We start from the raw sequence: 54,601 nt of genomic DNA, 5'->3' as shown, positions 1-54,601 counted from the left end.
CGGTCAACTGCTGATAATTCATGGTAGTACTGCTTGTTTCTTTGGCGAGAAGAGCGTACCACTTTCAGCAGTTGGCTTCTTCTTCTACACCTTTCCATGAATGTCGCACTTATTATCTGAAATCGGGTTTATAGAATGGGGATGATATGTTATTTAAAGCATTTAAGAATGCCAGACAACAAGTAATGTTAGACAAGTTAGAAGCAAGATGTGTCGAACTTGGTGTTATCAGATTTTCTTTGATTTTGGGTTGCCCTTGGTTTGAGGAGTCTTATCTTCCAAGTCGTTTCAATTTAATTAGAGACGATTTAGGATATGTAGTAGGAATCAATCCTAAGCCTATTAATGATAGAGATTATACTGATATTACTCATAGTGTTGTTACCTTTAACAATGAGCATGAAATATCACATCAAACGCACAAAGGTTGGGTGATTAGTAAGATATAATTACAACGTTCTTATTTATAAAAGTATATCAACAGGATAGAACTAAGTAGTTTATGAAACTACTTAGAGATAATTAAGATCCTGTAAATGATTCTACTTATTGTTTTCAGGGTGGGTTTTAATGGCTTTTATCATTACATACAAAGCAGCGCCGATAGCATATATAGGCCAAAATATACTAACTCCGAGAGCCTTTAAGACTCCATAACGTAATTGCGATAAAAGTATAATAACTGCCACGACCATATAAATATATATCACTATAAGCTTCCAGTGTAATTAATTAAAAAAGACCAAATAATTTCTTTTTCTTGGACTTTATATGCTTAACAAGCTTACTCGCTTCACTATCTCCTTTCTTCATTGCTTTTTCTGCATAATAAAGCGCTAGGTCATGGTTTTTTTCTGTACCAAAACCATTAAAATACATTAGTGCAGTTGTGTACAATGCATCAGGATAATTATTATCTGCTGCTAATTTTGAATAATGCAATGCCATTGCTTCATTTTTAGGAGTTCCCTTACCATCAAGTAAAAGTGCAGAATACCTAAATTGTGACTTCGCATCCCCTGACTTAGCAGCTCCTTCTAAGAAATGAGCTGATTTATTGAAGTCTTGTTTCACATTGAAAGGTGAAGTTACAAATCCTCCATATAAATGCCCTAGAAACGACTGTGCTAGTATATTTCCAGAATTTGCACTTTTTGTTAACCATTTTAAGGCATTGGTGGCATCCCCTCTATTTCCGTATTCGTATCCAGTCTCATACATACCAGCATCAATCCCATTTTTTGCAGATTGTTCATGCCAATAAAAAGCAGCATCTAAATCTTGTTTAGTACCAACACCCTTATAGAACATCTGGCCTAAATTGTATTGAGACTTACTGTGTCCTTGAGTAGCTGCCTGTTCGAAAAAAATAAAAGCATCATTAAATGCAGGAGGCTGCTTTTGGAAAGCCTCTACACCTTGTAAGTATATTTTTTCTAAATCCATGAAATACATCCATAAAACAATAATATTAGACGTGTCAACTAGCTTAGCCAGTATTTCCTTCATTTTGTCACTTGTCATCTTATGAGGTAAGAATATCACCTCTAACTAGGTGGCCAAATTCACCGTACCACTACAATACTGACACCAAATCAATAGACACTTTGTAGCATAAGAAAAAATAGGTCAAATAACCCAATATCGAAATGAGACACAGAGCAGATCTAGCTTAGAATGGGGCATTTTTGAGTTACCCGATTGCAGTATGTCGTCAGCGAAGGCAGCACATCATTTTTGTTTGCTTGCCTTTGTTATCAGCTGAAACTCCATACCAGTGCGTTTAGTGTTACGGGTTCTATAGCGCGTTGGATATTTATCAAAAAAGTCAGATAACTTCTTCAACCCGTAGTTTCGAGGGTCAAAATCTGGCTTCAGTCTCTTTAAGTACTTGCCTATTTCACCTAGTTTTGCCCAGCCCGATTCATCTCGATAGTTCTGCCAAGCTTGATGCATTAATCGCCATAATTCGCGTTCTGAGTCTTGATTAGAGCTTGGTTGTGCCTCCCCAAGATCAACATCAGCGTTTAAGTTCTCTATCGCTACAAAGTCATCACAAGCGTTTTTAAACGAAGTCGGAGTCATCGCTTTTCCTACACCGATGACGTGTATCTCCGACTCTCTTAATCTCGTAGCAAGACTTGTAAAGTCACTATCACTGGATATCAAAGCAAAAGCATCAAACCTTTGGCTGTACAAGAGATCCATTGCATCAATAATCATTAAAGAGTCTGTCGAGTTTTTTCCAGATGTATAGGCAAATTGCTGCTTAGCTTGAATCGCTAACTCATTCAAAGGCTGCTTCCAGTTTTTTAGTTGTTCAGCAGAAAAATCGCCATATGCACGTTTAACGATGATCTGCCCAAAACTAGAAAGCTCTTCAATAATCAGGTTTAGCTTTGAGTGTGGAGTGTTTTCTGAATCAATTAATACAGCGATTTTTCTGTTACCCATAATCCGTGCGTGACCATCCTTTATGTAGTTAGTTGCACTATCCAATTTTATTCCTTCCAAGGTTATTGTTCGCGCTCAAAAACAGTTACTAAGGTGCGACGCCCATTATCGTTAACAATAAGGTATGTGAATTTGGAAGTTGGATGCCCCCAAGCTTCTACATTGTCGGCAGTACCGTATTTTTTCGCTTTATGGGCCAAAACATTTGCAGGCAAATTTCGAATTCTCAACTCAGGATGTTTAAGTCGATTGACTAAACTCGCCCAGGGCTTTTTGGGATCTCCAGTGCTCAATCGCTCTTTATACTGTTCAACAGCGTGAGCGGTAACATAAACGGTCCCCATTGCTGGTGTTTCAACGGCATCATGCGTATTTGCATATTCCTGGCGATTTGCATCTAAGAGCACTGTTACACATGATTTTGGGTCGGCCATGAACTCACGACTTTGTGATACCTCTATTTGCACTCCAGCCATTCGGTTTTGAAGAAATGCTGCAAACTTTTGTGCATGTTTTTTCGTAGATTTACCACGGGCAAGCTTTTTGATTGCTCCCTTTGACACAACGAGTTTGTAGCCAGAACCAGAACCCGGCTCTCGACCCATTACTTTTTCTTCAAAGAGTAGGTATTGAATGGCTGATAATTCTGAAATCAAATCAGAATCTTCATGGGAAAAGTCGATTTTTACATCAAGAATTCCACTGCGTTTAGTGCCCACACGCCAGAATACTCGGCTCGTTTGGTCATCTAGTTTTTCAGAAAGAGTGGTTAGAATCATCATAGTCTTATCTCCGGTATTTAAGATCCCTTCCGGCATCGCCGTAAGGACCTCATTTAGTTAATATTCATACTTACTTTATCATGCTTTTTGAAAACGCAACCCCTCCCCTCCACTTTCACATGTGAAAGTCTAAGAAACGGTATTTTGCTCAGACTCCACGCGCTCTTTTTGCACAAACACCAAATACGATTCTGAACATTCACATTTTAACCAGTACTCTAACTTTTTCTTTGTTACCTTAGCTCTCTTGCTTCCACAATGAGCACAAGGAGTTCGCATTGAAGTGTTAGTGTCACAACAAAGACACTTTACGAAGTAACCAAACTTCCCATGACATGCTGTAAGCTGCTCAGCCTCACCACACTTTTTACAGCGGATTTTTTTTGAATCAACCTCATTACGAACAAGCATTTCGTTTTCCTGTTCTTTATGTAATGAGCCAGAGTTATCGACTGACCTGTTAGAACAAAGTTCATCCAATAAATATTCAGTTATGCTATGCAACTCTTCTTTAGTAAAAAAAGGTTCTGTTGCTAAAAACGCTTTAAGCTTTCCTTTTTCACCTATTCTCCTAACGGCATCAGCTACAGCTTCGCTTTTAATGATTCTTTCGTTAATGTCAGCAGGTATATTATCTCTGTGCAAAATACACGAGTTAGAAACAACGCATAACGAGTCCCACCGTCGGCCACCAACATTTTGCTGGACACCTAACATTTTCCCCAGGAACTTAGGAGCGTTATCAACAAGAGCTTTCTTCAATAATTGCTGTTGCAACTCAGCTTGTTTGATCGGAGAAGGAATACCTGACCAATAACCTTTATAACTTCTGGACCACTCACCACTCTCGTTAACTTTGACTTCCCCATAGATACTTTTTGATTCAAGTATTAGGAAACCGTATTTATGCAATACTAAGTGATCTATCTGTGCTTTTTCACCATTATACGTGAAGGTAAAATCGTTAAATACGTGAATTTCTTCGCTATCTTTAAACGCTCGACGTAAATAAAAAGCCACATCTCGCTCTTGTTTTTCACCTGCAATGATACGACTATCCTCTGAGTTACTTTCTGCTTTAATAGCCTTTGTTGTAATAATTGGCATATCAACACCTTTTAAATGCGAGTTCTTTATGCAGACTTTCACATGTGAAAGTCCAGCTAGTACGCCCAACTGTCAAAATCTGTATGGGTGAGAATTTCACCGTCTTTGGCCGGACGAACATAAACACTTCCATAACCCCCTTCTGTTCCAATCGCGTAACACGCAATAGAAAATGCAATTTGAGGGTTAGGTACAGTGGCAACTATTTCTTCATTGATTGTTACGACAGAACAATGACCCGTGTACGAATCTGGCAACTCAGAAATTGCGGTTGCTGCATCGAGCGTTTCACTTCCATCCGATATCAGAATGCTCATATTTAGCTACCAAACTGTACTAAAATCCAAAGAAACTACCACCAGCAAGTCCTGACGAATCGCCAACAACAGCAGCATAAATGGCAGCAGCTATTGCCGCAACGATGACAAACTTAACGATGGCAAAGCCAAAAGAGAACAGCCTCCATATTAAAAAGAACCCAATCACAGCAGCAATCCAGCGCCAATCAAAGGGTATATCACCTAAAGAACTATCAAGGGCTCTCTGAACTTCATATAGCCAGCCGTTTATCATATCCATAAGATCAATCTCCAGAGCATCATGCTCTTAGTGTACCGACATGACATTTTTTTAAGAGATGAGAACTTGCCCTTTTTTGGGCAAATTGAGGGACATGACAAAGAGCTACTTAGTAAAAGAGTGATCTGCTTTAGGATGGCAATCCTATTTGTGGTTGGTTGTGTTAAATAATCTACCACAATTCTATTTTGTGGTATCATTGATAACACAATTTACCAAAGGAGCACGACAATGGATATCTGGCATTATCCTCGTACACAGCTTGCTACGTTTATCCTTAACGGGATGGACAAAGGTCTTCTTCAACGAGTTTCAATCTTCGCTCCACGCAAGCGAGGAAAAACTCAATTCATTCAAAAAGATATCATTCCTATGGCTCGTGAACTTGGTGTCTTACCTATCTATGTAGATTTTTGGATGCAAAAAGACGACCCAGAAGGCATCTTCATTAAATCCGTCATTGATGCTTGTGAAAGGAATGAAGGATTTCTACATAAGCTTGGCAAAGCTCTCAACTTCAAAAAGTTAGGTTTTAGTGCAGCTGGTGGCAAAGTTGAAGTAGAGCGTTCTCAGGGAGAACTGAGAGCTGACTTGTTCGCTGTATTTCAACGCTTAAACGAGCTGGATATGCCTGTTTTACTGTTGCTTGACGAAGTTCAACATTTGGCTACTCGCAAAGAATTTGACTCGTTTACGGCAGCTCTACGCAGTTTTGTAGTGAACAGAGAGGATAACAACGTCAAATGCATCTTCACAGGTTCAAGTAGAGAGGGGTTAAGTCGCTTATTCAAAGACAACAAGGCTCCATTCTACAACTCCAGCCAAACCCAGATATTTGAAGAGCTGGATATGGATTTCGTTGAATTCGAGTTGGCCGCATTCAAAAATGTCACTGGTGGTGTCGAACTCGACAAACACAAAGCCCTAGAAATCTTAATCAAACAAAATCGCGCTCCCGCTCGGTTTGTTGAAATGTTAAAGAATATGGCCCTGAACATGGTTCATGACCTAGATATTGGTGTCCATCGTTATGACGTTGATCGTATCGAGTCAGAGGACCACTTTTCAAAAACATACGAACAACTGAAACCTATCGAAGTGGCGATCCTAAAGCTTGTTGCTGCCAATGAGTCAAAAGGTCTTTATACCAAAACAGGACTAGACAAAGTGAAAGCTTTCACTGGCGACCCAGAAACAGACGTTACAAAATGGTCGGTGAAAAATGCAGTCACACGATTGAAGTCGCTTGAGCTAATTTACAGCCCAGAGCGTGGGAAGTTGGAAATTGAGAACCACGACTTTCGTGATTATATTCTTGAAAAATAAGTGCCTTTCGGCATGTTAAGACTATCAGCCCATGCTTCATGCGTGGGTTTTGTTTATGAGTTGTACTTCTATATTCTCAAACCCCATGTCTCTAACCTGATTTACCAGGATATCAAGCCTCCACACTCTCAAGTCACTGGTTCTTCCATGTCTAATTGCATACGCGATTCCTTTACCACTATCAATCCCAACCAAATGAAACTTATTAGGATGCAGTTTAGATTCCTGCGCAATTAGTTTGGTCATTGTTCGAGTCTCCGCGAGACGGCGGAACTCACCTTCTTTTACTTGATGGAAAACGACTCCAGACATACATATCACCATTATATTGACTACATATGCTCATTATGTCGATTTAAAGGGGGAAATCAAAGAGGTTTTATTGCTGGGGCACGATAAGTAATAAGCTGAGGTTCGAAGCAGAAACGCCATCAGCCAGGTCAGTGATGTAATTTTGCACAAACTTTAACTAATTGTCCAAAGTCTCAAACACATCCCCCAGCAATATAGCACAATTAGTTCAACTGACTTTCAGTAACAACTTGATCCCAAGTGTGCAGTACCTTCGACAAATGCTGATGCTTCTTGTTGAACTCAACATCACTCAATACCGCTTTATACGGGGCACTTAGGTCGGAACAATTAATATTAGCCCCTACCAGTTGAAGCGTGTCAGTGAGGGAACCACCACTAGCATCAAGCCCTAAGCGGTCAACGGTTTCACTACTAACAAGCGCTTGTACAACATTGGCAAAGTCGCGTGAGCTTAATTGTTCAATACTAAGCTTTGTCTTACAGCTACTTTCCACTGCGGCCTTGTATTGAATGGTGTATTTCGCGTTAACTGGGGCCATAGAGTGCATCGCCATTAGATACGCATCAACTTCTGTTTTAGGGAAAACATCCGCTTGAGCTGAAAATGCAGTTAACGTCGCTAGCAGTAGTCCAATTTTCTTCATCATTCTTGTTCCTGTTACATTGTTCAAAGTGGCATTATTTACTCGACTGATTTTCAAGCTAAATATTACATTCAGTCAAGCACTTATCACTTTTCGAACATGGGTAGTAATTCCTGAACACTTTTTTCACAAGCGGCTTGTCTACGGCCACTTTCGTAAAAGTAAGCCCATAGACTTTGTGGCATCCCCTCAAGAAACTCGATAGGAAAAGGATTAGGTGTTTTAGCCCAACAGTTTTGCTTCTGGTCAGAATAACCTTGTCGTTGCGCATCTTGCTGAAATAACGTGTATAACGCTTTTAGTTCATCATCATTATAGAAACAATGATAATTACCACCAACTAGTTGGTTGGTCCCTAGTTCTATCCATAGAGGATACCGAGAAGAACTACCGAAACAAATTAACTGATAGTGTGGCTTCGATTGTCTTACCTCATCTTCACAAAGCTCTACTTTGCTGGAGGTAAATGTATCTTTCCCTATTAAAAATGGATTGTATTGATACTGACTAGCCATTTTATCTCCTTGATATTCATATTTGCGCTGGTTTTCCCAGTTCCGGCATCCACCTCGGCAAGTAACTCGCCATCGAGGCCATAAACATAGAGCACACCCACGCCACCAGCTGGCTTAATCCGCTGGTGGTAGTGAAAAAGGTTCATAGAGGTCAGTCAATCCCAGTGAGTTCAATCACTTCAACGCATGTTTAGATGAGCAACTTCAACCTCTATGCAAATCCTCTTCTAACTTTTGCTCCTCATCATCTGTGACTACACCTTTAAAGACATAAGTTGTTTCACGGGGCAATTCTTTTTCTTTGAATAAGAGAGCTTTTATATCGCCTACCTTTGCTACTTTACTTTGGAATTTACTAGGCATCTTCTCAAACTGAATCTCACCTATACCTCCCCTACCAAGGAAAATATTAAATATCGCATATTCCTTGCCATTTCTTTTAAGAGCAAATTTATATCCAGTTACAGGTTCGTCAGGGCATATTTTTATTTCTTTAAGCCATTTTTTTCTAACTGTATCCAGCCCATCAAATATCTGTAGCAACTTCCCACTCTTGGAACGCTCCATCATATCCAGACGTTTAAATTGCTGAATTAGTTTACCTTTATCCTCTTCCGTAATGTGTAGGTAGAAGGCAGTTAATGCCTCTACCTCATAACACCTCAACCACTCACAATCTGAGTAAACGGCTTTTTTTAACGACCTTATGACGTTTGATATTACTGACATCCACAACCTCTCCCTTATTGCCCACGCCACCAGCAGGCTTAACCCGCTGGCGGCGTGTTACAAGCATGAATGTTTGCTATGTGTCACCGTGAACACCGGGATGTCTAATGAATGCAATTAGCGACTGTACCGCTCCTACTGTCCCAGCAAACACCCCCATACCTAAAAATAACCAAAAAACCATCTCGTGCTGAATTTGTCTTTCAAATAAACCAAACCAATTTGTGATGTAATATCCTACTCCCCCAAATGCAGCACCAATAATGGCCCCACCAACTAAAAAGGGGAGAAATACTGTTATCATGAATGCACTAAATCCTTTCATCTTCATCTTCAATTCTCACTTATGGGATATTAGCAATGATGTTGCTTCCGATATTACCAGTGGTGACAAAAAATACCGTTAGCGTTGGAGGTGCATCTTAACGGTGAAACGCATTCGACGAACTCTTTAACCGTTTTTCTAATGACGCTTTATCCCACCATCGGTTAGCCTGCATCTTTGGAATTATTTTTCCTAGCCCAGCAAATGAGTTACCAACCCCTGCTCCTAATCCACCTAATATCATACTGCGCCCTGAGTTAAGCCAAATATCATCACAGCTGCCTGTAACTTTGTTCTTAGCAGCTGTCACACCACCTCCAATTACCCCACTACCCAATGAATTGGCAACGATATTTTTCCCCCAAGACAACCCCTTAGTTAAATTACCAAGACCACCTCCCGCAGCCCCTGTAACGACAGCAGCCCCAAAAGATGCAAAGTCAAACGTCTGTCCTGAATGGTATTGAGCAATCGCATTAAGCGAACCGCCAACGAAAGCCCCAAAAGCAACCCATCCAAACTCGCCTGTAGGATCAATAAACTTCAACGGATTTCCATGCACATACCCATAGGTATCCACTCCATCGAACAGGCCAAGGCGGTCTGATTGTAAGTAACGGCCAAGTGCTGGGTCATAGTAGCGATGCCAGTTGTAGTGAAGCCCAGTCTCTGCGTCAAAATACTGCCCAGGGAAACGTAAGTTGAACTTGATTTGTTCTGTCGTGACAGTCGCTTTGCCGAACGGAGAGTAACTGGCTTTCCATACCGTGGCTCCGGTCTCATCGGTCAATGCTTGCGGCGTACCTAAATGATCGTTATGGACGTGGTAAACGGTGCCATCCACCAGGTAACTATTTAACTTTGGAATTCGTGAAAGATTAGCTGAGACCATCACTTTTCTTGGCTATTTCCTTTCGTCTCTCTCATGTGTCGTTCAATTCCTTTTTTTTGCTTTAAGCAACGAATCGTGCTGCAAACTCCTAAAGCTAGGCATACCCCTCCCCAAACAGCAATCATCATAAAAAGAACAAATATTGATTCAGGATACCCGATCAATCTATACGCACCGTAGGATATGAGTCCCGTCATAACTCCCACTAAAGGGATCAGAATCAGATATATAGAAATCTCTGTTTTGTATGCCATATTTACTCTCCGTTACCTATTGGCATATTCACACCTCCAACCAAACCCCACGCAAACTCACCTGTAGGATCGATCCTTATTAGTGGATTTCCATGCACATACCCATAGGTATCCACTCCATCGAACAAGCCAAGGCGATCAGCCACAGCCAGCACCAGCGTAATCTGCCTTATGTTCCAGCGAAGAACCTCATCACTTCCGGAAGGTAATGTAAGAGGTGGCCACCTTTATCGAAGAACAGAAACCAAATAGAAGCTCCAATACAGAAAATACCTAAAAGAACTAGCTCTATAGATGTGTTTGCATACACTGACACATTGCTATCTTTTTTGAATTTCACAATCTTGTATTTAAATAGTGCAACAAGACCTACATAAAGGCATCTTATCCCTAATGGAATTGCTATAAGCAACCCACCTAAAGTCATGAATGTGTACAAAACAAAGTCAAGCCAATTATTGATTTCCAATTGTTGTTCCCCCAGCAGAACCTATAGCCGAACCATACGATTCGTAGTTAAAACTAACCCTTTTTTTCAAATCCACCCCGATTATGTCTCGTGGTCTCAAAATATTTTTGCCTAATATTCCCCCGCCAAAACCAACTGCTCCACCAAACGAGCCAAGAATTGCACTTCTTCCTACCTGATATAAATCAAGGCTCTTTTGATACCTTTGATCACAACCAGAAGACTTTTCAGTTAACTGAATATACATATTGCCAATAGCGCCTGATGATGCACCAAAAAATACAGCTCTCCTTAGAGTGCTTCCAAACCCTCCAAGTGCCCCCGTAGCACCAGCCACAAGAAGTCGCCCCGCATCAAACGAACCAGTTTGATATTGTCTGTATCCTTCAAAGCCTATGTTAACCATTGCCCCAATAATTTGCGGAACCCATAAACCAGTAGGATCGGTGTAAATAGCAGGATTATTCAATGCATAGGCATAGGTGTTAATCCCACCAGCCAGCCCTATTGGGTCACTGGTGATATATATCCCTGTATTCGGGTCATAGTTGCGATGCCAGTTATAGTGAAGCCCAGTCTCTGCATCAAAATACTGGCCGGGGAAACGCAAGTTGAACTTGATTTGTTCTGTCGTGACAGTCGCTTTGCCGAACGGAGAGTAACTGGCTTTCCATACCGTGGCCCCCGTTTCATCGGTCAATGCTTGCGGCGTACCCAAATGATCGTTATGGACGTGGTAAACGGTGCCATCAACCAGATAAGCCATCAGCTGGCCGTCAAGCCAGACATATTCTCGCTGGGTTTGCCCGGTTCCGGCATCCACCTCGGCCAGTAACTCGCCATCGAGGCCGTAAACATAAAGCACATCCACGCCACCAGCAGGCTTAACCCCGCTGGCGGAGTTGCTTAGACTAAGTAAATATCAGTTTTCAGGTCGAAAGATCCTGATTACTTCTTCAATGCCATTTGCAGCCGCAAGATCGTTCAACATTGCTTCACGCCCAACCCCTGATTCCCAACTTTCCTTTTGCTCATTGATCACTTTTGCTACTACGCTTTTAAACTCTTTCAGTTCCAACTGAGATACCAATGTTGTTTTCAGCTCAGCTTTCAATAGCCTAGAGTTAAACATTAACACCTCTAAAGGCCATCGCCATACAGCGTTTAAAGGCTTGACCCCAACTACCTCGTCTACTTTGTAATGCCTTCCGTTAGAGTCGTATATTTCCATTTGGTTAAAGTACCCACCTTTTAGAGCGGCATTAGTACATTTCCCCAAATGGCTTCCGGTTAGTTCTACGTGAACTGATTTTTTCTTTTTACTGACCAGTAGCACTGGATATGTAAGTTCCACAACCACCCCCTCTTACTGTCCACGCCACCAGCAGGCTTAACCCGCTGGCGGCTTTCTTTAGAAATTATCAAACTAACTTTTTAGAAAATTCATTATCATCCTCAAGCCTGAACACAGCGAATAAATCTTCCAGCGTCTTACATCCCATCACCGCTTTTTTCAACTCGGCTTTGCTGTCATAGAATTGACCCCACACAGAGTACGAACCGCTTTCAGTAGCCAGATTAGCGATCATCTCTACCCAGTCCACAAAATCATTTTCTACTAGGTGAAGAGAACATTTGATGTCTCTAGGCTTCCCCAATAACTGCAAACAAACTCGTTGTATAAAACGAGGGCTAACCTCTTGTACTGAGTCAATTCTCCAGACGCTACCATCTCCTTTGATAAGTAACGATCCAACATAGCGATTTCCTATCTTTTTAGCCGAGGCGGACGCCTTCTCTAGGGCTTCCTCATAGATAGGCAGCATAAAGTTTTCTTTTTTACTCAGTAATATACCTTTATTTTTCACTGCACCCACAACCATTCCCTCCTGCTGCTGTTAACCCTAAGCCTGCTACGGTTTCTCTTGCCCATATTGGAACACCATTAAACCAACCTTTAATTCCGTTATTGTGAATTTTTGTATTGTGATAGATGTTTGTGAATGGTTTTGGATTAAGGTTCCAAGGCTGATTAAATATACGCTCTAATTTTTGATTACCTTCAAAGTGTCTTCTTTCAACAAGCCAATGATGAATATGTTGTCGTGGCGGGATGTCCTTGTTTATGTTTTTCGCGTACCACCTTCTCGTTGCTCCCCATGAATGGGGGTTGCCTTTAGTAGTGACAGCACTTTTGAAGCGATGAACTTTTGCTACCTTCACGGCATTGAACATTCCACCCCCAAGAGCTGCCAATCCAACATCACCCCAGTTAACGCAATCAATTTTCCCACCGTTATCATAAAGCTGATATGCCAAATCTATCCCGGCGAACACCACTCCCCATGCGAACTCACCTGTAGGGTCTATGCTCGACAGCGGATTTCCACGCACATACCCATAGGTATCCATTCCATCGAACAAGCCAAGGCGGTCTGATTGCAGGTAACGCCCCAGAGACGGGTCATAGTACCGATGCCAGTTGTAGTGCAGCCCAGTCTCGGTATCAAAATACTGGCCGGGGAAGCGAAGATTAAAGGTGACTAGCTCTGTCGTGACACTGGCTCGGCCAAATGGCGTGTACTGCGCTTTCCATACTACTTCACCCAGTTCGTCTGTCAGGGCCTGCGGTGTGCCCAGGTGATCATTGTGAACGTGGTAAACGGTGCCATTCACCAGGTAAGCCATCAGCTGGCCGTCAAGCCAGACATATTCTCGCTGGGTTTGCCCGGTTCCGGCATCCACCTCGGCCAGTAACTCGCCATCGAGGCCGTAAACATAAAGCACATCTACGCCACCAGCTGACTTCCTCACTCGTTGATGAGCACTGTTATAGTGATAGATTGATGTTTCGCCATTGACCGTAGCCTCAGTCAATCTATTGAAAGCATCATAGACAAAGACATCCGTTCCTCGGCCAATCGTGTTTCCGTTTGCATCATAGCTGTAGGTGATCGAGCCAATACTTGTTTTGGTTAGACGATTGCTATTGAACACAATGCTGTACGAATCTTTCACGCCGTCGCGGTAGATAGCCGTCCGGTTGCCGTTGTAGTTGTAGGTGTACTCTCGGGTCCCGTAACCACCAGTAGCATCAATCAAGCGGCTCAGCTTGTCGTAATTGAAAGTTTGGCTATAGCCACTATCCATTAAGTCTGTAATTGAATCGACATTGCTATTGGCCGTATAGAGATAACTGCGGTGCATTGCACCAGCAACCTGTACAGACTCCAATTGATAGTTCATGTCGTACTGGCGCTCTTCCCAAAGCCCATTTCCATGAGTCAGATCAGTTACAGGCCCAAAAGGTTTCCGTACCAAGTCAGAGACTAATGTTCTGCTGTTAACACCATTATTCAATGTAATGCCAATGACCTCTCCAGCTACATTGCGCTGATAAACCGCTTTGCGGCCACTCGGGTACTCGATACTCGCCAACTGCCCTGCACCATCATAGGTGTAATTGGTTAACAAGGTGCGGCCATCCACAATTAGTTCTTGGCTGGCTATCTCACCACTGGCTGTGTAACTGTATTTTGATACGCCAGAAGCGTCTGTAATGGAAGTAAGCTGCCCTACCCCATACAGCGCTTCTGGCTCATCGTAGCGGAATGTCACACTAGCATTAGGTTGACCATCCACAGTGATTGAAGAAAGGCGATTAAGCGCGTCGTAGTGATAAGTGAAAACCTGACCGTTGGCATCTGTTTTACCGATCAGGTTTCCAGCCTTGTCATAAGTGTAATGAGCCGTGCCTGTGTCTGGGCTTTGTACTGAGAGAACATCGCCATATCCGTTGTATGAATAGTAAGTTCTCCGCCCTCTTGGATCAGTGACTCTCGTTACTAAGGCATTATCGTTATACTGCATTGCAGTGGCGCGGTTAACAGGGTCAATTGATTGGAGCAGGTTGCTAAAACCATCATAGCGGTAGGCATAAGCATTTCCAGAAGGGTCAACTTTGCCCGTTAGGTTGGCTGTCTTGTCATAGGAATAGGTATAAACATTTCCCGTTCCATTTGTTGTTGATGAAAGCCAACCATTCAAAGTGTAACTATGCAGTTGCTTCCAGTGAGCAATGCCACTGTTATCTTTCAGCTCAACTTGCTCAATATTTCCTAGTGAATCTCGATTGATACTTTGTCGATTTCCATTTGCATCAATCACGGCCATCAGCTGCTGAGCAGCATCGTACTCATAAGTGAAAGTGCTATTGGTTGGTAAGGTGATAGATACCAAGAGTCCTGATTCATCGTAAGAGTACAATGTAGTTCCATCTGGACCAGTAGAAGAAATCATTTGACCTAACGTGTTGTAGTTAAGCGAGTAGCTTACTCCATTGGCATCTGTGACGCTCTGAGCCCTTCCATGAGCATCGTAATTGTCAAATGACACTACGTGCCCAAGAGAGTTGATAACTCGGCTTAGGTTGGCTTGAGCGTCGTATTCAAAGCGCGTTACATCATCAACATCCACCCGTGGACCATCCACTGATTTCAGTTGTCCAGGAACACCAAGAGAGTCTGGATAATATTCAAATGCCCACTGCCTGACATCTGAGTTGGTTCGGTCAATCAATTTAAGCGTTAACAGCCGCTGGCGGTCGTCATAGGTAAATTCTTGGACCAAGTATGACGATGTAATTTTGGTTGGTTTTGGGAACTCTGAATGCCATTGTGTTGTGATCGTATCACCAGTCGAGCTTGTCCTCGAAATTTCAAGTCCTCTTTGGTCATATTGGTAAGAGAATGATTGGCCTTCTTCATTGATAATTGACTTCAACTCACCGTTGGTATCGTAGCCAAACGACTTCGTACCACCAGCAAAGCCAGTACATGCAGCACCCTGTATACTGTCAGGCTTTAGTTTTCCGTTATAACGACTAAACAGATAATGTTGTTCGTGACCTAGAGCATTCGTTACCGTAACTGAACCATCAGGGTTGTATGTAACACTTGTCCTATCAACACCACTGCTATGTTCGCTCAGAACAGCGCGACCCGAAGGATCATGAGACCACGTAGCAAATCTGCTTCCCTTTTCATCCGTAAGGCCAGTCAAAAGGCTTGGGTTTAAACTGTCTTCATAGTGGTAACGTCGCTGATTGGCATCCGGTTTATGCACTGCAACTAACAATTCATTCGAATAATCGTAAGAGAAGGTTTGTCCAGCAGGGTCGATCATCTTTATGATCTTCCCTTGATCGTAACTAAACCTTAAAGTCCGGCCAAAACTGTCAGAAACAGAGTCTAACTTACCGTTGGTATAATTCAGATCCAGCTCATTTCCCGATGGATGAACAATACGTATCAACTGACCATTACTATCATATAGTTCGACAACACCATCAGCCCTCTGATATCTCCAACCAGAATCTTTGTATAACCGATCATCACTTTTCCATGTTGGCATCCAAACCGCATTTGTCCGGTAGAATGCTAACTCTTTCCCATCTGGCCGATGCAAGACAACCATATTCTCTCCGTGACTTTCTTTGTCAAAAATCACTTTGTTTGAATAGTTGTGGCTCCATCCAATACCAACATCGCTTTGTTTACCACTCAAAGCTAACTGGCTGTTGTAATGTCGTGTGAATACAAGAGGCTCCATACCAGCGCTTACATAATCGGTTTCTTGCTGATATTTATTACCAGTAGCTAGGTTGATAGGGTTTCCAACGCACAGTTCTGTCTCTGGTTTACCAAGATCTCTATTGAGAAGTGGAGAATCAGTCATCTCCCCAGGAATTATGAATTTTGTCAGTGTAGTTCCAGAGAGAGCTCCAAAGTAACAAGTGTCAGGGTCATAACTACCTGGAGCATCACTACGATGCATACATAGCCATGAGATTAGTCTTCCATCACTATACGTTTCACTCGGGTATAGCTTTTCACTCACATAGCTGTGTGTGCTTGCGAGCTCGTTAATTCTATAGTCCCTTAAAAATTCATGCGCTTGCTCTGGGAGATCAAATCTCATTGCATCAATTTCTGAACTACCACTGGCATTGATACGCCACTGAGCAGAAACAGCACTAGGAACTATAAGTGCTAACAAACAAGCTCTTGCGATTAAGTTAGTATGAAAATGATCCACTGGTTTCTAAAGTCCATTAATTACTTTCTACACGGACTCTATTATCAACTTAATCAAAGAGATTAACTTCATGCTTAACTGCCCTATACGGGCGCATACAGACATGAAACAATGGCTAATATGGAAGCGGGTTTTAATTGAATCGCTCGACTTTGTTTTACTGCTCATAGCAGTGAAACGAAGTTGAGTGATCAGCGAAGCCGCATCAGCGGTGAACGCTACTGATCATATATAGATCCATAGGATCATAAGATCATGCAGCGTGTTAGGTAGCTTAATATCAGGAAATTTCCTAACTTTAAGCTTTGTTTCTGTAAGCTAAAGCTTAATATTAGGAAATTGAAGCTTAATATTAGGAAGTTCATCTCTATCACATAGCTTAATATTAGGAAACACACCTATATCTAAGCTTAAAATGAGGAAACGCCTTAATCCGTATATATAGCTTAATTTTAGGAAAAAGGCGTTAAGCAATAGCTTAATTTAAGGAATTGGATTACTTGGAGGACTTACCAGTACGAAGTTCGGAGAGCTCTGATGCCATGCCACCACCAAATGGGCCATGACTGGTTTGTTGGGCCAAGCGCTTCGATTCCTCAGATAGAAGGGAGTCATCTCTGTGTATCAATCCTGGCTCTTCTGAAAGACGCGATAACCGTCTTTTAACTGGTTTATCTGCTCCTGGCTTTTTCTCATTATCACTATCACCGTCTAATTGATCATTTCTAAGTTGGATAACGACTTCTTGATCAACGTGCAATAGTGAATTGTTACTCCAGTGCAGCCTTATCGGTTTTCTCCACTGCTGGTCAAAAGGCACATAGTTAGCTTTGATATGACGCAAACGAGTCTCTTGTACCGTTCCATCTTTCTTGTCTATCAACTGATCTAAATACAGATGAAGTTTTGACTTTGAGAGAGTGGAAGATAAACCAGAGCCAGAGACGCTGTTGATTATCTCCTTTCCTCTGCTCACATCTTTTGTCGGATGGTGAACAACAAGAACCGCGACATTCGCTTCATTGGCAAGCCTCTCCAAAGCAATTCTGATGTAATAGTCATCATCTACTACGTCAGCTGAGCCAATTGCATCACGCAATGTATCTATAACTACCAAGTCGTACCCTTTGGCCGTGGCAATAAGTTTTTCCAGTGCACTGGATGCTTCTTCCCACTCTTTAGTATGTTTAGATGAGCCTGAACTACAAATTGGATCAGAATGCTTGTATATCCCAATGCTCGATTTTAATCGGTCTTTGATGCTGGTGGAGAACTCAGTCAAATGTGCTTTGATACGCGGAAGTGTTCCGGGCAAGGAATCTTCGATCGGCCATATCAAAGTTCTAAGCACTTTGTTTTCCTCATCCCGTACACCAATTAATGGGTACTCTGGCAAAGCCATCTCATAAGCTATTGATAAAGACAAATAGCTCTTACCAGAATCAGGTGGAGCGATCAGAAATCCGACACTGCCTCGAAACAAACCTTTCAAAATCTGTTCTTTGTTGGAATTGGCTAAACTTTCATTAATGTCTTCTTCGCTTAGAGCGATAACATCCTCATTGTGGAGTGTTGTTGTCATGTCGTTACCTCTTCTTTCTCTTCATCGCCCAGGTACAACAGCATAATATCTTGCTTACCATCGTCACGTACTTTCTCTTGGAGTAGCAATCGGAAATCTCGCAATAACACATCCTTTTTCAAAATGACTTCGGCCATAGTGTTATTGATATGGCGACTCAGATGCTGTTTAGACACTCTAACCTTGTTGGCATAGTAATCTTTAATAAGGTGACTCAGATACTTACCATGTACATATTCACGCTTATGAGCATCAATATATTTACAGAAGTCAGTAACAGCATGTTTGCCCGTTAGCTGCGGGTAGACTTTTAAAAAACGTTTCCGGCTAATAGCTCCCTCTTGTCGCAAAGACGCAGTGAAAGTCTTATGCACTCCAACTATGAAGTGAGTGATCGTATCTGCCCTGATAGATCCTTTATTTTTAATCCCATCCAGAACCAGCAATGGAATGTAGTTGCTGTCCACCAGCTTCATTCGCGTGTGGTAGTGAGGTAGCGTTTCACCATCCTTCTCGTAATCCAAGACCAGTAACATTTGTGATAGCCTTTGAAGTCTTGTCATTACTGTGTTCTTGTTGGCCTTTTGATTTTTCAGGTTCAAGAACTCAAACAGTGTTGTGAAGTCACAAAGGAAGTAGTCGTATACCCCACTAAACATTTTTGTATCGAGAAGGTTGTGGTATTGGTGTGACAACTTATCCAGTTCGACATTAATCTGCGCGAGCTCAATAGCCTGGCGAAGCGTTAAGCCAGATAGGTCTACGTACATCCCCCCTACACTAACGATCCCTTCCAGTAGATGTCTGTCATCGGCCAAGCAGACAGCACTGTATACGTCGATTCTAACGGCATCGAATTCACGTTTATTAGTCCCCTTCTTCCAGTATGGCTTTGACAAGCTGGTGGATAGAAGAGGCTTTTGTGCCAGTAGCTGTTGCTCAAGTTCAGCCTTGTTACCACTGATCCTTGTAATTAAGTCTCGCGGAATTCTACCTGGCAAAAAGATGCAATCCATTAACGTAGTAGTCGATGGCCTGCTGCCAAATGCCTCGTTGACTATCTCAGCAGGGAAATACCCTTCTAAATTGTCTGTGTTACTACTCATTTTTTAATACCGTAATGTTTTTTTGAAGCATACCACATACCTTAAAAAGAGGAAAACAAGCCAAATAGATGTGATTTATACCTTAAAAAAGGACAATAGAACGCTTTACATTTCACGTTATAGCTTAATTTTAGGAAATGTTCGACCATACCTTAATTTTAGGAAAAGCCAGATCACGCTCTTAGGCATTGCTACATAAGACTTTCACATGTGAAAGTGGGCTAAGCGTGTTTCTGGGTCACGGTTGCATTTTTTAATTCCATGATATTATGGAAGTGTAAGTTGAATTGAATGAGGGCTTGACGGTGATGCCGAGATAGCTTTCCAGAGTCAATTAAGGAGACGAAAAATGAGACACATACTTAACCTAGTTGCTTTAGCAGTGATTCTTCTTGGCGTTGCTATGATTGAAACTAACGATAATCAATGGGGTTTGGCTGTAATCAGCGTAGCGGTTGTTTTCTGGTTGATGCCTCTGCTTAGGCTTGTTCATAAAAATGCAGTAGTAATGGTCGTCTTTTGGTCTGGCGTAGCTTACTTTTCATGGCAGGTTGCCGTAGTTGCTCTTTTGGCGTTTGTTGTTTTTTCGGCCACAGCTTCAATCAAGCGCGTTCCAAATACTCCTGCTATTAAAAAGCAACGGTTTATAGTTAATCCTTCTTCTGGTCTGGTGATGAAGAACAAACACTTTGATATCGCTGGCAATGGATTTGCCATTCTCTAGGAGCCATCCTTGCCTCCTAGAGCCCTTAGCAATCTACTTCCACTGAGCCGAGATTGGCAATCTCAATTCTCGTATGACTTTTCCCGTTTGCACTAACAGCTGATATGAGTATATGAGCTGACAATTCAGCTGACTCGTCCATAGTTAAGCCTTGCTCAATACAACTCTGAATGAACATTTCCGCAAGCTCTTTCTTTTTAGGGTCCATTCTATTTGTTCTCCGTGATAGTAATTGCCATAGTTAGATGCTGATTTTCGCTCTCTGGCGCACCTTTTTTAAAAGGAATGATATAGCCGGATTCTGGAAAACCTTCGGCTACCGTGTAAACAGTATCGCTCCCCTCTTCTGTTGGCTTTTGGGCAAATAAAGCTAAAGCTTGCCCTTGATGCTCTTCGTTTAGTAGCCAGAAGGATTGGTTTTCATGTGTGTGTAGCTCTCCATTTGGATGACGCACAAGATATTGTTCAGAGCCATATGCGTCACGCTTCTCTCGTACTTGAACGATATAACCAACAGCATGGTCGAAATCATACTCACTACACATATGTACGACAGGCCCTTTGCTGAACCTGTCGAACATCCTGGTTATTGCACCAACGGCTTAGTCCTGCTTTATCACATTGCTCTGGCATTCTTGCTATCCCAGATTTTTTTGATGTTGCAGAGTATTGAAACGCAACTTGCTTTTAACCAAGCAAAATGTGGCACCTAAGATGGTGCTTGCGGCTAAATAAGCAACGGAGATAAGCGTGATGCGATCCCAATCTAAAGGTGAAGTAGAACCAGTAAAATGGGTTACAGCAGCAAACTCCAGAGCCAGGACTAAAATACAAAGCATGGATACAACCAGTGTGCTTGGTGTGTTTGAAGGTTTGTTCATAATGTACTCTCCAGTAATCACGAGTTTATTTAACACTTCGACCGACACAGGCCAAAGCAGGATTCATCCAAAAGCCAGCAAACGAGCTAAACAACTCAGCTTGTGTTCGCACGTACTCTAAAATTAAGTCACATGCAACCCAACGTCGCCCCGCTCTCTCCGCTGCCAGTCCGGTTTTATTGCTACCAGAAAAGAGATCAACCACCAGCTCATCTTCATTGGTTAGGAACTCAATAGCGAATGATGGAATGTCTGTAGGAAACATTGCAGGGTGTGGTGGTAAACCCAATTCCTTGGCTATCTTCCTTACTGCTGATGTATCAGCACAACGATGACCTCGTTGGATTATGTTTTTAGGGATCTTGCCTTGCGTTTTATTGGAAAAGGCATTCCCTCTTAATCGGTAAGCACCATCACCGTAAGTAGCGATACGACTATCGCCCCCTTGTTCGAGTAATTTCTTATGTTGCTCAGTGTGCTCTACCAAAACTCTTCGGTTATCAGAGCGAACTCGGTCTGGATCGTTCGTAAACCAGTAAACAGGTTCCCACGCGGAACAAAGCTGCATACGGTTAACGCAAGCCCATTGGGTTGGAGCTGGTGGCTTGGATGTGTTTATCCAGGGCCAACGGTCCATTAATGAAAGCCCTAATCGATCATTTAGAGCTAAGACCATACGTTCAAGGTAAGTTGAACGCGAAGGGCGTTTACTTTCAAAAATGTCGTTACTCACGTTGAGTACCACAGAACCCCCTGGCACCAAGTTTTCTACAATTGGTTCCAAAGACTCGGTGATAAAGTCCACCCATGCCTGTTCACTAACATTCCCATACCCGCGCTCGATTTTTAAAGGATACGGAGGGGATGTCACACAAAGGTGGATCGGTTCTCCAAGCTCTGTGAATACCTTTTTGCTATTTCCCCAAATAGCGATGCCTAGATTTGTTGAATATGCGACAAGCTTTACTTCGCCCATTGCTTCATGAAGCCCTTTTTTATTTTTGTTTGCCAGCTTCTATACGCCACGCTCACCGTCCACTTTTTGGATGATATTCATGGACTTTAATGTTTGCTGAAACCAACGAATTTTTCTTTTGATAGGGCTGTGTTGTGCCTTGGCTTTGCCGATTTCGGCTTTAGTATTGATTTCAGCCTCTGATAGCCCGGCTATACTTGCTACCTTCGCATATAGCTCGGCATTGGTCATTGGACCATCAGCTTGTGCATAAGCTTCTTCCACATGGAAAAGCTCCAGCTGCCCCTGCATGTTTGGTTTCATTTATGCTCCAGACCAATATTAATAATTCATAGAATCATTTTATAGTTCTTTAAATGAAATGGCAATATCTAAATCCTGTAGAGATGTCGGTATATCTCTTCGATGGAATTGAACTAATTGGATAATGGGAGCTCTTTAAAGTGATTCATTGTTGAGTTTATGGCGACTTAGCTAGGGTAACGTTTTGTAAAATATGAGATTCCTGCCAACTTATGCCACAGACTTTCACATGTGAAAGTGCGAGTTGGATCTTCTTTATCTATAATGAGATCCTTGCGATGTTCTGACAGAACATTTTATGTTCATTGATAAGATCTACTATATTAACTATTACTTATCGTGAACCTTTGAAAGCAACTTATTTATTGGGTAAATATTAGTGTTTAAATTAAATACACTGCACGAAGCTGTGCCTGGCGTGGATCTAGATAGCCTGCCAGACATTAAAGCAGTAATAGGCCAAGCAGAACCGCTTGAAGCAAGTATGATGACGGTAATTGCATATCGTGAAATGCATAACGCCAACATTTTGAACCTTAGTGAGCGAGAGCGATTTTTTTTGAGTATGTCTTTGATGAAATGCTTTGTGGAGAAAGGGCTTCTATCGTCAGGTGATATGATGAAGTACCGACTTTCACATGTGAAAGTCGGCTGAGGATTTAGTGGATTTGTGTCGGTTGCTGGCACATTGGACAAACGTTACCGCGATAGTTAGGCAATACCAAAACTCTACTTGCCACGTTAACTAAGATTTTGTAGAGCAACATTCTCGCCGTTACCAAACCAACTGCAAAACACCCACCGTAACCAACAACTCTATTTTGAGCAGCTTTTAAGTACTCTTGCCCTATGAGTTCTTCTGCGTTCTCGTAGTTTGTAAGTTCGGTCATAGTTGTTAGATAGACACCTCTAATCTCTTGGGCAAGGAATGCCGCAACACAAAAGATAATGATGGTACACAGTATTCTTACATGGGTTAAGCGGGATATCCCCGCTTTAAACTCATAGTAGATATTGAATACAAGGGAGAACATAAGAGCAAAAAGTAGTGGCTCTGGAAGCGTCAGCTGGTGGAGGTATATCCGGATCAGGCTGATATAGACAAAAATACCAAATACATTCAAAGCCAATGTGCTTACATCCCTACCCAGTTGGTTGTTAATGGATAGTTTCACTTTTTACGTCTCCATTCCCAAGGTGGCATTCTTTCTGCCTCCGGCAATGCCCATAAGCCTACACCATTCTGTTTTGCCTCTTGCTCGTAAGAAAACAGTTCAGTGCTTTTTGCATACCGCCTGTATACCCATGCGTTACCCGTTTTTACCAGTTGTCCGTTTACCCACAAATCATCGACGTAGATATGACCAACAATGCGGCCATAACGATCAACGTCGGTTTGTTCTACACGAACGACTTTCCCACCCACTATAGAAAGAAGGGCTTGTTTTGCTTTCTTTCCCCAGGGTTGTTTCGACTCGGGTGTGTCGATTTCTGCAAGTCTAATACGGTGTTCTTTTTTACCATCGGTACACTGATAGGTGCCAGTGCATGAGGCATCTGTGAGGACTTTTATAGTGTCACCATCGCTGACTCGTACCACCTTCCCATAAAAGGTTTCAGCCATAATTGGTGCATTAAAAACGAAGTAGAGAAGGGTGGTAGTTAGAATTTTTTTAAGCATGATTAATTCCTTACTGTTGTCCTGATAGAGCATTCCACATTTGTTTGTGTAATGCCGAAATAGCGGTATAGGCCCCTTTCATTTCTGGTCGCTCCAGTTCCTTCAAGAACCAAAGAGACCCTAAGAGAATCGCTAAACATCCACCAGCCAGCATTAGATCATTGAACGTCATGAATAGGCTGTACCCAGACAAGCAGACATTGCACAGCATCCAAATTTTAGTGAAGAGCAATCCAGTTGAGTGATAGGTTACAAGCAAGTACGAAATGAAAGATGCGCATACTAGAACTAAAATTGGACCTCCCAACCACGTCGTCCATGTTTGAGTACCAAGAGGCGAGGGTAGTTCTAGTAACCATACTCCAGCACTCCAAATTACAGCTGATGCCATCATGTAGGCTGCTGCCATTTTTATCATCATTTGTGGTTTCATAACACTCCTTACCTATTCCACTTTCACATGTGAAAGTTGTTTTTAGGTTGTTTTTTCATTTAATTCCGATCCATAGCTGTGACGGATACTGTCATCGTTGAACCAGAAGCCCTTTTTGGATGGGGACTTAGTAGTCTCCAATCAAAAAGGCCCCAATTACTGGGGCCGCTTTCACATGTGAAAGTCAATTTGTGCTGATAGAGATAAATACTGACTTTGTGCCATTTACATCTTTCAGCCATGACATTGCACCATAATCTCCATCGACCATCGCGCTGTACCGTTCCCGCACACCTAGACCACACAAGAGGTCATCAATCGCTGTTGTTGGGTCACAGGATGGACGATATGTTTCTTGCCAATGGATATCTCCAGATTCGATGTATGCCTCTTTGATATGGAAGTACTCGCCATTCCAAGTTGTATATAACTTGTCGTCATTTCCAGAAAACAAACGTGGATATATAGCACCGTTTGAATTGAGCTCTGTGACGTTACTTGCTATGGATTGTTCTAATGTGGCAAACATTAGCTTCTCTGTTCTGATGGTATTGCCAACAACATTGTCGCGTTGACGCCACACAGCATGAACATCTCCATTGGTACTGGTTAAGCTAGCTTGCCCTGCATCGGCACTTATATTGGGAATGCCTGAGATAGGAGAGTAACCATTGTTGTCATTACGCCATGTTACGCCGATTAGGTCAGAAGAACCCGACCCTCGGCTTTCAGACCATAGCGCATAGCTAGTAAGGTTAGTGTTGATAGATGCTAAACCACTCTTGACTCCATCATCATCAATAACGCTGCGTTCCACTACAGGCGTATTGAATGGACCAAGTTTGACGGTATGTTTGGCTAGGACATCATTTTCATCATCAGCGCCCTTTTCGATACTTAGGATTTCAAGTACGCCAGGAGAAGTTTCTACTGAATGTATCGAGATAGCACTTTTAACTTCACCGTCACTGTTTGTTTTTATATTTCTCGAAAGTTCTGTCGTTGCAATGATATTGGCTTTTGTGCCGTCGTTGCTTAACCAGGCTATTGCCAATGCATTTGTATCGGAGCCAAAAATCGGAGTTTGCCAGATAACGATGCTTTGTCCTGACGGGTCAGTGAAGAGAGTGTTGTCGGTGATTTTTACTCGACTTTCCTCATTCGTAGCTGCCGCGTCAGTCATAAGTACATGATCAACTTCTAATGGTGGGGACCATTCTTGTGTTGTTGCGTCGTAATAGGAAACGTTCAGTTTCTGGTTGTTACTATTGTCTCTCTGTACCCATGTAATATAGGCATTACCATGATTTGAAAGGCTCATTTGAACAGAGCTCTTGTAGTGGTTTTCATCGACAATGAATGGTTGCCAGTCTGATCTTAGTATTTCACCAATATCGGCACTTATCTTGACTTTGTTAGGTACATTGCCATTCGCATAGTCTTCGATAGGGGCTACAGAAGCATATAGCTCATCCGGTTTGTCATTGTTGGCTTCTTCGACCCAGGCACTGTATAGAACAGCCGAACCATTTTCGTTTTGTAGCTGGATGACAGGAAGTGTTGCATCTCTTGTTGGAGAGCTCAGTAACACTTCTTTTTGCCATTCTCGCTTAGCGACCGTTGTTGTTTCTGTTGAGTTGTCTTGGTTATTGCTTTCACTACCATTGCCATTGGAAGTAGTTCCAGTGCCTCCACTGGAACCACCACATCCTGCCAACACTGATAGTAGAGCAGCTGCTAAAGCTGTTCTTCTTAACATCAATTACATCCTCTGTTGTTAGTTGTTTTCGGATTCAATCATCATTTTTCGAATGATGGCCGCGATAGCTTGTGATGGCTGTGCCCCACGAATAAGCTGAGTTTTCCCAGTTTGGTTATCTACGATGAAAGTCGCTGGTGTACCTGAAATGCCATTTTCAGTAGCTTGCTTCACATCTGCTGCTATTTTCAGGTCGTAACGGCCAGAAGCTAAACACTCTCGAACTAGGGAAGCATCGGCACCAACACTCTCAATAACTTCTGCCAAATTAGGCACTCCACCACCATTGCCTTGTGATTTGGCAAATACTTCGTCTAAGAACACCCAGAATCCACGGTTGCCTTTTTGTTCAGCAACACATTCCGCTGCTAACGCTTCTTTTTCTGCCGCTGGGTTATGAAAACTCAATGGCAGATGTTTCCATTGCCAGTTGATATTCCCGTTACTTGCATCCACCACTTCTTTTGGTGTGTCGTGGAATTTTTTGCAGAACGGACACTCCAGGTCAGAAAATTCCACCAGCGTGAATCGAGCGTTCAGGTTTCCATATATGCGTTTATCGTCAGGCACTTGTTCGGGAGCTGATTCGTATTTTGCGTATTTAGCCTGAATATCCTGTTCGCGTTTCTGTTGAACGAAATGTTCCAGTGCTTTTTGAACTGCATTGTTAAAGCGCTCTTCTGATTTAAAGCGATAGTCACTTTCTAGTTGAGTAATCTTCGACTGGAGAGAATCGCGCTCTTGAATGAGCAACTCTTTGGTCTGGTAAATTTGATATCCCACTGTAGCGACAGACGCTCCCAAAATTAGGGTCATAGCAGCACCAACGGCCAGTAGCTTTTTCTGCATTGGACTGAATGATTTTTGTTGTTGTGGTGTGGTTTGTTCTGACATTACATTTTGTCCTTAGTAAACTTTTACAGTTGCCAATTCATGAATCAGGGTTGAAGCTTCCATTTTTGCGCGTTGTGTTAAGCGCTTAACGATGTCTTCACTTGGTGAGTAATCAACGAGGTTTGTTTCTTCTATAACATTGCGAGAAATAGAGTGTAGGCTTCCTAAACCATCAATTAACCCAATCTCAAGTGCTTGCTCTCCATTCCAGATCAATCCAGAGAACACTTTTGGATCGGCTTTGAGTCGTTCACCACGGCTCTCTTTTACTCGCTCGATGAACTGCTGGTGGGTTTTCGATAGCACTTCCTTCCAGAAGCTAGTTATCTCTTCTGAAAGAGGGGAGAATGGGTCTAACAAAGCTTTGTTTTCACCAGATGTTATAGCTCGTCTTTCAATACCCAATTTTTCCATGAGCCCGGTAAATCCGAAGCCAGAACTGATGACACCAATAGAGCCAACCATACTTGCTTTGTCCGCATAAATTTTGTCTGCGGCCACGGCGATGTAATAGCCACCAGATGCACCGATATCATCAATTACAGCGATAACTTGTTTTTCTGGGTATTCTGCTTTTTGAGCTTGAATCTCTTCGTATATTCGACCTGCTTGCACAGGGCTTCCACCAGGACTGTTTATTCGTAGAACGACAGCTTTTGCATGGGGATTTTTGAAAGCAGCCTGAATGGAAGGTATTAGATGATCTTCATCTGCAAGTGAACCCGCAGCGATTTCTCCTTTGATATTAATGAATGCAACATGTGGAGTGTCAGCTTTGGATGTCTGCCAAGGTAGTCCTCCTGGATTTGAAGCTACGGTTAGAAATGCAACTATCATAAGGACAAAGCCAAGGGAGCGAATCAACTGAATCCCTCTTCGCCATCTTCTGTCTTTTACCTGTTCCTTATGGAGGGTAAAGACCAGATCTTTAATCATGTCTTTTTCCCATGCTTCTGGTTTATTGTTTTCACTCATGTTTATTCCTTAGTTGTGGTTTGTTTTCGACCTGGGTGAGGTGGAACCAGAAACAGCTCCCATTCTTCCTCGGTTAATTTGTTCTCTTTCGCTAATTCAAGTTTGTCGGCTTGTTTTAACCTCTCTGATAACGTGGATTCCGCTAACCCGAAATTAGTAGCGACTGCCGCAACGGAAGGGTATCCCTTGCCATTTATCACAATTTCAACATCGGCTTTTCGATTAGGGGGAATAGCGTTGAGTACCTTTTCCCAGTCCATATCTGAAAGCTCGTTACATCGTGCCTTTTCCAATAATTCTCGATGTCGAAGTCTCTGGTAGAGAGCCGAGTACGTTAAGTTAGCGGCTTCGGCTAGATGGTTTAACGTGGGGTAGGAATCACCTTTATAGGTGATAGGTTTGTTGGCCGCCTTTGGGCCCTTGTTTGGAGCTGGTGGTTCAGATAAGACTGAGTTCCAGTTCTCATCTGTCATAGTGTTGGTTTGGTAGGCTTTTAATAGCCCTTTATCCCTAATCCTTGAATAGAGAGTCCTTTCTGCTTTACCAGTTTGTTGGGCCAGTTCGGTTAAACTAGCGTAGGGTTTTCCTTTGACGTAAATAGGTGAACTCTTTCTTCGCCTTGCTTTACGTTTTTTAGTCTTTTTTTCTGGGCAAAATGTGCCAGCTTCTCTTTGTTCTATGAAGACAGAGCTAGTTTCTGCGTTGAAGAACTCATCCGCTATTCTATTTTTAAGCTCCGTTGCCCTGGCTATGACGACATCAAGCATTCGATCAACAGCCACAGCATTTGCTGCACTATACGGAACCAGCTTTCCTTCGCGGTTGCGTTTAAGGCTAAGTGCTTCTGCTTCTCGGCAAAGCTCTGTACATTGAATAGCGAAATGTCCGGTATCTTTCATTAGGTATGATGAAATGATGCCGCTCATTTTCCTCGTGAATCTTGAAGTCATATATTGAACATGCCCATCCATCAACTCCTGGCTTTCTATACCAAGCTTTCTGGACAGCTCTTCAATATCTTTTTGTTTATAACGGAAAGCCGAGTGTTTTAAGCTTTGTGCATTACGAATAAGCTCTTGACTCGCGCCATGTCTCTCCAAGTCGGATATTAGGAATGGGGCCAATAGATCCATGCGCACTACACTCCAACTCCAATGACCTTCAAGACAAATAGGCATAGCATTGAATAGAAGGGGGTTAGCAGTAGAGATGCCATGACCATACCGAATACTCGTGCTGGCATTTTTTTAGCGTACATAACCATCCAAGGCATCATTGCACATAAGGCAGCGATCATTGCTCCACCAGCGCCAAGCTCAGGGAAAAGCACTGATTGGATAAGGATAAACAGGCATTGAGCATAGCCAGCTTGATTCAATGGCTTGTTACTAAGGTTTTCTTCACTTTTTTCTGGTGTTTGAGTTCTTTCCACATTTCGCTCCTTACGCCAACTCTGGTTCACCGAAGTATTGACGGTATAAGTCGTGATCATTCGCTAACAGACGCTTGACTGTGCTTTCATCAATCTCATTAATTGCCATGATTAGGATTTGGTCTTTCCCAATCACACTCATATCTACAGTGAACCAAGTGCCTCTGACCGATTTAGCAAGAATTTGTAGGTTCCAAGGCACTTTTATCTCGTTGGCCGCAGTGATGTTTGAAACCTTAACAACCGTTGCATCCTTCCCGAGCCAGCGTTTGTTATCAATGACAAGATCCATATTGTCGAACGCTGATTTGGCTGCTTTTTTGCGGATTTCTATGATGGAGTTTGAGCCTCCATTCTTGGCCGCAAGCCAAAGAACTACCCCTAATGCTGTACAGGCGACGATAGGTTTACCTGCAAGACCAGCAATTACTCCGCCGATAGATATCAGCAACATCATTGCTTTATTGATTCTTGTTAATGGCATAAGCCCTCCTTTGCCATGAGAGTAACGGATAAACAGCAAAAGCTTCTCACGGCAACATGCCCAATAAGGGCAACTGAGAACTCAATGAAACAATCCCTCACACGAACAGGACGTCTTTATTAGTCCTTGCCTAATAGCCTGATATTTGTAGTAGAGAGAGACGACTTTTTTTTCATTCAGTAACTTTGTTCTGATGTAACGAACCTTGTTCTTTCCGTCGGGCTGTGGGACAACCGTTCTAACGTACCCGTAATCGGATACCTCTAAGTTGTATTGATTTTTAAGAATCACTCGGTATACAGATAGCTGGATTACATCCGATTCAAAGATCCTGTTATCTTTCCTTAACTTGGTATCCAGAGGGATAAGGACTTTCTTTTTTGATAAAAAAACCTGATCAACTCTTCCATGCAGAGGTACAGGTAGTGTTGTTGCCACATCTTCTTCACAAAGAAACAGAGTTGCGTTTCTCAACTCTTTTGGCATGTTTTCTTCACTCCACCAGCTGAGCACCTCATGCAAATGCTTTTTCCGCCATAGGTCTACTTTGGCAATTAGAAATGGAGCGACAATCAGTGAAACTAACAACAAGACTATATTCATAAGATACTCTCGATTACTTTATAGTATCATTATATAGCCCCTTAAATATTTGTCACGTAGCCACTTAGGAAGTACTAAGCATTTAGGTTCGGTATGAGGGAAGGGGTAGCGTGAAAGACTTTTAGGGCAGGGAAGAGCCCCGTGTAGAAGGGGCTATTGCAGCTGGTGGAGCACTAGTGAAGCAAAGAGGGGACTTTCACATGTGAAAGTCTACCGTCAGACATCATATCTAAGGTGTCTACATCTAAATTTGAGTCTCTTAGCCCTTTTCCTTCGTAGACGATATCTGGTGTGCAGCTTGATTTAAATACGCCGTGGGGAATATGATCGAAATCCCCAAGCCACATTCTAAGTCTGAGATCAACGATGTAGTCTCCTGGCAATGTAATCCAGCAATGAGGGGTTACTACGTCTCCTGACGACTTTTCTGTTACATAGCCGAACATGCAACAGTGTTCAACGTTGGCTTGTTTCAGAAGATGGCTTACTAGATAAGTCATTCCATCACAGTCAACCTGACAGTCCTCCAACACAAACAGAACTGTTTCTAATTCAGAAAACCATTCCTCATTGATCATTTGAAAGTTCCTTTTTATTTATCTCATTCTCAAAAGGGTACGGCTTTCTTCTTTCCGCCAATTCAATGTCTGCTCCGCACTGTTTACATAACCCCTGTTCCTTTGCACAGCTGTCGCAGACTGCATCAGTAGCAGTTGAGCCGAACTGCATTGTTTCTTCGCAAACACCACAAGGTTTTGATGTTATCGCAGCTCCTCCTATTCGTTGAGAACGAGCGTAATAGCAACATAAACACAAATGCATGGACTCTCGTTTTTCCTTTTCGACGTCAGAGGTAATCCTTTCGGCAAGTTGGAGTATGTGCTGGATTTGTTCTTTAGCTCTTTTGTTTCTATATGAAATTGTTGAGCGTGTAATTTGTTCTTTCTGCTGCTGCATGTCTACCTCCTGAAAAAGGCAATCTCCCTAAGCAAAATGCTTGGGGAGAGCTAATTAGTTCTCTGGGTGTATGAACAATAGAGGTTCGCCATTGTCGAGTAGATAAGGCGTTTTAAATTTAGATTCACCTACCTGTATGTTCCCAGATGCTACGTAAACATAAGCCCAAGAGGGAAGTTTTCCGCTTACAAGTGAATATATTTTGTCGCTTGGGACATGGCTACCTTTGCCGGGAGTAACTCGGAATCGGTTGTAGTAAACACTGTGGTTTGATTCAAAAGCATACGAATCAATTTCATCGACTCCGACAAAGCTAGGGGCCTTTGCTTCGCGGGGCTCAAAGACTTCGGTTGCTATGTAGCAGAGATCCACATTTGTCATGCCTGGTTTGTATATGGGGCAACCGTACTCTTCACTGTGAAAGTAGAACTCTACTTTGCGTTCGGAATTGCCATTTGTTGCTTCATACTCTAATCCCATTTCTTCTAGCGTTGATTCAATGGCCGTTTTCATTTCAGACAAAAGTTTTTCTTGAGCATTTTTGGTGGATGACGCTTCGGACTTTGGCATCCATGCAATTACGCTGTTTCTGGATGCTGTGTCGGGCTGCTCTAAAAGAGAGGTGACAAGCCCCAATCCTAACCCTGATGTTAAATCTAGGTTCGCACCGAAGGAGGAGGTAAACAAAAGAGAGTTTGTCGCAGCGCTGCCTGCAAATTGCAAAGACTCGTAATTCTCTCTTGGGACGTATTTGTCACTTACATCGTACAATCCACCAGCCTGCGCGATGTTATATGCACGACTGTGTGATTCATCGTATGACACTGGTTGGGAAGTTGACGCACAACCAGTCATTATTACCGACATTATTGACACGCCTAAACCTATTAGTTTTCCATTTATCATTACCTAACTCCTAAGTTGTTTTTAGGTTGCTTTTGTGTTCCTTTAGTGAACAATGCAACTTTACCTTATCTATCAAAACACTACCTTAAAGGCACTTTGCTTTTCTTGACGGCATTCAATCTATTTTTATGCATACCCAGCATTCAATCTAAATGTCGTCTTTGGGTTGCTTTTCGATATTTCACATTGAAAAGCCAAGTCCGTTTTCGGTTTGCCTTTTAAGCTCATTATATGACCTTATAAAGATGATGCAATACACTAATTCACGGCTGGTTAAAGTAAATGTCAGTACGGTCGATTAAAGAAAATCAGTGTCCTATGCTTTTTATTGGACGCTCAGAATTGGCTTGGAGAGCCTTGTATGGAATTTGTCGTTATTACTTTCTTTGGATTAGCTATATCCACGCTGGTGGTGCAATACACTTCTCGGCGTACTAACGGAACAACGCTAAGTTATTCCCAGTCTTTTAAGGTCGTCTTAATTCGCAGTGGAGTGGCTGTGGGGGCTGGGTTTTTGATTGGTAGATTGTTCTCAGTAGCGATTTCAAAAGGCTTTCTGAATAAGGATGTTTTGATAGAACAACCTCTGGTTGTTGCAGGTATAGTTGCGTTTTGCGGCCTAGCTTCGTTCCTGGCATTTCAGTGGGGTTACTCAAAGATTTCCGGCAAACAGGTCTCTCTGTTGTCAGCTCTCAAGTTCGCAGTCAAAGAGATAGGGTACTTTATGTTACTGCTTGCTGGAGTGTTTGTTCTTTCGTTAGCTCTGTTTGGTATTGTGGAGGTTATGGCGAGTAATGGTTCTGAGTTGTCTATCCGGTCTTGATTCGATGTGTGATGTTATTTCGGTGCTCGGAAACATCACCAAACCGGGTTCTAATTCATTGATTAGCCTCTAGTGCTATTTATCTTCTTTGCTTTCACCAAAGCAGTTCCTATGGACCGAAGGAAACACAACTAGGTAGTACCAAGCATTACATAAATCCTTCGGTATCTTCAAGACATTCATATCTGCATCATTTTTTATGACGTTCATCGTATGGCGATAGTGAGCTGGATACCGCGTTTGCAAAGGTAATAAAGCTCGCAATACTTGAGAATAGAACTTCTGAGCTGGCCGCAAGGCAAGTATACACATTGATTTTCTGGATTAACGTAAGACCAGCAAGTGGTTTCGTTAACTCTAGGACCTGCACTGTTGGAGTCTTTTAGGTTGCTAATTGGTAGAGCTCCCTAATTTGGTTTTGGGGTAGGTTTGATATTGATTCATAGACATAAGGCGCGATCGGTTAACTGATCGGGTCTGTATGTTAATTGGCTTGGTGTGTTCTGGTGCGTCATTTGTGTTTTGTCACGCTATGTTCTGCTGTGACATTGTTAGAGCTCTCGTCTCGTTCGAATTTTACCTGGCAATCATGTTTAGTATCCGATTGGTGATTTGTAGAGGGCAGCGTTGTGTTTGGGGGTAATCACCTAATGGAAGTAAGCCGAGAGGATGTAAGCCATTATTTCGACTCTGACATTAAAACCTTTGCTGTGTCTCAATGCTGCTCTTAACAACGTGCAAATTCTGTGTATCAGTAAGGTTTGTTGTGAGGTGACAAATGATGTTTTTATCCACAGAAAAAGTGGATAAGTTTTGTACTAACACCAATTCCTCTGTGTCTTGTGAGTGCAAATTACCCTTGCTTAACTTGCGTATAAAGCTACTAGTGATAGCAATCCCATAGCGAACGCACCGCTTAAACATAGTTGCAGCACACGACGGCATTTAACTTGTTTGTCTGTCATAAAGCGCTGTGTGGCACTCTCATAGGAGAAGTGAGCAAATTCACCTCGCAATGTATCACTGGTTCCGTTAAAAGCGTTAGAGAGCTTTCTAGGCGCTCTCTCGTTGATCCTTTTACTCACTCGTGATCGTTTGATCATTTTTTCACATTTGCCTAATTTTGCCATTTCAGTGGCTGATACAGAATTCATGTTGGTCTCCTTGGTTCATTGTTCTTATAGTTCAACCTTTCGCTTATCAATAAGTTTTTCGTAGTCATTCAGAAGCCTACGGATCTTCATTAGTACATTTGAGCGTTGTCTTAGCACTGCGTAGTATTCTTCGGTCATTTTTATGGACTTGAACTCATCGTCAGTGGCTTTTTTGAATGCTGACAAGTCGTATTGATTGCCTGTCCCTTTCTTGAGGTATGTTGAATACACTTGGGATTTACCCCCCTTTGGATCTGGCTTGAAACGGTTTAAAAACCATTCGGCAGATAGGCTTCTTCCATTCATTCTTGCCCTAGTTCCGAATCGCCATTGATTATTTTCGTCCTCTTCTTCTCTGGCTATTCTGTTTGATGCCCAATGTACGTCTGCTCTTTTCTTTGCTTCAACGATAAGAACTTTCATCTCTTGCTCTAGTGCGGTTTGTATCTCTAGAACAAAGTCTCTTGATATTGCTTCAATGTCATCAAGGTACAGTTCAGATCTTTCATCCTCATTTTTGGGATCTAACAAAAGATCCCAGTCTATATTTGCCTTCTTACTGGTTTTATCCGTACTCATTTCTTAGGCTCCTGAGCTGGCTTTAGCGTGGCTAATAGCAAAATTCCTAACCAATTCCTATCCAAATACCTATCTATCTGGAGGATTTAACTCTTTTATCCAGATAGATAGGTACTCTCTTACGATAGCTCGTGAATTATTTTTGTCAACGCTCTATCTATCTGGATAATTTGTTACCAATATCCTAGATATTGCAATCTTTATGATTATGTATCGGTTTTATCCAGATAGATATAGGATTTCTACTCATAAATATTTCACTATACACCAGCGAGGTTATTAAAGAGTCTTGAGCAAATGCTTCGATTGTTGCTTTTTTTTGGTTTTTTTAATCGAAAAGCAATCTAAACGCCCCTTTTGGGCAATTGTGGAGGCGGTCTTGGTAAATGTCGTGATGTAAATTGTCTCTCATCGGCTGAATTGCATCTAAAAGCCATCTTGTGATTACTTTTTGATTTAATAGGAGTGGGGCATGTTTGTTCTTGGTCTAGATATTGGATACTCAAACTTAAAACTTGCATACGGAGAGAAGGGGGAAGAGCCTAAGGTTGAAGTTCTGCCTGTAGGCGCTGGGCCAGCAGAGCTTATGCCTCAGCAGTTAATGGGAGGCGCGTCTAATTGTATCCTGGTGGACATAGACGGAGAAAAATGGGTCGCTGGGGTAGAGCCAGATCGATTGCAGGGTTGGGAAAGAGAGTTACATGGTGATTATCCCTCAACCAAATCGTATAAGGCTTTATTTTTAGCTGGCTTACTTTTGAGCGGACGTTCAGAGATTGATGTTCTTGTAACTGGTCTTCCTGTTGATCAGTTTATGGATAAGTCTAAGAGAGATGCACTTGTTGAACGTCTTACTGGTGAGCATCAAATTTCACCTAAAAGAAAGGTGCTGGTGAAATCAGTTGTAGTCGTGCCTCAGCCTGCCGGAGCGTATATGGATGTGGTTAGTTCTTGCGATGATGAGGAACTGTTAGAAATCATAAATGAAGGTCGAACAGTTGTTATTGACCCTGGGTTTTTTAGTGTTGATTGGGTCGCTCTCGAAGAGGGGGAGGTACGTTATCAATCTTCTGGTACGTCTCTGAAAGCAATGTCTATTCTTCTACAGGAACTAAATAGACTAATACAAGAGGACTATGGTACGGGACCTGGATTAGAAAAAATCGAAAAAGCTATCCGCTCGAATAAGAAAGAATTGCTTCTACACGGTTCGAAAGTTCCTCTTAGTGAGTACTTCGATAAGGCTGCGTCTAAGGTTGCTCCAAATGCATTAACGCCTATGAAGAAGTCTATGCGTGAAGAAGGTATGGCTGCTGATGCTGTGTTGCTTGCTGGTGGAGGAGCTTCGGCTTACAAAGAAGCTGCAAAAGAACTGTTCCCTCATTCAAAGGTTGTGGTTCCTTCCAACGCAGTGGCATCGAATGCTCGTGGTTTTTGGTTCTGCGGCTAGTTAAGGGGGACATATGGCTAGTAGTGATTGGGATGGGAAAATTAGTAATTTCAAAGTCTCAGAGCAGGCATTTCCCGAGCTTTATCAAGAGCTATCTCAAATGCATCATAAGGAACGTTGTGACCGTCTTAGATGTTTAGCTATGTTAGGTATGTATGCTCTTAGAGGTGGGGCAATGACTACAGTCCAACACTTTAGCCCTCCACTTGAAGAGCAGGTTGAAGAGAAAAATAATAAGTTAGACAAAGCTAGGAATGGGTTGAAAGGTAAATTGCTGCAAAGTGTATGACGCAGATTGTAAATAGAGCGTTGTTCCAATAGAAAAGGGGTGAGAAATCTCACCCCTTTTTTAATCAATGAGCAAATCAAGCATAAGAATAGTTGCTTTCATGGGTGAGCGATTCTTCTTCATTTTTTCCGCTACATGCTTGGTTTTTACAGAAAGGGCAATCCACACTTGTTCTTTGATTAACTGATGTGAAGTAGTTGCACTTGCAGCTATGACAAGTTTCTATCATAGCTTCACCAGAACGCAGCTCTTGGGCTAAACACCACGCATCGGTGATGTCGAGCATCTGCCAACGAGTTCCTTTCATTCCAGGCGTCTCATTTCTAATAGCGCAATACATTTGGTAAGCCACATGGAGTGCATCAATGTTTATTGAACGAAGGGCCGCTTCGCCAGCTATATTGTAATAAAGCTGCATCAATAGAGACGCTTCAATCTTTGATGTATGGCTATGAATCAAAGTTGCACCTCCACGCGCAGTTCTACTCTTCCTGCAAATTTCAAGACCTTCATCTTCTAGCTCTTTGTACATTCTACGTACTTGCTTGTAGGTAAGTCCTGTTTCTACCATGATGATCTTGGTAATGTATCCAGCCAAAGCCATGTTCCTAGCCGATATCCATCGGGCCAAAGAGTTTGAATTACAACTCATTGCCGCCTCCCGTTGTAGTTATAGATTGTTGATGCTTCTTTAAAATGAGGTGTGTAACCCTTTGTTCGTCACTGTCCAGAATTTCTCTCACCAGCTCAGGTGAAAACCTGATCGAAAATGGCATGTCCTGGCTACATGCTAAGTTTCTTAGTTGATTATCAGAGGCTTGAGATACGATTTTTGTAAGGTTGACTGAGACCCCGAAAGTTTGCGCTGCAATATTAATGTCTTGCTGTGACACTTTTCCCATAAGCAGCCAATATGCAGCCCCAAATCCAGAGTCAGAAGAAGGCGTCAAACAAATTTGATCGAAGGATTGCTCCAAGTGTGAGATATAGATTTTTTCTGGCGAGGAAAGCTTAAAAGAAAGGATTACACCTGATGATAAGAGCTCTAATTGATGCTTTGTAGCATCCGCAAGTGCTTCCACTGTTTCCAGTGGAAGAGAAAATTGCTCCGAGACTTCTCGTGGGTGGATTTCTGCTAGGTGCTTCAACAATGTCCATAAAGACAGATCAAATTCGTAAACATTTCTATCAGCCTGGGATTCACTAAGAGAGGCAATATTCATATTGTAAGAACATGAGTAGTCCATCCTAAATGCCCTCAGTATCCAAGTTTCTATAAATGGCAAGGATTCGACTGCCGTAATTTCTTGCTCTAGCTTCATCAGACCAGGTGTAATAACGACCGATGCCTAGCTCCAAATCTCCAGGAGCGGACGAAATGCACTGGGCTAAGTAACCAGCTCCGACGTCAACGTTTTTAGCAGGGTCCAAGAGCTCATCTGGAGAACTTACTTTATCTCCATGCCAACGCAGATTGATTTGCATCATACCTACGTCAACATTTCTTCCGTGCTGAGCGAGAAGTGCATCGAGTTTTAACTTGGCTGATTCGAGAGAGGTCTCGTAATGAGGACCACCTTTGAGTGTCCTTAATGCCCAAGGCCAAGGGCTAATGTTTCCATCACCTCGACCTGTAGCTGACTCAGCCAACGCAACAGAGTACAAAAGCTTCGCTTCTACACCGTGTTTTATTGCTGCCTTTTCGAATACTGTACCAGTTAAGTCAATCGCGTTTGCTACGCTAGACATCCCGAGCAACGTAATTGCTATAAACTTCTTGACCCTTGCCATATATGAAAACCCTTATTTTCCTAGCCAGTCCTTCGGGGTGATCCCTTAAACTTTCAATTTTTCTTTTGGTAATCCGTCTTCGTATCTTTCCGGCCATATCTCAGTAGGCTTTTTGTTTAACGCTTGTGCGATAACGTACTCCCAGCGCGGGGACGGTTCGTACAAAGTGTTAGAAAGTACTTGTCGAGATGTTTTGTGCTCCCTTGCCAGGGATGCCAGGGATTTCCCTTGTATCTTTAATTGATACTTTATCCAACTGCGTTTCTGTTCTTCGTTTTGGGGAATTTCGCTATTCAAATACATCCTTTGTCTCTCTATTACCAAACTCTTTTTAAAGTTGCTTTCTTGTCGTTTGTTGACATTTCTTGACGTATTATGACCTTATTTATAGGATCATAAAGTGAGCCTATCAACAGAAAAAAACTTTAAAAATAGTTTTATCTTGCGTGGTAACGTTTTTTGCAGTAAGCGAATTGAAATTTGAAGTTTAATTTTTATGCAGGTGCTTTTGACCTGCTAGAATTTTATGCCCAGTTGGGTTGGAGTCATGGGCTATAGGCGTACCATTCGGGGGAGTGGTACGAAGAGGCAGAGTACCAAAAAGGAATGTACTCTACGTGTGTGTAGTAAGCTAAATAAGGTTTAGGAACCGAGCGGGCGCTGGTTCCTAATAAATTCACAACTAACCCTAAGGGTGATTCTTATTAATACTCTGACTTGCAGATGGGATCAGATGCAATTGCAACCATTACATTTGACCGAATAGGGTGCATTTTAACCACTAATAAAATTATAATCAACTGATTTCACAAATGGTTCTTTATTATATTTAGCGTATTCATCACATTTTTGCTGAGTGAAAGTCACATTTTTCATATTTTTCTATATGAAGATGGCGTTATAGGCACTTTCACATGTGAAAGTGAGTAGTAGAAGACGGATTCATGGTTGCATTATTTGATTCTGTGTTATATTGGTATTATGAAATTCGTTGAGGGTAAGAGCATGAAGCATGTCATTAATATTATCGGTTTGTTTCTGTTGCTGCTGGGGTTTGTTATGGCAGCGGATACTGCTTGGGGATGGGCTTTGATGTCTGTTCCTGTAATGTACTGGACGTTGGGGTTTGTGTTATTGGTTCATAAAAGTCCATTTGCAGCGATTGTTTTCTGGTCTGCTGTCGCATACATACAGTGGCAAGTAGCATTGGTAGCAATGATGGCTTTTATTCTTTTCGTTGGGATGCGCGCTGTTTATTCTGGTGGTGTTAATAAAATAGGAACTGGGAGATGCGCAAAGAAAAAACGACACAATCCCGCTACAGGTTTGCCAATGATGGGCCACAAAGGTATGGATGTAGATTCAAATGGTAATCCTTTTAATACCTTCTAAATAAAAAGGAGCACTTGGTGCTCCTTTTGGATTCGGGTGAAAGGGAAGAATTAATCGAATTGCTGATTTGCAATGTTGTAGCCACGAACGGCAGTAAGATAACTTCCTGATCTATCTCCAGCGTCACCTGCATTTTGTAAAACATTCACAAGTTGGTCTGTAAACTCTTGGTTTTGTTGAGATAAAACAGGGCTGCCATCTTCATTCATCATTACTGAACCATTAGCATCAGTTTCAGCATACTGCATTTTTAAGTTGTTAACAGCTTGACTCATTCTATCTTGGTTAGTATCAAAAGATTCAGCATAAACAGCCGCTTGTTCGTTTGTTAAACCGTATCTCGATGTCCCGAGCTCAGCCATAGTTTGCTTGAATTCATCTCCATATTGTTCCATGAAATTAGCTGCTGCACTACCGCCAGCTTCCGCTGCCGACGCTGCCGCTGCTGCGTAGAATGCCCCTCGTTGTTCTAAGCTCATTCCTTTAGCTGCTTCTGAGAGATCCGACTCTCCCGTTAACCACTCTTTGGCTGCGTTGTAACCGCTAGCTGCTGCGCCAATAACATTACGACCTAATTTTGCCGCTGCAACTGCCATTTCTCCGCCAAAGCCGTACTCTTCGGATATATAGTCGTCACCACGTTGAGTCGCTTCGATAAACTGGTCCCTTTGTTCTGGTGTCATGGTTCGCAACTGATCCATTGCATTTGAAAAATCGCTCGCTGTCGCCTGTCCACCAGCTACTGCTGCACCACCAACTTGCTCAGCTCTTCGAGCCAACCAGTCTCCAGTATTGTCTACTGCCCCCCAAGTGGAAGCGCTCCATGACATATCCGGCAAAGCATTGAGCATATTATTTCTTGCTTTTTGCTCTTCTGGGCTAGAAACAGCTCGGTTAGTCTGATTTGCAAGATTGCCTAATTGTTGGAGGTTTGCATCATGTTCGCCAGTTACCGGAGTAACAGGAGGTGTTGGTGGCGTTTCTGTTACCGGAGCTGTGCCAGACGTACTGATTGTGTTCTCCCTAAAATTGGAAGGTAAAACAGGACCGCTTCCAACGTTGCTGCCAACTGTCTGCCCTAAATTCTCTGGCACAGTCGGAGGAGTGAGGCCGCTGTACTGTAGAGGGTCGCTTTCAAATCCGCTATTTCTCCCGGTAGCTAAGTTGATTGCACTAACAGCAGCTTGGAAGCCTCCAACTTGTTGCCCTGGCTGATAGTTGTTGGTATTTGTCATAGCTGTCAGTCTAGCTGCCGCTTTAGCTACACCTGGGTCCATGCCATAACCACGATATCTTTGTTCGAGATTTGCCGCTTCTTTTCGAACTGAGTCCGGTGCATTTTGATAATGTTGGTTGAGGTAATCCATTGCTTCTGGCGAGCGAGCGACTTCGCCACCCAATGTTTTAAAGTCGCTATTTGTCATCGAGCCCATAGAGTTTTGCAATTGATCCATTGTTGTATATGCATTAGTGGCAGAAACAAGCTCTTGTGCAGACTTAGATAGATTTTGAGATAAATTATCACCCCATGACTGTTTAAAGGATTCGCCACCTTGTCTATTAATGCCATGAGCTAATTGATTGGTAAGTGCCTGAGAATCAGTCTTCCCCCATGAAACATTTTTCATGAATTGCGATACATCACTGGCAGACCATGTTGACGTATCTGTTGCAGACGATTCCGTTTTTCCCTGGGCTTGAGCAGTTAGACCTACAATATCACCACCACCGCCTTTGGCTCCATCCTCTTGAGAAGGTATAGTTGCCAAACCAGTTCCTTTGGAGGGACCTTTAACTGCATTTTTTACTGCTGCACGAGCGGTGCCCATCAGTGGCATTACCATTGCCGCAGCTTCTTTTACATCTAAAGAGCCTGTAGCCTGCATTGCGAACGCGCCTTTTACAGCATCGGCATGTTGATCATCAACTTGAAACTTATCCATGAAGCTTTTAGCTTGTTGATTAACCAACTGGCTTTGTTGAGTGTTTTGTGAACCGATTGTTCGGCCAATGCTAGAAAGACGGGAGTATGCTTGGTCTTGTGATACGCCATGAGAAAAACCTCGGCCAAGGGTGTCTGAGAATGCTTCTGACTTCTGGCTTTGTACTGCCCTTGCTGAGCTAACCCCGCTTCCAATAGATGAGCCAAGAGAAAATGAACTGATCATGCTTTCCGCTCCTGTTGCCATCGTCCCACTAAATTGGTTGTGGTTATATGCAGGTTGACTGTTCATTACTGGGCCTTGATTCAAAGCGTCAGGCGACTGAATTTTCTCATTGACATGATCAGAACCGTTAACCCTGTTAGCTAGACTGGTAAATGCGTATGTTGATCCTGTCACTATGAATAGTGAAATAATAGGAGTGGCTGCTGCTAACATTCCCCCCGTAGCGATCCAGTTCTGTAGAATGTCTCCTGTTGAGGATAATGCATACATTGAGTTTAAGCCTGGTGTAGACAGGCTTGCCATTTCATTAGTCGCTGCTGTATGAATGAATAGGTTTGTTATAGATAGAACTGGCATCCATAGCTGTATCCAGAGAACCGTTTGGAAGTATTTTCCTGCCAACGTCATTCCCATTGAACCCATAACGATGATAAAGCCCATTATAGGAGTTATCGCGTAAACAAAACCTTCAAAGAACGTTAACATCGGTCTGACGACTGACATGAACATAGATTGCTCTGCTGCCCATTGAGTGTTTCGCTGTTGAATCGCTTGGTTAATCATCAATGCAGAACCATAGTCTTGAAGGTCCTGGTATCGTCCGGCAGCTGCTTCATAATACAAAGGCTCTAGTAGAGCGACTTTTGTATATTCTACTGCTGAGGTGGAAATTGCTCCTACTGCTTGTAATGAGTCAGCTATCTTTGTTAGAGCATTTACACCTGTATAGGTAGGATCTACACCAAGTAGATTGTTTAAAGCGTTATTTACATTGGACCCACTTAGGTTATTTAATGCCCCAACAATGCCAACCCCCTCAGCTGTAGACCATGCCTCACTACAAGTAAAATCACCACCATCGGGATTCGACGCGTTTAGATATACACGCGTTCCGTATAGTGAAGAATTGAATTGTAAGGCTTGATCTAAAGGGAGTGTTAGAAGCTCATCTAAGCTCATCAGGTTGAGATCTACTTTTGTTAGCGTACATTCTCTAATGTAATTAGAAACTGAGCGACGAACATCAACATAGCCACCACCTTGCTCTTGGTTTAGGGCTGTAAAAATAGCGCTATCGTACACACCGCGTCTTACATCATTCAGTAGCTTGAGTGTTTCAGAAAAGTGAGTTTCAGTAACATTGGGTACGATAATGCCGTAACCAGTCTCAAATAATTTTGTTAGGGTGTAGCCAACATTCGATATAACACCTCCGGCAAAGCCTATACCAATCGGCACGTTTGCCACAGGACGAACTTGCCCGGTGTAAGCATCTTCAATCTTGACTAATGAAGTCGGTACGAAGAAGCAGGCGTATAGTAGCCACCCCATAAAAATTTGCTGAATATTGATCTGTTTTGCCCCTTGGAAAACAGATTGAACGGTTATCATCACTACACCAATAAGCAACCCAACACTGACCATCTTGGTGAAGTCATTGGTCCCCGTGATCATGGCTACAGCAATTAATATCTGCTCAAGAAATGCTGAGTCGCCAATGGAGTAAATAGTAAATTCAGGCATGAAGTTTTACTCCTTTGTTCTTGGTGCTTTAGTTAGCGTCGATAACATATATTTTTGCTTTCGAACGTTATTTAGGAGGTTGTTGTACTTTTCGATTTGAGAAGAGAGATCTCCATATTGAGCTGTAAGAATTGAGTATTCGGCTCTCATGTTGGCTTGAGATTCACGTAATACTTCCAACGCTTGCTGTTTATAAGGACTATCACTGTTTGATATAGCAATAAATGCAGCTCTGAAAAGCTCATTAGTAAATGAATACATCATTGCTAGAGAAATCGCTCCAGACGACTCTGAGGCAAATAACATTGCAGAGTCTTTAGATAGAACAGAAAGATTTCGGATGATTGCACCTATACCAACAGGTAAGCTAGCTAAAAAGTTTTGCTCGCTAGTTGATAGTGTTCCAGCATTACTAGCAAACTTGAAAATAATACCTGTAGATGTACTTGAACCAATAAGCATATCTTCAATTTGGCTCTTTATGCCTGTGATGTTGACGGTTTTAACACCGCCACCAGTTGCCCCAGCGCTTAGGCAATTTTCAGTATCTGAACCACATGAGTATATTTCAACGTTACTACCAGTGATTAGATCTGAAATTTGGATTTTATTGCCAGGTAAAGTGGTGATTGGTGTCGTTTTTTCCGTAATACTTGCGTGTGAATCATTAACAATATCACCGATTATTACTGTTCCCGTCACAGACATTATGGCTTCTAGTAATGTGTTGTCTCCGTATGTGAACCATGCGTTTGCATTATTTTTCTTCAATTGCTTCCAGATGATATTACCAATCATTTTCTTGTACTCATCTGGGTTGTTTGATTTCAATTGTTCGAGTGGTGTAGAACCGCCTTGCTCTTGCTTAGATGAGAATACATCGTCAAACAGACCCGTTGTGGTAGCTGTAATGGAAGCGTCAGTTTTGTGTTTAACATCGAATGAAGAGGTAGCGTCATTTACGATACCTTGTGCAAGTTGACAAGAATTACCCAAATATTGGTTTAATTGTTGTATTTTCTTTTGGAAGTTTTCTATCCATTTTGCACCATCAGGAAAGACGTTATCCAATGCTAATTGGAATGCGTATCCCTTTGCATTTGCAGCTACCGAACGCAGCAAAGTGACGATTTGTTCTGCGTTAACAAAGCTCAATGAGCCCCCAAATAGGTCAACACCACCACAACCAGCTTTCCATGATGGAGGTGTGAATGACACTAGGTTTTCATTAAATATGCGTGTTTTCGTGGTGTATCGACCACCAGCCAGAACCCCTCGACGCTGTGTTTCAAATACACCTGGTTGAGTGACATTGCTCATTTCATTGAAAAGGGCGTCCATTTCAGACTTTAAGCCGTTAGCTGTAGATATACTCGGTACTGTCCACAGAACGGATGCTACGCAAATAGCGAGAGCTTTCTTCCGCAGCTTGTTCTTTCTGAACATCTTATTTCTCCTTAATTTTTTCGCGGATGAAGTCCATCAATTGTTCCGGCGGGATATAGTTCCCTTTATCATCCGTCATGATTTCTTCTAAGGAAGCCTCACCTGTTTTATCGGTAAGAATTTCCGCAATGTTGTTGTCGGTATTAACCAGTGCTCTTGTTTTGTTGAATTCGTCATCACTGATCCAACCTGCTCGGCGAGCAGTAACTAGAATTCGATTGGCTGTATCTGGAAGTGACATTACCCCTTGCCCAACAGGAGCAAAACTCCCATCTGGTGAAGCTAAGAATAAAGCTGGGTAGGTGACGACACCTAGCTGTTCGGCATGGCCGTTATCTACTTTGAACTCGGGGAAAATGTTTCCTGGGAAAGGGGTGCCGTCAGAAGATACTGCCACGACAGTAAATCCATATCCTTGCTCAAGCATTTTGACTATTGGAGCCTGTATTTCGCACATTTCGCAGTTTGGCTGGTAGAAGAAAAATAGACCCACACGACTTGCTACAGTCCCAAGTAATGTCTGCCTTTCCTTCCCAGCCTTACTATCTACTTGCTGAGATGCGAACGTGGCATAAGGTCTTCTGGACACTTCATCAAGATAAGGATCACCTAAAATAGCCAGTTCATATGCATCTTGCGCTTGTTCTGAACGATCCATTGCGAATCGCTGCATGTAAGCAAAAGCTTTAGCGTTCTCAATGGTTGGGTTATCCCACCAAGCATCTTTGTATTTAGGTAAGTTCTCTCTAAACCACGCAGCAGAAAAATATTCAGGTCCTTCACTCTGGGCCATCTGTTCTTGCTCAGGAGGTGGTGGGGGAGGTTGCACTGCTACTGGCTTAGGTTTAGGTACTTCTTTTTCTTCTGGCTCGACTTCATAGAAAAACCATCCTTCCGCCTTTCTATCGTAAAAGCCGGGCCTACTGTCTTCTGCTACGGAGATATTTGGCATTGAGGCTATCAATGCCAGCGCTAAAGTAGCTTTCTTTAAAGTCTTGTTGTTCATGTCACCACACATATTTTCCCATTCAGGCATATGGTAACGGGGGGGAGGATTAAGGAATGCATCTGAAACCTCCCATTTAGGGCAATTAGGGGAGGTTTTATTGTTGTATTTTTGGTCGATTAGGCTGTTTTTATGTGTTCTGACTGATTGTTAGTTGCTTCTTCCTGCTGAATCTTTTCAAGTTGACGCTTATGGGTGATGTACCTGATCACCATTTCCACTGAAGCGTTAAGCGCAAGTGCTCGCATGGCTCTCGTGCTTGCAACGTAAAGTAGATTGATCTCATCATCCCGTGCCTCAGGTTCTAGCTCGGGGTCCAAAACGTCAGGGAAGTCATCAAATAGTTGGACATAATCCCACTCCAGTCCCTTTGCTCTATGACTGGTAGACACAGTGACATTTGCAACCAATTCGTCTTTTACGGTGTTAAGGCGTAATATCGCAAGATGTTCAGGAAGATCTTCGTAGGCTTCGATAATTGCCATCGCTCTAAACATCTCGTTGTCTTGAGTCGCACGAGCTATCTCGGTGAACTCTTGATAGTCCTCATAATCATTAAGTATCTGCTTGTTTCTGACACGTTCTCTTTCTTCACGTGAGAACCAAAAGATATCTTCCAGATAGTCGATTTGGTAAGACTCTATACCACCAGCCCAGAAAACTTTATGTCCCGCACCTGTGTAGCCCAAAGCAGTTTGAATAACTCCCATTACCGTGCGGTGTAACACAGCATGATGCCCGATATTTTGAGGTAGCATCATAAGAACCTGATCTTTAGCTCCGCGCCCAATTACCGGCTTGGTCTCTCCTTTTAGTTCGAGAAGGGCATTAGCAACCATCGCTACATTAGGCCCAAATCGGAAACTATGTGTGAGGTAGAGTTGATCTGCGTTCGAGAAGCGGGGGTTATTCATCGCATCATTTGCACCTCTGAAACGATAGATTTGCTGGTGGACGTCTCCAACAAGAATAGTCCTTGAGCGCTGCCTAATTACAATGTCACTAGTTACTGGGTTAGCGTCCTGTGCTTCATCAAAGAGGATTACCTGGTATCTCAATGATAAATTGGGGTGAGATAATTGGTACAGCTTTAAGTATCCATCATGAACCATAGGGAAAGGATCTTGAGGTTCACACATCCTCTTCCAAATATCTTCTGCACTTTGAACGACTTCTATTACGTATCTCTCTTGCTTTGTTGTTAGTAGTAATCCAGTATCTGCTCTTTCGAAATGGTCATACAGAATTTGGTCATCTGCGCTGCACATAAATGCATTTAGCGTATCCAGGCAGTCTCTTGCAAGAGTCCAGTTTTTTGTGTTTAACGCTTGTGCTATATCGGTCAGGCGAATGTTTCCCACTAATTTGTGCGCAAACATACGTCCAACAGATGCGAATGCTAGTTGATGAGAGGTTTTGCACGTAACATTTCGGGGAAACTTTTCCGCAGCTTCATCTCTTATCGCTCGGTTGTACGCGATATACAGCATTCTTAGGCGAGGATTAGCAAGAGCATATTTGATGAGGGTTGTTGTCTTTCCCGTGCCAGCATAGGCCCTAACTATCAGTTGGTTTCCTTGATAGTTGGTGATTCGGGCTTGCTCTGGGGTATCAGGTGGTAATGTTTTGTTCATCGCGTGTACTTCACTATGGGAACGCCCCAGAATAAAATCCGGGGCTTACGATGGAATTAGTTGGACGTTTCTTTAAGGTCACGAACTAGCCGCAGATATATATTAGATTGTGCTAACGATGCGAACTCAGTTCCTTCATTGAAATCAATAACTCGCGCTTTCAACTGAGGGTTAACCTTGCTGTCAGGAGTGTTTGACCAATAAAGTACTTTTGGGGTGCTTTTGAATACCTCCAATCTGATCGCAGGAGCTGAGCATGACCTTTCGACAATGGAACCAAGCTCTTTAATGTTGGGTAGTCTCCAGTCAGAGTACCCTAGTAAATTGCTGCTGTTAGCGTCGTCCACAGCTAGTAACGCATCAGACCAAGTAGGAAATGATTTTAGAGTTCCAATGCAGTTATCGGCACTATATCTTTGTCCCATAGTGCAAGTGGTCCACATCAAGCCTGTTGCGGCGTCAGTAACTGTGCCGTCTTTATGTACTGTAAATTGCTCTATATTGGTGGTGGGAGCGATAATATCTGACTTACAAGTCTGTGCGTAAGTTTGAGTTGATATCCCTACAAGACAAAGAATGCTTGCCGCAACGGTTAGTTTGGACTTCATCACTGTTTCCCTCCTCTTGCTAAACGAATGCTCGCCGAGTTGCTTTGTTTATGACACAACTTAGCTTGTCCATTGCTTGAGTCCATGCACCATGCTGTACCTTCACCATTTGAACTCGGGGTTCCAGACCAAATCGGTGCGCCACCTTCGTAGTTATAGAAATAGTCGGTATCGAGCAGTGTTTGACTGTTTTCATAATTGGCAATAGAACGTAGCTCTTCAATGGAAGGTAATCGCCAATCTTTATAGCCACAAACGGCTAGCTCGTTGGCCGCACGAATGTAGTCATCGGTACTACATGATGTGACTTTTACATAGCCAGCGTTATCTGTCGTAGGGAACGCGCATTGTGCCTTATCGTGAACAGGAGCATTACGGTTTTGGAATTCTAGTGAAGCGCCACCAGCACTGCCACCGTCATTAGTTCTATCTTTGCTGTACCAGGTGTATAGGTAGTTTTTAGCTTGCCAGTTTTGATGCCAGTGATAATAAGGGTAAGGAACATAATCCTTTGAGCTTGGGTTTCTGCTGGCACGCCAAGCATCATTTACTAGGGCTTTGAATTCTGCTTCCGAAAGTGAAGATGGAATATCAGTAATTGCATCACCTTTGTTTTCCCAGACGATCCCTGTTCGGTTATCCAAGACACATGACCATGCCGTCGCTGTATGAGGAAGGTGGTTTCCGGAAACGTCTAATTTTGTAAAAGAGAAACCTGCATAACCATCTAAGTAGTTTGGTGAGTCAGTATCAGCGCCAAATTCAGCATCTTGCCCAGGAAGATCATTAGGTGCGCCTTGGGCATCGAAGTCATTCCCATTTACATATCTGGTGACGCCAGTATCGTTTAACACTAAGTCTCCAAGGATAATAACACTGGTCTCAAACTGTTTGCTGAGTGTGGCATTGTTAGCCTCGGTAAGTTTAATTTTTATTGTTTCACCGCCTTCGGGAACGTCATCTTGAACAATATTTAACTCAAGAAACTGCTCAGTAGTTCCAGCCGGGAAAACAATAGTGCTGTCACTGATGACACTATAATCTTGGCCGTTAATAGCTAATCCACTGAGTTCGTAACTGACGCTTACATCTTTTCCTGATGAAGTGTTTAGTTGTAGCGGAATTTTAACGCGACCACTTCCTTCTGATGTGGTTCTGATTTCTGAGGTAAATGATATTTCTGGAGAGGAGTCATCATTGGTGATTGTTACGGTAGCAGTATCTCTCTCTATGCTGGAGGCACCAGAAACATCGAAAATTTGAACGGAGAATGTTTCATCATATTCATCCTTTACATCACCAATGATAGGGATGATCAAATCAACCCGAGTAACGCCATCTTGAAGCTCAAATTCTCCAACAGTTTCCAGGTAATCTTGATCTGATAATGCAGTTCCAGGGGTAGTTCGGTATTTACCTTTAATTACACCATCTTTACCACCGCTACGAGTAACACGCACTTTGGCATCACTGTTACCTGAATTTCCTTCTTTTATCGAGATGTTATCAATTTTAATAGAGCCAGATTTTGTTCCTGGGTTGGTGTTTGTATTGGAACTACTTCCTCCATCTTCTCCACCGGAACCACATCCGCTTAATGCTGCAATCAAAGCAATTGCCAATGCTGAACGTTTCATTAATGTATTGCCCTCTTTAATTAGACCTGTTTGAGGTTTCCAGTCTAATAGGGTAGGTGCATAGATTATGACTCTGTATCAGCCCATTTTGGGCAAATACGTCGCAAAGGTTAGAGACTTCGTGTAATGGTCCATTTTGGGCAGTTTGGGAGTGGAAAAATGGAGTAACGAAAAGGAAAATCTAATCGTCAATTTGGTTTCGCGCTGAAAGATGCTCAAATCTCTGACCAGTCCTTCGACTAGACCGCCCTGTGAAAAAGGTGTTTTTATCTAAACCAATATGTTTCGTGTAAACCGGAGCGATGTTAGGTAATCAGGGCATCCTATAAACTCGCTCTATTGGAGTTGACATGAAAAACCTATCTAATGACGTAACTTTTGCCTCTAAAGAGGCTGCAAATTCATTTGCTGATAACCTTTCCTCAGTTTTGAAACAAGACCATAGCATCTCGCTCAAACCAATAAAACTGCTTCACGCCACGGCTAAATGTCTCGGGTATAAAAACTGGAATCACTGGTGTGGCTCTGCATTTAGCTCCAAATCTGATCTCATGTATTTATCAGGTGATAATGGGGATGATGAATTCTTTGTTTCTCATGAGGAGCGCACTCCAATTCAGTTCTTAGATGCGTCTTGTATTGATGAAGTTAGAGCTAACGATAGCGAAATAGCTTATTTATGTGGTAGTAAGGTGCTGTCTACACTAGAAAAAGCTATCGAGCATATGAGGCCGGATGACGAGTACGACTTCCATATCGAAAACTATGGAGGTGTGATCCATTCATTTGTTGTTGCCAAGCGTTTTATGATGACTCACGAAGAGATCGCGGAGCGAGCAAAGTTATCCATTTTATCGCAATTAAAGCGTGAACCTGATTCTTATGAACTGAAAAAACAATCTCAGCTTGATTATTTTGGGGTCTATGATAACCCTCGTCTTAATACACTTTACTACCGTCTCGATAATGCCATTGGTGCTTTTTTTAATGAGGAACTGGAGCACAGCATTGGCTTTCACTATTTTTCTCCCGTGGAGCAATTCGCTTACTTTGATAGTGAAGGCAATCATAAGGTAATGGATCGAGATGAGCTTATGGAATTTTTAAGTTCTATTGAAGGAAACATCCCTGTATTGGCTGGTGTTTACAGACCTCTCTTTGGATAGGCTCCACTATCAAATTGCGTAATTACCAACCATCCGGAAATTCCGGATGGTTGGATTTTGAACAGATGGATTTTGGTTCCCTCATCTATGAGGGAACCAAATTTATGTGTGTGAATGTATCAGTTCTCTGCCTGATTGCCCTCAACGGGCAGTTCTACAGTGTGTCATTTGATATGTACTTGCTATCATTCTGGGGTCATTACGATTTCGCGCTGAAATATGCTCAAGTCCTTGACCAGTCTTTTGACTAGACCGCCCTGTGAAACAGGTGATTTTATCTTTGCAAATGTCTAACCGTGTTAATGCAGATTCATTTAACTGGGGGCTTGGCAGGTAATCAGGGCAACCTTTCATAGATACCCCGTTAATTTGGAGTTGCTTTAATATGAAAACTACCACGATATCGTTTGGCTCGAAATCAAACGCTGAATATCTCGCAAGAAAACTGTCATCAACATTGAAAGATGATTTTAATGTTTCGCTGAAACCAATCAAACTCCTTCATGCACTAGCTAAGGCTCAGGGTTATAAAAATTGGAACCACTGGGCTGGGGCTGGGCTTTCTGAAAATACAGATCAAGCTTTAACTGAGCGACCACCTATCGCTTATGACTTAGATCTTCCTGTGCCTTTTTTAAAACGAGCTCCGGTTGATGCGAATCCTGACGCGGCAACATCCTATATAGTTGAAATATTGGATATTAATCTTTTTGACTCAGTACGAGTTATGTCAAACGAATTATCCGCCGAGCTTTGTGAGAGGAGAAGAAAAGCATACTCGGAAAACCCCAGCATCACAGCAGGTTCAATGACTGTGTACACAGTGGTTATAACAGGCAAACGCTACACTAATGGACGCGGAGGTTATTGGTACTATGACCCTGAGGTTAAGTATTTTCACCTTCCAAAGGATTCTGATTCAGGTACTTTTGTCACTGAAAAATATTTGAATGAATTGAGGAGCGTTCAGTCCAATACAGTTGTCGAAATGATGCCGCCTGAATACGATGGTTTAGGTCATGCTGTTATTTGCGACAAGTGTGGTTTGAATTACGTGCCAAACTTGGCTGAGGATAGAGTTCTACATCATCAGTTCTGTACTCTATTGTCTTCTGCTAGTGAGTATTTCGGGAGACCTTTGTTTACTTATGAAATGTTTGAAAAGGCCAAATCCGTTCAATTGAACGATCCTAATCCAACTATCGCTGACCAAGCTGCTTTATATAAAAACAAATTGTGGGGATATTTTTCTCGCTCAGTGCAAGCCTGGATGAGGCAACGTGATTTTAAGGAACATCCTCCCTTTTTTGTTTACTCACAAGCAATGATAGCTTCGGACTTGGATGATGGTCACGTGTCTCATGATGTAGCTCAGTATGTTGCTAAAGATATGGGAATTGAGCATCTTGAACAATCTCCAGCAATGCCAAGCGGCTCATCGTATTGGGCTATTGACGACAACATCTAACAATCCTTAAAAGCATCAGTTGTTCGGTTTAACCGAACAACTGATATCAATTTCTTCTGTCTTCGTTTTACGTTGAATCTTCTTTATTTAACTTTTTGGGAGCTATCTGCTCTATTTGTCGGCCAGCGAACGTGCCAAGGATAGTTGAGCTTTGTTTGTCCGAGCGTTGCTTTCTCTCCACTGCGGCCACAAACGAAGCGATCTGTCCAGCCTTGAAGGGTTCATCTTGTACCACGATGATCGGCAACGGAGCAGTCATGGTTTTCTGCCCAGAGAGTTTTACCACATTGGCCGCTGGCTGTACTTTAACATCCCGACGAATTCTCAGTGTCATATCAGGGGCGCTGGCGACTTTCTTGATGAGCTGGGTCAGGGGCAACTCGTTCTCAGGGTTGGCTCGCTCCAGTTCTTTGATCATTTGGCTTATTAGTACTGCTTTGTCCGGTTGGTGCAAAGCATCTTTTCTCTGCCAACTGAACTTCACTGATTTGACGTCCGCATCGACTAGGCAGTGGATTTGTCTGTAGAGATGTTTTGTCATGACGCCGGGGCAGTTGTCATGGATTGCCTTGAACCGTGCTTGCCGGGTTTCGTTTTCAGTGATCACCAACTCCTCGATGTCGGCCTTGCTTTGGTTGATGCTATGTACCAACTGAACAATCTCAGCGCTGTTGGGATTAGAGGGCAGCAGGTGGATCACGCCAACATAACGTCTGGCAGATTTCTGTGAGTAGGGGTGTTTGATGTGCAGATCCACGTAGCCTTCACCCGCCAGCTTCATAGCGGCCATGCCGGAATGGTGCTCGGGCATGATGAGTTTTATTACCTCATGCTCATTGCCTTTATGTACTGGAGGTATCCGGCTCACTATCGCCATGCTTGGCATAGTGCTCGTTAGTAGTTTGTTCAGACGAGACAGATTAAATGTCACGTCGTCAAAGAGCGTTTTTATCTGGCTCATCATTTATTCCTTGCGTTGTTCTGACGGATCATTGATTACATTTTAGCCGTTTTTAGACCATCATGCAAAGTGGGGTATAAGCCTCGGTCGTCGCTAACGCTCCTCCTTCGGCTTTGTTGAGCCGGGGCTCGCCCCCGAATTTAGAAAGAGAGAGATAAATAGAGAAAAAGAGAGAAAAAAAGAGAGGTCTAGCAAGGTGGTTAGGGGGGGGGTGTACTTTCAGTTTTCTCGGTGGTGGAGGGGATTGGAGCTGTATCCGGTATTGCATGATGGTCTAAATTGCTATGTTTATGGGATTATATTATGATACTGTGAGTTGAGTTAAACAGAGGGGAGAATGAATGTCGCAAGTGCATAGCGAAATCCGCAAGGCAGTTCAGGTAATAGAGGCGGCTAGATATCGTATGGGTGTTGCCGAGTTTGTTTATACATTTATCGACCACTGGGCATATCAGCAGACCGGGCTGTACCCTCCATCATCAAAAATGCCAAAAGAACTGGAACCTACGGCTATCGAATTATCGCATATCTTGAGTGCGGCCATGAGAAACTATCCTGGTATTGACGTTCTCGGCATGTTTTTCTCCGAGTGTGGTTACTACAAACAAGGACAAAACTTCTTTCCTACTCCACCAGAGCTGGGGCGTTTACTCGCAGCACTCGTAGGATCGCCTAGTGACCATCACAATCAAGAACTTTCTTTCTATGAGCCATGCTCCGGCACTGGAGCGATTGCGATGAAGTGGATAATGGAGAAGATTCATAACAACGGTAAAGAAACGTTGGAGCAAAGCGTTTTAGTGCTTGAAGATGTTGATCGTACTATGTGTAAGGCAGCGTTGATTCAGATTATTAATCTTCTAAGTAACCTTGAGGTGAAGGTTAAAAGGTTGAGTATTAATGCTGTTGATGTACTCAGCCGTGCGCCCAAAGGCTTAGTGTATATCCTTGAGCCTCAACCTTTAACCTATCTAGATAAAGCAGGTTAAGCACTGATGAATCCCCTAATGATTTTTATCAAAATCATTAAGTTAAGGTAGATACACATCTTGTCATATGATCAAATGGTTTCGCCAAAAATCAATAATCAGACAACAAAATGTGCGAACTCGATATTTTACACGACTCTCTTTACCAATTCTGCCCCGAATTACACTTAAAACGACTCAACAGCTTAACGTTGGCTTGCCACGCCTTACTTGACTGTAAAACTCTCACTCTTACCGAACTTGGCCGTAACCTGCCAACCAAAGCGAGAACAAAACATAACATCAAACGAATCGACCGATTGTTAGGTAATCGTCACCTCCACAAAGAGCGAC

Annotated in this window: 60 protein-coding genes and 1 pseudogene; 12 read left to right on the top strand and 49 right to left on the bottom strand. The window is 42.6% G+C overall.

Features of this window, described 5'->3' with window-relative positions:
- Positions 1 to 146 precede the first annotated feature (146 nt).
- Positions 147 to 449, top strand: a complete 303-nt coding sequence (locus tag K5Q92_RS15580; RefSeq protein WP_014386665.1) for a hypothetical protein — start codon at positions 147 to 149, stop codon at positions 447 to 449.
- A 283-nt stretch (positions 450 to 732) separates the two neighbouring features.
- Here the strand turns inward: K5Q92_RS15580 and K5Q92_RS15575 are convergent, their stop codons facing one another.
- The 6 genes from K5Q92_RS15575 to K5Q92_RS15550 all read right to left on the bottom strand — a co-directional run bounded on the left by K5Q92_RS15575 (position 733) and on the right by K5Q92_RS15550 (position 4,922).
- Positions 733 to 1,446: a tetratricopeptide repeat protein gene (locus K5Q92_RS15575; protein WP_165862957.1), complete on the bottom strand. Its 714-nt coding sequence runs from the start codon at positions 1,444 to 1,446 to the stop codon at positions 733 to 735.
- 285 nt (positions 1,447 to 1,731) lie between these two features.
- Entirely contained in the window at positions 1,732 to 2,499 is a 768-nt protein-coding gene (locus tag K5Q92_RS15570; protein WP_228125694.1) for an NYN domain-containing protein, read from the bottom strand.
- A 17-nt stretch (positions 2,500 to 2,516) separates the two neighbouring features.
- Positions 2,517 to 3,236: a hypothetical protein gene (locus tag K5Q92_RS15565; protein WP_032073007.1), complete on the bottom strand. Its 720-nt coding sequence runs from the start codon at positions 3,234 to 3,236 to the stop codon at positions 2,517 to 2,519.
- 129 nt (positions 3,237 to 3,365) lie between these two features.
- Complete coding sequence (locus K5Q92_RS15560; RefSeq protein ID WP_032073006.1) at positions 3,366 to 4,343, bottom strand: nuclease-related domain-containing protein; 978 nt, start codon at positions 4,341 to 4,343, stop codon at positions 3,366 to 3,368.
- A 56-nt stretch (positions 4,344 to 4,399) separates the two neighbouring features.
- Positions 4,400 to 4,660, bottom strand: a complete 261-nt coding sequence (locus K5Q92_RS15555) for a hypothetical protein (RefSeq protein ID WP_014386658.1) — start codon at positions 4,658 to 4,660, stop codon at positions 4,400 to 4,402.
- A gap of 19 nt (positions 4,661 to 4,679) precedes the next feature.
- Complete coding sequence (locus K5Q92_RS15550; RefSeq protein WP_014386657.1) at positions 4,680 to 4,922, bottom strand: hypothetical protein; 243 nt, start codon at positions 4,920 to 4,922, stop codon at positions 4,680 to 4,682.
- Between the two features lie 231 nt (positions 4,923 to 5,153).
- On the opposite strand from K5Q92_RS15550, the gene K5Q92_RS15545 reads away from it, so the two are divergent.
- Positions 5,154 to 6,248, top strand: a complete 1,095-nt coding sequence (locus K5Q92_RS15545) for a hypothetical protein (protein ID WP_014386656.1) — start codon at positions 5,154 to 5,156, stop codon at positions 6,246 to 6,248.
- Between the two features lie 515 nt (positions 6,249 to 6,763).
- On the opposite strand, the gene K5Q92_RS15540 is transcribed toward K5Q92_RS15545, so the two are convergent.
- The 13 genes from K5Q92_RS15540 to K5Q92_RS15480 all read right to left on the bottom strand — a co-directional run bounded on the left by K5Q92_RS15540 (position 6,764) and on the right by K5Q92_RS15480 (position 19,175).
- Positions 6,764 to 7,210, bottom strand: coding sequence for a hypothetical protein (locus K5Q92_RS15540; protein WP_014386654.1), 447 nt, complete (start codon positions 7,208 to 7,210; stop codon positions 6,764 to 6,766).
- 83 nt (positions 7,211 to 7,293) lie between these two features.
- Positions 7,294 to 7,722 (bottom strand): hypothetical protein, encoded by a 429-nt coding sequence (locus K5Q92_RS15535; protein ID WP_014386653.1) that lies wholly within the window; start codon positions 7,720 to 7,722, stop codon positions 7,294 to 7,296.
- On the bottom strand, positions 7,689 to 7,868 hold the full coding sequence (locus K5Q92_RS15530; protein WP_032073005.1) for a hypothetical protein: 180 nt from the start codon (positions 7,866 to 7,868) through the stop codon (positions 7,689 to 7,691). The genes K5Q92_RS15535 and K5Q92_RS15530 overlap by 34 nt, the downstream gene beginning before the upstream one ends.
- A gap of 58 nt (positions 7,869 to 7,926) precedes the next feature.
- A complete protein-coding gene (locus tag K5Q92_RS15525; protein WP_101905910.1) occupies positions 7,927 to 8,451 on the bottom strand; it encodes a hypothetical protein in 525 nt (174 codons plus the stop codon).
- Between the two features lie 76 nt (positions 8,452 to 8,527).
- Positions 8,528 to 8,782, bottom strand: a complete 255-nt coding sequence (locus K5Q92_RS15520; RefSeq protein ID WP_041154783.1) for a hypothetical protein — start codon at positions 8,780 to 8,782, stop codon at positions 8,528 to 8,530.
- A gap of 91 nt (positions 8,783 to 8,873) precedes the next feature.
- Positions 8,874 to 9,668 (bottom strand): RHS repeat-associated core domain-containing protein, encoded by a 795-nt coding sequence (locus K5Q92_RS15515; RefSeq protein ID WP_032073003.1) that lies wholly within the window; start codon positions 9,666 to 9,668, stop codon positions 8,874 to 8,876.
- On the bottom strand, positions 9,668 to 9,922 hold the full coding sequence (locus K5Q92_RS15510) for a hypothetical protein (protein WP_101905909.1): 255 nt from the start codon (positions 9,920 to 9,922) through the stop codon (positions 9,668 to 9,670). Before K5Q92_RS15510 ends, K5Q92_RS15515 begins: the two co-directional genes overlap by 1 nt.
- 455 nt (positions 9,923 to 10,377) lie before the next feature.
- Positions 10,378 to 11,256, bottom strand: coding sequence for an RHS repeat-associated core domain-containing protein (locus tag K5Q92_RS15505; protein ID WP_243641898.1), 879 nt, complete (start codon positions 11,254 to 11,256; stop codon positions 10,378 to 10,380).
- A gap of 57 nt (positions 11,257 to 11,313) precedes the next feature.
- Positions 11,314 to 11,745 (bottom strand): hypothetical protein, encoded by a 432-nt coding sequence (locus tag K5Q92_RS15500; RefSeq protein WP_101905908.1) that lies wholly within the window; start codon positions 11,743 to 11,745, stop codon positions 11,314 to 11,316.
- Between the two features lie 67 nt (positions 11,746 to 11,812).
- A complete protein-coding gene (locus K5Q92_RS15495; RefSeq protein WP_133305458.1) occupies positions 11,813 to 12,268 on the bottom strand; it encodes a hypothetical protein in 456 nt (151 codons plus the stop codon).
- Positions 12,249 to 16,448, bottom strand: coding sequence for an RHS repeat-associated core domain-containing protein (locus K5Q92_RS15490; protein ID WP_014386644.1), 4,200 nt, complete (start codon positions 16,446 to 16,448; stop codon positions 12,249 to 12,251). The genes K5Q92_RS15495 and K5Q92_RS15490 overlap by 20 nt, the downstream gene beginning before the upstream one ends.
- Positions 16,449 to 16,983: 535 nt before the next feature.
- Positions 16,984 to 18,069 carry an AAA family ATPase gene (locus tag K5Q92_RS15485; protein WP_046224244.1) on the bottom strand — a complete coding sequence of 362 codons (1,086 nt, stop codon included), beginning with the start codon at positions 18,067 to 18,069 and terminating at the stop codon, positions 16,984 to 16,986.
- Positions 18,066 to 19,175 (bottom strand): hypothetical protein, encoded by a 1,110-nt coding sequence (locus K5Q92_RS15480; RefSeq protein WP_046224245.1) that lies wholly within the window; start codon positions 19,173 to 19,175, stop codon positions 18,066 to 18,068. Before K5Q92_RS15480 ends, K5Q92_RS15485 begins: the two co-directional genes overlap by 4 nt.
- Before the next feature lie 349 nt (positions 19,176 to 19,524).
- Between K5Q92_RS15480 and K5Q92_RS15475 the strand changes: the two genes are divergently transcribed.
- Entirely contained in the window at positions 19,525 to 19,899 is a 375-nt protein-coding gene (locus K5Q92_RS15475) for a hypothetical protein (RefSeq protein WP_052715035.1), read from the top strand.
- A 209-nt stretch (positions 19,900 to 20,108) separates the two neighbouring features.
- On the opposite strand, the gene K5Q92_RS15470 is transcribed toward K5Q92_RS15475, so the two are convergent.
- From K5Q92_RS15470 to K5Q92_RS24260, 4 genes are read right to left on the bottom strand one after another with little or no spacing between them, the layout of a single operon-like run.
- Positions 20,109 to 20,480 (bottom strand): hypothetical protein, encoded by a 372-nt coding sequence (locus tag K5Q92_RS15470; protein ID WP_180827199.1) that lies wholly within the window; start codon positions 20,478 to 20,480, stop codon positions 20,109 to 20,111.
- A gap of 57 nt (positions 20,481 to 20,537) precedes the next feature.
- Positions 20,538 to 20,780 (bottom strand): hypothetical protein, encoded by a 243-nt coding sequence (locus tag K5Q92_RS15465; RefSeq protein ID WP_014386860.1) that lies wholly within the window; start codon positions 20,778 to 20,780, stop codon positions 20,538 to 20,540.
- A gap of 25 nt (positions 20,781 to 20,805) precedes the next feature.
- The gene (locus K5Q92_RS15460; RefSeq protein ID WP_046224247.1) at positions 20,806 to 21,756 is read right to left on the bottom strand and encodes a site-specific DNA-methyltransferase; all 951 of its coding nucleotides are present in this window, start codon (positions 21,754 to 21,756) and stop codon (positions 20,806 to 20,808) included.
- A gap of 39 nt (positions 21,757 to 21,795) precedes the next feature.
- Positions 21,796 to 22,059, bottom strand: a complete 264-nt coding sequence (locus tag K5Q92_RS24260) for a hypothetical protein (RefSeq protein ID WP_226977602.1) — start codon at positions 22,057 to 22,059, stop codon at positions 21,796 to 21,798.
- Between the two features lie 379 nt (positions 22,060 to 22,438).
- Between K5Q92_RS24260 and K5Q92_RS15455 the strand changes: the two genes are divergently transcribed.
- Positions 22,439 to 22,714, top strand: a complete 276-nt coding sequence (locus tag K5Q92_RS15455; protein ID WP_032073047.1) for a hypothetical protein — start codon at positions 22,439 to 22,441, stop codon at positions 22,712 to 22,714.
- A 4-nt stretch (positions 22,715 to 22,718) separates the two neighbouring features.
- Here K5Q92_RS15455 and K5Q92_RS15450 read toward each other — a convergent pair whose 3' ends face one another.
- The 13 genes from K5Q92_RS15450 to K5Q92_RS15390 form a co-directional block, all read right to left on the bottom strand.
- Entirely contained in the window at positions 22,719 to 23,234 is a 516-nt protein-coding gene (locus K5Q92_RS15450; protein ID WP_032073046.1) for a hypothetical protein, read from the bottom strand.
- Entirely contained in the window at positions 23,231 to 23,740 is a 510-nt protein-coding gene (locus K5Q92_RS15445) for a thermonuclease family protein (RefSeq protein ID WP_041154785.1), read from the bottom strand. The genes K5Q92_RS15450 and K5Q92_RS15445 overlap by 4 nt, the downstream gene beginning before the upstream one ends.
- A 10-nt stretch (positions 23,741 to 23,750) precedes the next feature.
- A complete protein-coding gene (locus K5Q92_RS15440) occupies positions 23,751 to 24,173 on the bottom strand; it encodes a hypothetical protein (protein ID WP_017086025.1) in 423 nt (140 codons plus the stop codon).
- Between the two features lie 184 nt (positions 24,174 to 24,357).
- Entirely contained in the window at positions 24,358 to 25,932 is a 1,575-nt protein-coding gene (locus tag K5Q92_RS15435) for a hypothetical protein (RefSeq protein WP_032073045.1), read from the bottom strand.
- A gap of 18 nt (positions 25,933 to 25,950) precedes the next feature.
- The gene (locus K5Q92_RS15430) at positions 25,951 to 26,826 is read right to left on the bottom strand and encodes a DsbA family protein (RefSeq protein WP_032073044.1); all 876 of its coding nucleotides are present in this window, start codon (positions 26,824 to 26,826) and stop codon (positions 25,951 to 25,953) included.
- Positions 26,827 to 26,838: 12 nt separating this feature from the next.
- Positions 26,839 to 27,801 carry a signal peptide peptidase SppA gene (sppA, locus tag K5Q92_RS15425; protein WP_014386852.1) on the bottom strand — a complete coding sequence of 321 codons (963 nt, stop codon included), beginning with the start codon at positions 27,799 to 27,801 and terminating at the stop codon, positions 26,839 to 26,841.
- 2 nt (positions 27,802 to 27,803) lie between these two features.
- On the bottom strand, positions 27,804 to 28,934 hold the full coding sequence (locus K5Q92_RS15420) for a hypothetical protein (RefSeq protein WP_014386851.1): 1,131 nt from the start codon (positions 28,932 to 28,934) through the stop codon (positions 27,804 to 27,806).
- A 5-nt stretch (positions 28,935 to 28,939) separates the two neighbouring features.
- The gene (locus K5Q92_RS15415; RefSeq protein ID WP_014386850.1) at positions 28,940 to 29,233 is read right to left on the bottom strand and encodes a hypothetical protein; all 294 of its coding nucleotides are present in this window, start codon (positions 29,231 to 29,233) and stop codon (positions 28,940 to 28,942) included.
- Between the two features lie 10 nt (positions 29,234 to 29,243).
- Entirely contained in the window at positions 29,244 to 29,717 is a 474-nt protein-coding gene (locus K5Q92_RS15410) for a hypothetical protein (protein ID WP_014386849.1), read from the bottom strand.
- Between the two features lie 81 nt (positions 29,718 to 29,798).
- Positions 29,799 to 30,320 carry a hypothetical protein gene (locus K5Q92_RS15405; protein WP_046224252.1) on the bottom strand — a complete coding sequence of 174 codons (522 nt, stop codon included), beginning with the start codon at positions 30,318 to 30,320 and terminating at the stop codon, positions 29,799 to 29,801.
- A gap of 173 nt (positions 30,321 to 30,493) precedes the next feature.
- Positions 30,494 to 30,820 carry a hypothetical protein gene (locus tag K5Q92_RS15400; protein WP_235618392.1) on the bottom strand — a complete coding sequence of 109 codons (327 nt, stop codon included), beginning with the start codon at positions 30,818 to 30,820 and terminating at the stop codon, positions 30,494 to 30,496.
- Between the two features lie 67 nt (positions 30,821 to 30,887).
- A complete protein-coding gene (locus K5Q92_RS15395; RefSeq protein WP_014386846.1) occupies positions 30,888 to 31,277 on the bottom strand; it encodes a hypothetical protein in 390 nt (129 codons plus the stop codon).
- Between the two features lie 54 nt (positions 31,278 to 31,331).
- Positions 31,332 to 32,183, bottom strand: coding sequence for a hypothetical protein (locus tag K5Q92_RS15390; protein WP_014386845.1), 852 nt, complete (start codon positions 32,181 to 32,183; stop codon positions 31,332 to 31,334).
- Between the two features lie 361 nt (positions 32,184 to 32,544).
- Between K5Q92_RS15390 and K5Q92_RS15385 the strand changes: the two genes are divergently transcribed.
- Complete coding sequence (locus K5Q92_RS15385) at positions 32,545 to 33,006, top strand: hypothetical protein (protein WP_014386844.1); 462 nt, start codon at positions 32,545 to 32,547, stop codon at positions 33,004 to 33,006.
- An 863-nt stretch (positions 33,007 to 33,869) separates the two neighbouring features.
- Here the strand turns inward: K5Q92_RS15385 and K5Q92_RS15380 are convergent.
- Together K5Q92_RS15380 and mobI are read right to left on the bottom strand one after the other, a co-directional pair.
- Entirely contained in the window at positions 33,870 to 34,160 is a 291-nt protein-coding gene (locus K5Q92_RS15380) for a hypothetical protein (RefSeq protein ID WP_014386843.1), read from the bottom strand.
- Positions 34,161 to 34,184: 24 nt separating this feature from the next.
- Positions 34,185 to 34,739 carry a conjugative transfer protein MobI(A/C) gene (gene mobI, locus K5Q92_RS15375; protein ID WP_014386842.1) on the bottom strand — a complete coding sequence of 185 codons (555 nt, stop codon included), beginning with the start codon at positions 34,737 to 34,739 and terminating at the stop codon, positions 34,185 to 34,187.
- Positions 34,740 to 35,211: 472 nt separating this feature from the next.
- Between mobI and K5Q92_RS15370 the strand changes: the two genes are divergently transcribed.
- Together K5Q92_RS15370 and K5Q92_RS15365 are read left to right on the top strand one after the other, a co-directional pair.
- The gene (locus tag K5Q92_RS15370; protein ID WP_014386841.1) at positions 35,212 to 36,189 is read left to right on the top strand and encodes a ParM/StbA family protein; all 978 of its coding nucleotides are present in this window, start codon (positions 35,212 to 35,214) and stop codon (positions 36,187 to 36,189) included.
- A gap of 13 nt (positions 36,190 to 36,202) precedes the next feature.
- Positions 36,203 to 36,478 (top strand): hypothetical protein, encoded by a 276-nt coding sequence (locus K5Q92_RS15365; protein ID WP_014386840.1) that lies wholly within the window; start codon positions 36,203 to 36,205, stop codon positions 36,476 to 36,478.
- Positions 36,479 to 36,554: 76 nt separating this feature from the next.
- Here K5Q92_RS15365 and K5Q92_RS15360 read toward each other — a convergent pair whose 3' ends face one another.
- Genes K5Q92_RS15360 through K5Q92_RS15345 form a run of 4 tightly spaced genes read right to left on the bottom strand, consistent with a single transcriptional unit; the run spans position 36,555 to position 38,566 of the window.
- Positions 36,555 to 37,082, bottom strand: a complete 528-nt coding sequence (locus K5Q92_RS15360; protein ID WP_342749706.1) for a FlhC family transcriptional regulator — start codon at positions 37,080 to 37,082, stop codon at positions 36,555 to 36,557.
- Between the two features lie 37 nt (positions 37,083 to 37,119).
- Positions 37,120 to 37,701 carry a hypothetical protein gene (locus K5Q92_RS15355; RefSeq protein WP_069541871.1) on the bottom strand — a complete coding sequence of 194 codons (582 nt, stop codon included), beginning with the start codon at positions 37,699 to 37,701 and terminating at the stop codon, positions 37,120 to 37,122.
- 25 nt (positions 37,702 to 37,726) lie between these two features.
- Positions 37,727 to 38,269, bottom strand: coding sequence for a transglycosylase SLT domain-containing protein (locus tag K5Q92_RS15350; RefSeq protein WP_014386837.1), 543 nt, complete (start codon positions 38,267 to 38,269; stop codon positions 37,727 to 37,729).
- Positions 38,270 to 38,314: 45 nt separating this feature from the next.
- Positions 38,315 to 38,566 (bottom strand): helix-turn-helix domain-containing protein, encoded by a 252-nt coding sequence (locus tag K5Q92_RS15345; protein ID WP_046224268.1) that lies wholly within the window; start codon positions 38,564 to 38,566, stop codon positions 38,315 to 38,317.
- Positions 38,567 to 39,274: 708 nt separating this feature from the next.
- Between K5Q92_RS15345 and K5Q92_RS15340 the strand changes: the two genes are divergently transcribed.
- Positions 39,275 to 39,661: a hypothetical protein gene (locus K5Q92_RS15340; protein ID WP_109320325.1), complete on the top strand. Its 387-nt coding sequence runs from the start codon at positions 39,275 to 39,277 to the stop codon at positions 39,659 to 39,661.
- Between the two features lie 50 nt (positions 39,662 to 39,711).
- Here the strand turns inward: K5Q92_RS15340 and K5Q92_RS15335 are convergent, their stop codons facing one another.
- The 6 genes from K5Q92_RS15335 to K5Q92_RS15310 form a co-directional block, all read right to left on the bottom strand.
- On the bottom strand, positions 39,712 to 43,353 hold the full coding sequence (locus tag K5Q92_RS15335; RefSeq protein WP_014386834.1) for a conjugal transfer protein TraG N-terminal domain-containing protein: 3,642 nt from the start codon (positions 43,351 to 43,353) through the stop codon (positions 39,712 to 39,714).
- Positions 43,354 to 43,359: 6 nt separating this feature from the next.
- Positions 43,360 to 44,799: a conjugal transfer protein TraH gene (locus K5Q92_RS15330; protein WP_014386833.1), complete on the bottom strand. Its 1,440-nt coding sequence runs from the start codon at positions 44,797 to 44,799 to the stop codon at positions 43,360 to 43,362.
- A gap of 1 nt (position 44,800) precedes the next feature.
- Positions 44,801 to 45,805, bottom strand: a complete 1,005-nt coding sequence (gene traF / locus K5Q92_RS15325) for a conjugal transfer protein TraF (RefSeq protein WP_220769851.1) — start codon at positions 45,803 to 45,805, stop codon at positions 44,801 to 44,803.
- A gap of 119 nt (positions 45,806 to 45,924) precedes the next feature.
- Positions 45,925 to 47,439 carry a UvrD-helicase domain-containing protein gene (locus K5Q92_RS15320; protein WP_014386831.1) on the bottom strand — a complete coding sequence of 505 codons (1,515 nt, stop codon included), beginning with the start codon at positions 47,437 to 47,439 and terminating at the stop codon, positions 45,925 to 45,927.
- 56 nt (positions 47,440 to 47,495) lie between these two features.
- Entirely contained in the window at positions 47,496 to 48,047 is a 552-nt protein-coding gene (locus K5Q92_RS15315; protein WP_014386830.1) for a DUF1566 domain-containing protein, read from the bottom strand.
- Positions 48,047 to 49,684, bottom strand: a complete 1,638-nt coding sequence (locus K5Q92_RS15310; RefSeq protein WP_046224259.1) for a DUF1566 domain-containing protein — start codon at positions 49,682 to 49,684, stop codon at positions 48,047 to 48,049. The genes K5Q92_RS15315 and K5Q92_RS15310 overlap by 1 nt, the downstream gene beginning before the upstream one ends.
- Positions 49,685 to 50,034: 350 nt before the next feature.
- Between K5Q92_RS15310 and K5Q92_RS15305 the strand changes: the two genes are divergently transcribed.
- Both K5Q92_RS15305 and K5Q92_RS15300 read left to right on the top strand, forming a co-directional pair.
- On the top strand, positions 50,035 to 50,850 hold the full coding sequence (locus K5Q92_RS15305) for a hypothetical protein (protein WP_032073040.1): 816 nt from the start codon (positions 50,035 to 50,037) through the stop codon (positions 50,848 to 50,850).
- Between the two features lie 385 nt (positions 50,851 to 51,235).
- A complete protein-coding gene (locus K5Q92_RS15300) occupies positions 51,236 to 52,318 on the top strand; it encodes a hypothetical protein (protein WP_032073039.1) in 1,083 nt (360 codons plus the stop codon).
- A gap of 67 nt (positions 52,319 to 52,385) precedes the next feature.
- On the opposite strand, the gene K5Q92_RS15295 is transcribed toward K5Q92_RS15300, so the two are convergent.
- Positions 52,386 to 53,279, bottom strand: coding sequence for a DNA replication terminus site-binding protein (locus tag K5Q92_RS15295; protein WP_046225205.1), 894 nt, complete (start codon positions 53,277 to 53,279; stop codon positions 52,386 to 52,388).
- A gap of 341 nt (positions 53,280 to 53,620) precedes the next feature.
- On the opposite strand from K5Q92_RS15295, the gene K5Q92_RS15290 reads away from it, so the two are divergent.
- Entirely contained in the window at positions 53,621 to 54,268 is a 648-nt protein-coding gene (locus K5Q92_RS15290) for a hypothetical protein (RefSeq protein WP_014386820.1), read from the top strand.
- Between the two features lie 110 nt (positions 54,269 to 54,378).
- Positions 54,379 to 54,601 (top strand): annotated as a pseudogene (locus K5Q92_RS15285) (IS4 family transposase); the annotation flags it as partial.

Source organism: Shewanella sp. MBTL60-007 (assembly GCF_019654915.1).
Taxonomy (GTDB): domain Bacteria; phylum Pseudomonadota; class Gammaproteobacteria; order Enterobacterales; family Shewanellaceae; genus Shewanella.
Note: the sequence above shows the minus strand (reverse complement) of the source record. Positions and strands in the feature narration are given on the sequence as shown.

What these genes read in the sequence shown, in the direction of transcription:
- K5Q92_RS15580 (WP_014386665.1), top strand. Translation starts at nt 147, where the DNA reads ATGTTATTTAAAGCATTTAAGAATGCCAGACAACAAGTAATGTTAGAC.
- K5Q92_RS15575 (WP_165862957.1), bottom strand. Translation starts at nt 1,446, where the DNA reads ATGGATTTAGAAAAAATATACTTACAAGGTGTAGAGGCTTTCCAAAAG.
- K5Q92_RS15565 (WP_032073007.1), bottom strand. Translation starts at nt 3,236, where the DNA reads ATGATGATTCTAACCACTCTTTCTGAAAAACTAGATGACCAAACGAGC.
- K5Q92_RS15560 (WP_032073006.1), bottom strand. Translation starts at nt 4,343, where the DNA reads ATGCCAATTATTACAACAAAGGCTATTAAAGCAGAAAGTAACTCAGAG.
- K5Q92_RS15555 (WP_014386658.1), bottom strand. Translation starts at nt 4,660, where the DNA reads ATGAGCATTCTGATATCGGATGGAAGTGAAACGCTCGATGCAGCAACC.
- K5Q92_RS15550 (WP_014386657.1), bottom strand. Translation starts at nt 4,922, where the DNA reads ATGGATATGATAAACGGCTGGCTATATGAAGTTCAGAGAGCCCTTGAT.
- K5Q92_RS15545 (WP_014386656.1), top strand. Translation starts at nt 5,154, where the DNA reads ATGGATATCTGGCATTATCCTCGTACACAGCTTGCTACGTTTATCCTT.
- K5Q92_RS15540 (WP_014386654.1), bottom strand. Translation starts at nt 7,210, where the DNA reads ATGATGAAGAAAATTGGACTACTGCTAGCGACGTTAACTGCATTTTCA.
- K5Q92_RS15535 (WP_014386653.1), bottom strand. Translation starts at nt 7,722, where the DNA reads ATGGCTAGTCAGTATCAATACAATCCATTTTTAATAGGGAAAGATACA.
- K5Q92_RS15530 (WP_032073005.1), bottom strand. Translation starts at nt 7,868, where the DNA reads ATGAACCTTTTTCACTACCACCAGCGGATTAAGCCAGCTGGTGGCGTG.
- K5Q92_RS15525 (WP_101905910.1), bottom strand. Translation starts at nt 8,451, where the DNA reads ATGTCAGTAATATCAAACGTCATAAGGTCGTTAAAAAAAGCCGTTTAC.
- K5Q92_RS15520 (WP_041154783.1), bottom strand. Translation starts at nt 8,782, where the DNA reads ATGAAGATGAAAGGATTTAGTGCATTCATGATAACAGTATTTCTCCCC.
- K5Q92_RS15515 (WP_032073003.1), bottom strand. Translation starts at nt 9,668, where the DNA reads ATGGTCTCAGCTAATCTTTCACGAATTCCAAAGTTAAATAGTTACCTG.
- K5Q92_RS15510 (WP_101905909.1), bottom strand. Translation starts at nt 9,922, where the DNA reads ATGGCATACAAAACAGAGATTTCTATATATCTGATTCTGATCCCTTTA.
- K5Q92_RS15485 (WP_046224244.1), bottom strand. Translation starts at nt 18,069, where the DNA reads ATGACAACAACACTCCACAATGAGGATGTTATCGCTCTAAGCGAAGAA.
- K5Q92_RS15480 (WP_046224245.1), bottom strand. Translation starts at nt 19,175, where the DNA reads ATGAGTAGTAACACAGACAATTTAGAAGGGTATTTCCCTGCTGAGATA.
- K5Q92_RS15475 (WP_052715035.1), top strand. Translation starts at nt 19,525, where the DNA reads ATGAGACACATACTTAACCTAGTTGCTTTAGCAGTGATTCTTCTTGGC.
- K5Q92_RS15470 (WP_180827199.1), bottom strand. Translation starts at nt 20,480, where the DNA reads ATGTTCGACAGGTTCAGCAAAGGGCCTGTCGTACATATGTGTAGTGAG.
- K5Q92_RS15465 (WP_014386860.1), bottom strand. Translation starts at nt 20,780, where the DNA reads ATGAACAAACCTTCAAACACACCAAGCACACTGGTTGTATCCATGCTT.
- K5Q92_RS15460 (WP_046224247.1), bottom strand. Translation starts at nt 21,756, where the DNA reads ATGGGCGAAGTAAAGCTTGTCGCATATTCAACAAATCTAGGCATCGCT.
- K5Q92_RS24260 (WP_226977602.1), bottom strand. Translation starts at nt 22,059, where the DNA reads ATGAAACCAAACATGCAGGGGCAGCTGGAGCTTTTCCATGTGGAAGAA.
- K5Q92_RS15445 (WP_041154785.1), bottom strand. Translation starts at nt 23,740, where the DNA reads ATGCTTAAAAAAATTCTAACTACCACCCTTCTCTACTTCGTTTTTAAT.
- K5Q92_RS15440 (WP_017086025.1), bottom strand. Translation starts at nt 24,173, where the DNA reads ATGAAACCACAAATGATGATAAAAATGGCAGCAGCCTACATGATGGCA.
- K5Q92_RS15435 (WP_032073045.1), bottom strand. Translation starts at nt 25,932, where the DNA reads ATGTTAAGAAGAACAGCTTTAGCAGCTGCTCTACTATCAGTGTTGGCA.
- K5Q92_RS15430 (WP_032073044.1), bottom strand. Translation starts at nt 26,826, where the DNA reads ATGTCAGAACAAACCACACCACAACAACAAAAATCATTCAGTCCAATG.
- sppA (WP_014386852.1), bottom strand. Translation starts at nt 27,801, where the DNA reads ATGAGTGAAAACAATAAACCAGAAGCATGGGAAAAAGACATGATTAAA.
- K5Q92_RS15420 (WP_014386851.1), bottom strand. Translation starts at nt 28,934, where the DNA reads ATGGATCTATTGGCCCCATTCCTAATATCCGACTTGGAGAGACATGGC.
- K5Q92_RS15410 (WP_014386849.1), bottom strand. Translation starts at nt 29,717, where the DNA reads ATGCCATTAACAAGAATCAATAAAGCAATGATGTTGCTGATATCTATC.
- K5Q92_RS15405 (WP_046224252.1), bottom strand. Translation starts at nt 30,320, where the DNA reads ATGAATATAGTCTTGTTGTTAGTTTCACTGATTGTCGCTCCATTTCTA.
- K5Q92_RS15400 (WP_235618392.1), bottom strand. Translation starts at nt 30,820, where the DNA reads ATGACTTATCTAGTAAGCCATCTTCTGAAACAAGCCAACGTTGAACAC.
- K5Q92_RS15395 (WP_014386846.1), bottom strand. Translation starts at nt 31,277, where the DNA reads ATGCAGCAGCAGAAAGAACAAATTACACGCTCAACAATTTCATATAGA.
- K5Q92_RS15390 (WP_014386845.1), bottom strand. Translation starts at nt 32,183, where the DNA reads ATGATAAATGGAAAACTAATAGGTTTAGGCGTGTCAATAATGTCGGTA.
- K5Q92_RS15385 (WP_014386844.1), top strand. Translation starts at nt 32,545, where the DNA reads ATGGAATTTGTCGTTATTACTTTCTTTGGATTAGCTATATCCACGCTG.
- K5Q92_RS15380 (WP_014386843.1), bottom strand. Translation starts at nt 34,160, where the DNA reads ATGAATTCTGTATCAGCCACTGAAATGGCAAAATTAGGCAAATGTGAA.
- mobI (WP_014386842.1), bottom strand. Translation starts at nt 34,739, where the DNA reads ATGAGTACGGATAAAACCAGTAAGAAGGCAAATATAGACTGGGATCTT.
- K5Q92_RS15370 (WP_014386841.1), top strand. Translation starts at nt 35,212, where the DNA reads ATGTTTGTTCTTGGTCTAGATATTGGATACTCAAACTTAAAACTTGCA.
- K5Q92_RS15365 (WP_014386840.1), top strand. Translation starts at nt 36,203, where the DNA reads ATGGCTAGTAGTGATTGGGATGGGAAAATTAGTAATTTCAAAGTCTCA.
- K5Q92_RS15360 (WP_342749706.1), bottom strand. Translation starts at nt 37,082, where the DNA reads ATGGCTTTGGCTGGATACATTACCAAGATCATCATGGTAGAAACAGGA.
- K5Q92_RS15355 (WP_069541871.1), bottom strand. Translation starts at nt 37,701, where the DNA reads ATGAATATTGCCTCTCTTAGTGAATCCCAGGCTGATAGAAATGTTTAC.
- K5Q92_RS15350 (WP_014386837.1), bottom strand. Translation starts at nt 38,269, where the DNA reads ATGGCAAGGGTCAAGAAGTTTATAGCAATTACGTTGCTCGGGATGTCT.
- K5Q92_RS15340 (WP_109320325.1), top strand. Translation starts at nt 39,275, where the DNA reads ATGAAGCATGTCATTAATATTATCGGTTTGTTTCTGTTGCTGCTGGGG.
- K5Q92_RS15335 (WP_014386834.1), bottom strand. Translation starts at nt 43,353, where the DNA reads ATGCCTGAATTTACTATTTACTCCATTGGCGACTCAGCATTTCTTGAG.
- K5Q92_RS15330 (WP_014386833.1), bottom strand. Translation starts at nt 44,799, where the DNA reads ATGTTCAGAAAGAACAAGCTGCGGAAGAAAGCTCTCGCTATTTGCGTA.
- traF (WP_220769851.1), bottom strand. Translation starts at nt 45,805, where the DNA reads ATGAACAACAAGACTTTAAAGAAAGCTACTTTAGCGCTGGCATTGATA.
- K5Q92_RS15320 (WP_014386831.1), bottom strand. Translation starts at nt 47,439, where the DNA reads ATGAACAAAACATTACCACCTGATACCCCAGAGCAAGCCCGAATCACC.
- K5Q92_RS15315 (WP_014386830.1), bottom strand. Translation starts at nt 48,047, where the DNA reads ATGAAGTCCAAACTAACCGTTGCGGCAAGCATTCTTTGTCTTGTAGGG.
- K5Q92_RS15310 (WP_046224259.1), bottom strand. Translation starts at nt 49,684, where the DNA reads ATGAAACGTTCAGCATTGGCAATTGCTTTGATTGCAGCATTAAGCGGA.
- K5Q92_RS15305 (WP_032073040.1), top strand. Translation starts at nt 50,035, where the DNA reads ATGAAAAACCTATCTAATGACGTAACTTTTGCCTCTAAAGAGGCTGCA.
- K5Q92_RS15300 (WP_032073039.1), top strand. Translation starts at nt 51,236, where the DNA reads ATGAAAACTACCACGATATCGTTTGGCTCGAAATCAAACGCTGAATAT.
- K5Q92_RS15295 (WP_046225205.1), bottom strand. Translation starts at nt 53,279, where the DNA reads ATGAGCCAGATAAAAACGCTCTTTGACGACGTGACATTTAATCTGTCT.
- K5Q92_RS15290 (WP_014386820.1), top strand. Translation starts at nt 53,621, where the DNA reads ATGTCGCAAGTGCATAGCGAAATCCGCAAGGCAGTTCAGGTAATAGAG.